General features: G+C 58.7%; 54 protein-coding genes and 5 tRNA genes (1 of these 59 only partly in view). 15 read left to right on the top strand and 44 right to left on the bottom strand.

Annotation, left to right across the window (positions count from 1 at the left end):
* Window positions 1–934: the 5' portion of an acetolactate synthase large subunit gene (locus ACSFE6_RS13065; RefSeq protein WP_435427991.1), read on the bottom strand. It extends 710 nt beyond the left edge of the window; only the first 934 of its 1,644 coding nucleotides appear in the window; its start codon is at window positions 932–934; the stop codon falls past the left edge of the window.
* 207 nt (window positions 935–1,141) lie between these two features.
* The gene (locus ACSFE6_RS13060; protein WP_435427998.1) at window positions 1,142–2,440 is read right to left on the bottom strand and encodes an OprD family porin; all 1,299 of its coding nucleotides are present in this window, start codon (window positions 2,438–2,440) and stop codon (window positions 1,142–1,144) included.
* A 240-nt stretch (window positions 2,441–2,680) separates the two neighbouring features.
* Between ACSFE6_RS13060 and ACSFE6_RS13055 the strand changes: the two genes are divergently transcribed.
* From ACSFE6_RS13055 to ACSFE6_RS13045, 3 genes are all read left to right on the top strand, one after another.
* On the top strand, window positions 2,681–3,601 hold the full coding sequence (locus ACSFE6_RS13055) for an SMP-30/gluconolactonase/LRE family protein (RefSeq protein ID WP_435427990.1): 921 nt from the start codon (window positions 2,681–2,683) through the stop codon (window positions 3,599–3,601).
* A gap of 48 nt (window positions 3,602–3,649) precedes the next feature.
* On the top strand, window positions 3,650–4,990 hold the full coding sequence (locus tag ACSFE6_RS13050; protein WP_435427989.1) for an MFS transporter: 1,341 nt from the start codon (window positions 3,650–3,652) through the stop codon (window positions 4,988–4,990).
* A gap of 95 nt (window positions 4,991–5,085) precedes the next feature.
* Entirely contained in the window at window positions 5,086–6,189 is a 1,104-nt protein-coding gene (locus tag ACSFE6_RS13045) for a GlxA family transcriptional regulator (RefSeq protein WP_435427988.1), read from the top strand.
* A gap of 410 nt (window positions 6,190–6,599) precedes the next feature.
* Here the strand turns inward: ACSFE6_RS13045 and ACSFE6_RS13040 are convergent.
* The 9 genes from ACSFE6_RS13040 to thrS all read right to left on the bottom strand — a co-directional run bounded on the left by ACSFE6_RS13040 (window position 6,600) and on the right by thrS (window position 14,057).
* A tRNA-Pro gene (locus ACSFE6_RS13040) sits at window positions 6,600–6,676 on the bottom strand.
* A gap of 90 nt (window positions 6,677–6,766) precedes the next feature.
* Window positions 6,767–7,123 carry a MerR family transcriptional regulator gene (locus ACSFE6_RS13035; protein WP_003179985.1) on the bottom strand — a complete coding sequence of 119 codons (357 nt, stop codon included), beginning with the start codon at window positions 7,121–7,123 and terminating at the stop codon, window positions 6,767–6,769.
* Window positions 7,104–7,406 (bottom strand): integration host factor subunit alpha, encoded by a 303-nt coding sequence (ihfA, locus tag ACSFE6_RS13030; RefSeq protein WP_002553164.1) that lies wholly within the window; start codon window positions 7,404–7,406, stop codon window positions 7,104–7,106. Before ihfA ends, ACSFE6_RS13035 begins: the two co-directional genes overlap by 20 nt.
* A gap of 3 nt (window positions 7,407–7,409) precedes the next feature.
* A complete protein-coding gene (gene pheT, locus ACSFE6_RS13025; RefSeq protein ID WP_435427987.1) occupies window positions 7,410–9,791 on the bottom strand; it encodes a phenylalanine--tRNA ligase subunit beta in 2,382 nt (793 codons plus the stop codon).
* A gap of 26 nt (window positions 9,792–9,817) precedes the next feature.
* Window positions 9,818–10,834, bottom strand: a complete 1,017-nt coding sequence (pheS, locus tag ACSFE6_RS13020) for a phenylalanine--tRNA ligase subunit alpha (protein WP_110967418.1) — start codon at window positions 10,832–10,834, stop codon at window positions 9,818–9,820.
* A gap of 109 nt (window positions 10,835–10,943) precedes the next feature.
* A complete protein-coding gene (gene rplT, locus ACSFE6_RS13015) occupies window positions 10,944–11,300 on the bottom strand; it encodes a 50S ribosomal protein L20 (protein ID WP_007905879.1) in 357 nt (118 codons plus the stop codon).
* 28 nt (window positions 11,301–11,328) lie between these two features.
* Complete coding sequence (rpmI, locus tag ACSFE6_RS13010) at window positions 11,329–11,523, bottom strand: 50S ribosomal protein L35 (RefSeq protein WP_002553160.1); 195 nt, start codon at window positions 11,521–11,523, stop codon at window positions 11,329–11,331.
* A 60-nt stretch (window positions 11,524–11,583) separates the two neighbouring features.
* Window positions 11,584–12,135, bottom strand: coding sequence for a translation initiation factor IF-3 (gene infC / locus ACSFE6_RS13005; RefSeq protein WP_175377598.1), 552 nt, complete (start codon window positions 12,133–12,135; stop codon window positions 11,584–11,586).
* Window positions 12,135–14,057, bottom strand: a complete 1,923-nt coding sequence (thrS, locus tag ACSFE6_RS13000) for a threonine--tRNA ligase (protein WP_435427986.1) — start codon at window positions 14,055–14,057, stop codon at window positions 12,135–12,137. The genes infC and thrS overlap by 1 nt, the downstream gene beginning before the upstream one ends.
* A gap of 375 nt (window positions 14,058–14,432) precedes the next feature.
* On the opposite strand from thrS, the gene ACSFE6_RS12995 reads away from it, so the two are divergent.
* Window positions 14,433–14,735, top strand: coding sequence for a hypothetical protein (locus tag ACSFE6_RS12995; RefSeq protein ID WP_435427985.1), 303 nt, complete (start codon window positions 14,433–14,435; stop codon window positions 14,733–14,735).
* A gap of 291 nt (window positions 14,736–15,026) precedes the next feature.
* The gene (locus ACSFE6_RS12990; protein ID WP_003179963.1) at window positions 15,027–15,239 is read left to right on the top strand and encodes a cold-shock protein; all 213 of its coding nucleotides are present in this window, start codon (window positions 15,027–15,029) and stop codon (window positions 15,237–15,239) included.
* Between the two features lie 71 nt (window positions 15,240–15,310).
* Here ACSFE6_RS12990 and ACSFE6_RS12985 read toward each other — a convergent pair whose 3' ends face one another.
* Entirely contained in the window at window positions 15,311–15,631 is a 321-nt protein-coding gene (locus tag ACSFE6_RS12985) for an I78 family peptidase inhibitor (protein ID WP_435427984.1), read from the bottom strand.
* Window positions 15,632–15,798: 167 nt separating this feature from the next.
* Window positions 15,799–16,104: a hypothetical protein gene (locus ACSFE6_RS12980; RefSeq protein ID WP_435427983.1), complete on the bottom strand. Its 306-nt coding sequence runs from the start codon at window positions 16,102–16,104 to the stop codon at window positions 15,799–15,801.
* 132 nt (window positions 16,105–16,236) lie between these two features.
* Between ACSFE6_RS12980 and ACSFE6_RS12975 the strand changes: the two genes are divergently transcribed.
* Window positions 16,237–16,446, top strand: a complete 210-nt coding sequence (locus tag ACSFE6_RS12975) for a hypothetical protein (protein WP_435427982.1) — start codon at window positions 16,237–16,239, stop codon at window positions 16,444–16,446.
* A 24-nt stretch (window positions 16,447–16,470) separates the two neighbouring features.
* Here the strand turns inward: ACSFE6_RS12975 and ACSFE6_RS12970 are convergent, their stop codons facing one another.
* From ACSFE6_RS12970 to ACSFE6_RS12935, 8 genes are all read right to left on the bottom strand, one after another.
* On the bottom strand, window positions 16,471–17,442 hold the full coding sequence (locus ACSFE6_RS12970) for a nucleoside hydrolase (protein WP_435427981.1): 972 nt from the start codon (window positions 17,440–17,442) through the stop codon (window positions 16,471–16,473).
* A 92-nt stretch (window positions 17,443–17,534) separates the two neighbouring features.
* The gene (gene rbsD, locus ACSFE6_RS12965; protein WP_435427980.1) at window positions 17,535–17,939 is read right to left on the bottom strand and encodes a D-ribose pyranase; all 405 of its coding nucleotides are present in this window, start codon (window positions 17,937–17,939) and stop codon (window positions 17,535–17,537) included.
* A complete protein-coding gene (gene rbsK, locus ACSFE6_RS12960) occupies window positions 17,936–18,853 on the bottom strand; it encodes a ribokinase (protein WP_435427979.1) in 918 nt (305 codons plus the stop codon). Before rbsK ends, rbsD begins: the two co-directional genes overlap by 4 nt.
* A gap of 24 nt (window positions 18,854–18,877) precedes the next feature.
* Complete coding sequence (locus ACSFE6_RS12955; RefSeq protein ID WP_435427978.1) at window positions 18,878–19,897, bottom strand: LacI family DNA-binding transcriptional regulator; 1,020 nt, start codon at window positions 19,895–19,897, stop codon at window positions 18,878–18,880.
* Window positions 19,898–19,900: 3 nt separating this feature from the next.
* Window positions 19,901–20,878, bottom strand: coding sequence for an ABC transporter permease (locus ACSFE6_RS12950; protein WP_435427977.1), 978 nt, complete (start codon window positions 20,876–20,878; stop codon window positions 19,901–19,903).
* Window positions 20,875–22,428 carry a sugar ABC transporter ATP-binding protein gene (locus ACSFE6_RS12945; protein ID WP_435427976.1) on the bottom strand — a complete coding sequence of 518 codons (1,554 nt, stop codon included), beginning with the start codon at window positions 22,426–22,428 and terminating at the stop codon, window positions 20,875–20,877. The genes ACSFE6_RS12950 and ACSFE6_RS12945 overlap by 4 nt, the downstream gene beginning before the upstream one ends.
* A 54-nt stretch (window positions 22,429–22,482) precedes the next feature.
* Window positions 22,483–23,436, bottom strand: coding sequence for a sugar ABC transporter substrate-binding protein (locus ACSFE6_RS12940; protein ID WP_435427975.1), 954 nt, complete (start codon window positions 23,434–23,436; stop codon window positions 22,483–22,485).
* A gap of 199 nt (window positions 23,437–23,635) precedes the next feature.
* On the bottom strand, window positions 23,636–24,076 hold the full coding sequence (locus ACSFE6_RS12935) for a hypothetical protein (protein ID WP_435427974.1): 441 nt from the start codon (window positions 24,074–24,076) through the stop codon (window positions 23,636–23,638).
* Between the two features lie 318 nt (window positions 24,077–24,394).
* On the opposite strand from ACSFE6_RS12935, the gene ACSFE6_RS12930 reads away from it, so the two are divergent.
* The 3 genes from ACSFE6_RS12930 to ACSFE6_RS12920 all read left to right on the top strand — a co-directional run bounded on the left by ACSFE6_RS12930 (window position 24,395) and on the right by ACSFE6_RS12920 (window position 26,628).
* A complete protein-coding gene (locus tag ACSFE6_RS12930; RefSeq protein ID WP_435427973.1) occupies window positions 24,395–25,483 on the top strand; it encodes an asparaginase in 1,089 nt (362 codons plus the stop codon).
* A gap of 160 nt (window positions 25,484–25,643) precedes the next feature.
* Window positions 25,644–25,934, top strand: a complete 291-nt coding sequence (locus ACSFE6_RS12925; protein ID WP_435427972.1) for a DUF1654 domain-containing protein — start codon at window positions 25,644–25,646, stop codon at window positions 25,932–25,934.
* A gap of 4 nt (window positions 25,935–25,938) precedes the next feature.
* Window positions 25,939–26,628, top strand: coding sequence for an endonuclease (locus ACSFE6_RS12920; RefSeq protein WP_435427971.1), 690 nt, complete (start codon window positions 25,939–25,941; stop codon window positions 26,626–26,628).
* Window positions 26,629–26,719: 91 nt separating this feature from the next.
* On the opposite strand, the gene ACSFE6_RS12915 is transcribed toward ACSFE6_RS12920, so the two are convergent.
* Window positions 26,720–27,085: an SPOR domain-containing protein gene (locus ACSFE6_RS12915; protein ID WP_435427970.1), complete on the bottom strand. Its 366-nt coding sequence runs from the start codon at window positions 27,083–27,085 to the stop codon at window positions 26,720–26,722.
* Window positions 27,086–27,335: 250 nt separating this feature from the next.
* Between ACSFE6_RS12915 and csrA the strand changes: the two genes are divergently transcribed.
* A complete protein-coding gene (gene csrA / locus ACSFE6_RS12910; RefSeq protein ID WP_128608931.1) occupies window positions 27,336–27,536 on the top strand; it encodes a carbon storage regulator CsrA in 201 nt (66 codons plus the stop codon).
* Window positions 27,537–27,681: 145 nt separating this feature from the next.
* Here csrA and ACSFE6_RS12905 read toward each other — a convergent pair whose 3' ends face one another.
* From ACSFE6_RS12905 to ACSFE6_RS12895, 3 genes are all read right to left on the bottom strand, one after another.
* A complete protein-coding gene (locus tag ACSFE6_RS12905; protein WP_435427969.1) occupies window positions 27,682–28,137 on the bottom strand; it encodes a DUF2214 family protein in 456 nt (151 codons plus the stop codon).
* A 192-nt stretch (window positions 28,138–28,329) separates the two neighbouring features.
* The gene (locus tag ACSFE6_RS12900) at window positions 28,330–28,524 is read right to left on the bottom strand and encodes a hypothetical protein (protein ID WP_435427968.1); all 195 of its coding nucleotides are present in this window, start codon (window positions 28,522–28,524) and stop codon (window positions 28,330–28,332) included.
* A gap of 486 nt (window positions 28,525–29,010) precedes the next feature.
* Window positions 29,011–29,087, bottom strand: a tRNA-Val gene (locus ACSFE6_RS12895).
* Window positions 29,088–29,270: 183 nt separating this feature from the next.
* Between ACSFE6_RS12895 and ACSFE6_RS12890 the strand changes: the two genes are divergently transcribed.
* The gene (locus ACSFE6_RS12890; RefSeq protein ID WP_435427967.1) at window positions 29,271–30,554 is read left to right on the top strand and encodes an NAD(P)/FAD-dependent oxidoreductase; all 1,284 of its coding nucleotides are present in this window, start codon (window positions 29,271–29,273) and stop codon (window positions 30,552–30,554) included.
* 119 nt (window positions 30,555–30,673) lie between these two features.
* On the opposite strand, the gene ACSFE6_RS12885 is transcribed toward ACSFE6_RS12890, so the two are convergent.
* The 5 genes from ACSFE6_RS12885 to ACSFE6_RS12865 all read right to left on the bottom strand — a co-directional run bounded on the left by ACSFE6_RS12885 (window position 30,674) and on the right by ACSFE6_RS12865 (window position 37,373).
* Complete coding sequence (locus tag ACSFE6_RS12885; RefSeq protein ID WP_435427966.1) at window positions 30,674–31,645, bottom strand: XdhC family protein; 972 nt, start codon at window positions 31,643–31,645, stop codon at window positions 30,674–30,676.
* A gap of 1 nt (window position 31,646) precedes the next feature.
* Window positions 31,647–32,882, bottom strand: coding sequence for a c-type cytochrome (locus ACSFE6_RS12880; protein WP_435427965.1), 1,236 nt, complete (start codon window positions 32,880–32,882; stop codon window positions 31,647–31,649).
* A 2-nt stretch (window positions 32,883–32,884) separates the two neighbouring features.
* Complete coding sequence (locus ACSFE6_RS12875) at window positions 32,885–33,424, bottom strand: (2Fe-2S)-binding protein (protein ID WP_435427964.1); 540 nt, start codon at window positions 33,422–33,424, stop codon at window positions 32,885–32,887.
* A complete protein-coding gene (locus ACSFE6_RS12870) occupies window positions 33,417–36,248 on the bottom strand; it encodes a xanthine dehydrogenase family protein molybdopterin-binding subunit (protein WP_435427963.1) in 2,832 nt (943 codons plus the stop codon). Before ACSFE6_RS12870 ends, ACSFE6_RS12875 begins: the two co-directional genes overlap by 8 nt.
* 183 nt (window positions 36,249–36,431) lie before the next feature.
* Window positions 36,432–37,373: a LysR family transcriptional regulator gene (locus ACSFE6_RS12865; RefSeq protein WP_435427962.1), complete on the bottom strand. Its 942-nt coding sequence runs from the start codon at window positions 37,371–37,373 to the stop codon at window positions 36,432–36,434.
* A gap of 125 nt (window positions 37,374–37,498) precedes the next feature.
* Between ACSFE6_RS12865 and ACSFE6_RS12860 the strand changes: the two genes are divergently transcribed.
* Genes ACSFE6_RS12860 through aldA form a run of 4 tightly spaced genes read left to right on the top strand, consistent with a single transcriptional unit; the run spans window position 37,499 to window position 42,264 of the window.
* Window positions 37,499–38,794: an MFS transporter gene (locus ACSFE6_RS12860; RefSeq protein ID WP_435427961.1), complete on the top strand. Its 1,296-nt coding sequence runs from the start codon at window positions 37,499–37,501 to the stop codon at window positions 38,792–38,794.
* A 16-nt stretch (window positions 38,795–38,810) separates the two neighbouring features.
* Complete coding sequence (rhmD, locus tag ACSFE6_RS12855; RefSeq protein WP_435427960.1) at window positions 38,811–39,995, top strand: L-rhamnonate dehydratase; 1,185 nt, start codon at window positions 38,811–38,813, stop codon at window positions 39,993–39,995.
* Between the two features lie 15 nt (window positions 39,996–40,010).
* On the top strand, window positions 40,011–40,811 hold the full coding sequence (locus tag ACSFE6_RS12850; protein ID WP_435427959.1) for an aldolase/citrate lyase family protein: 801 nt from the start codon (window positions 40,011–40,013) through the stop codon (window positions 40,809–40,811).
* Window positions 40,812–40,830: 19 nt separating this feature from the next.
* On the top strand, window positions 40,831–42,264 hold the full coding sequence (gene aldA / locus ACSFE6_RS12845; RefSeq protein WP_435427958.1) for an aldehyde dehydrogenase: 1,434 nt from the start codon (window positions 40,831–40,833) through the stop codon (window positions 42,262–42,264).
* 266 nt (window positions 42,265–42,530) lie between these two features.
* Here the strand turns inward: aldA and ACSFE6_RS12840 are convergent.
* The 14 genes from ACSFE6_RS12840 to ACSFE6_RS12775 all read right to left on the bottom strand — a co-directional run bounded on the left by ACSFE6_RS12840 (window position 42,531) and on the right by ACSFE6_RS12775 (window position 56,223).
* Window positions 42,531–42,607 (bottom strand) — tRNA-Asp (locus ACSFE6_RS12840).
* A gap of 108 nt (window positions 42,608–42,715) precedes the next feature.
* Window positions 42,716–42,792: transfer RNA gene (locus ACSFE6_RS12835), tRNA-Asp, on the bottom strand.
* Between the two features lie 53 nt (window positions 42,793–42,845).
* Window positions 42,846–42,921: transfer RNA gene (locus tag ACSFE6_RS12830), tRNA-Val, on the bottom strand.
* Window positions 42,922–43,103: 182 nt separating this feature from the next.
* Window positions 43,104–43,868 (bottom strand): SDR family oxidoreductase, encoded by a 765-nt coding sequence (locus tag ACSFE6_RS12825; protein ID WP_435427997.1) that lies wholly within the window; start codon window positions 43,866–43,868, stop codon window positions 43,104–43,106.
* Window positions 43,869–43,873: 5 nt separating this feature from the next.
* On the bottom strand, window positions 43,874–45,085 hold the full coding sequence (locus tag ACSFE6_RS12820; RefSeq protein ID WP_435427957.1) for an O-succinylhomoserine sulfhydrylase: 1,212 nt from the start codon (window positions 45,083–45,085) through the stop codon (window positions 43,874–43,876).
* Between the two features lie 73 nt (window positions 45,086–45,158).
* The gene (gene purF / locus ACSFE6_RS12815; protein ID WP_435427956.1) at window positions 45,159–46,664 is read right to left on the bottom strand and encodes an amidophosphoribosyltransferase; all 1,506 of its coding nucleotides are present in this window, start codon (window positions 46,662–46,664) and stop codon (window positions 45,159–45,161) included.
* A 41-nt stretch (window positions 46,665–46,705) separates the two neighbouring features.
* The gene (locus ACSFE6_RS12810) at window positions 46,706–47,266 is read right to left on the bottom strand and encodes a CvpA family protein (protein ID WP_435427955.1); all 561 of its coding nucleotides are present in this window, start codon (window positions 47,264–47,266) and stop codon (window positions 46,706–46,708) included.
* Window positions 47,267–47,364: 98 nt separating this feature from the next.
* Entirely contained in the window at window positions 47,365–48,051 is a 687-nt protein-coding gene (locus tag ACSFE6_RS12805) for an SPOR domain-containing protein (RefSeq protein ID WP_435427954.1), read from the bottom strand.
* Between the two features lie 4 nt (window positions 48,052–48,055).
* Window positions 48,056–49,342 carry a bifunctional tetrahydrofolate synthase/dihydrofolate synthase gene (gene folC / locus ACSFE6_RS12800; protein WP_435427953.1) on the bottom strand — a complete coding sequence of 429 codons (1,287 nt, stop codon included), beginning with the start codon at window positions 49,340–49,342 and terminating at the stop codon, window positions 48,056–48,058.
* On the bottom strand, window positions 49,339–50,259 hold the full coding sequence (gene accD / locus ACSFE6_RS12795; RefSeq protein ID WP_435427952.1) for an acetyl-CoA carboxylase, carboxyltransferase subunit beta: 921 nt from the start codon (window positions 50,257–50,259) through the stop codon (window positions 49,339–49,341). Before accD ends, folC begins: the two co-directional genes overlap by 4 nt.
* A 189-nt stretch (window positions 50,260–50,448) precedes the next feature.
* Complete coding sequence (locus ACSFE6_RS12790) at window positions 50,449–51,066, bottom strand: phosphoribosylanthranilate isomerase (protein ID WP_435427951.1); 618 nt, start codon at window positions 51,064–51,066, stop codon at window positions 50,449–50,451.
* A gap of 63 nt (window positions 51,067–51,129) precedes the next feature.
* Window positions 51,130–51,954: a tRNA pseudouridine(38-40) synthase TruA gene (gene truA / locus ACSFE6_RS12785; RefSeq protein ID WP_435427996.1), complete on the bottom strand. Its 825-nt coding sequence runs from the start codon at window positions 51,952–51,954 to the stop codon at window positions 51,130–51,132.
* Window positions 51,955–52,230: 276 nt separating this feature from the next.
* A complete protein-coding gene (locus ACSFE6_RS12780; RefSeq protein WP_435427950.1) occupies window positions 52,231–55,005 on the bottom strand; it encodes a FimV/HubP family polar landmark protein in 2,775 nt (924 codons plus the stop codon).
* 207 nt (window positions 55,006–55,212) lie between these two features.
* The gene (locus ACSFE6_RS12775) at window positions 55,213–56,223 is read right to left on the bottom strand and encodes an aspartate-semialdehyde dehydrogenase (protein ID WP_435427949.1); all 1,011 of its coding nucleotides are present in this window, start codon (window positions 56,221–56,223) and stop codon (window positions 55,213–55,215) included.
* Window positions 56,224–56,352: the final 129 nt, after the last annotated feature.

Genomic DNA, 56,352 nt, shown 5'->3' with positions numbered 1-56,352 from the left:
CACCAATCACTTCAATTTGCGGAAAATACACGGCATCGACTTCCGCAGAACGGAAGTTGATGTGGATGACCTCGGTACCGCCACGAACCATGAAGAATGGCGGCTTCTCGATCACATCGTGGCCGATATTGACAATCAGGTCGGCGGCCTCGATGGCGCGGTGAACGAAGTCTCCCGACGACAATGCGGCGTTGCCAAGGAAGCGCGGGTGACGCTCATCAACCACGCCCTTGCCCATCTGGGTGGTGATGAACGGGATGCCGGTTGCGTCAATCAGCTGCTTCAAAACCTTGGCGGTCATCTTGCGGTTGGCGCCCGCGCCAATGACAAGGATCGGACTGCGAGCGCGCTGCAGCTTCTCGACAGCCGCCTCGACAGCCTTGTGCTCGGCCAAAGGACGGCGATGCAGACTCGGAGGGATCGGCATGCTTTCTGTTTGCTCGGCGGCGATATCCTCCGGCAGCTCCAGATGCACGGCTCCGGGTTTCTCTTCTTCAGCGAGACGAAACGCCTCACGCATCCGCGAAGGGATGTTGTCGGCGGAGGCGAACTGGTGTGTGTACTTGGTGATGGGCGCCATCATGCCGCACACATCAATGATCTGAAAACGGCCTTGCTTGGACTTCTTGATCGGCTTCTGGCCCGTAATCATCATCATCGGCATGCCGCCCAGATAGGCGTAAGCGCTGGCGGTCACCAAATTCGTCGCGCCCGGACCCAAGGTCGAAAGGCTGACGCCGGTCTTGCCCGTGAGGCGGCCGTAGGTGGCGGCCATGAAGCCGGCGGATTGCTCGTGACGCGTCAGCACAAGCTTGATATTCGACTTGCGTAGAGACTCAAGCAGGTCGAGGTTTTCCTCGCCGGGAATGCCGAACACATACTCGACACCTTCATTTTCCAGGCATTGCACAACTACATCGGCGGCTTTGGCCATTTTCTTGTCTCACCTACGCTCAGCGGAAATCCGATCATTGTTGAATGTGTGTGCGCCCCATCCCTGTGAACCCGGTACATCCATGTACCAGCGCATGAATCAGGTCAGGGGAGCGGCCATACAGTGCCTTCACAAACAACAAAATGCAACGTCGTTCTATTTTTTATAGACCGTCGGTTTGCAAGCCGGATAATCCGTCAGCGTGGGTCAGAACAGCGGCAATGTGTAATTGACGATCAGGCGGTTCTGATCTCCGTTGCGCGTCGCCTCGCTGCGCGACATGCCATTGCGCCAGGTGAAGCCCAGATTCTTGAAAGTGCCGCTCTGGATGACGTAATCCAGGGAAATGTCGCGCTCCCACTCGGATTGCTCCACGCCGCTCGAAGTCTGGATGTGATCACCCTTCAGGTACATCACCGTCGCTTTGAGCCCGGGCACGCCGAGCGGAGCGAAGTCATAGGCGTACTGCGCGAACCCTGTGCGCTCCCCGGCACGCGTGAAGTTGAGGAGCATCTTGTCTGTCCATAGATAAAGACTGCTGCCGCCGGCGCCCTTATCGATCGAGCCCTGATTGATCTGCACGAAATTGCTGTCATCGGAAACGTCTTGATAACCCAGGGTCAGCGCATGCCCACCGAGGCGATAGGTGAAGGCTGCGCTCCAGAGATCATTGTCGATCTCGCCGTCGCCATTCGAGGTGTAACCACTGGCGACATACCCCTGGCTACGTCCGGAGGTGGTGCCGTTGGCGCCGTCGGAACGGGTTCTGAAATACCTGAGGTCGGTCGTCAACGAGCCTGAATCGCCAAGACTCCAGCTGTGGTTGAGCCCTGCGAAATGTTGCGTGTAGTAATCCTCCAACTGCCCTCCATAGTACTGCAGCAGCAAAGAGCGGCTGACGCGATAGTCGACGCCACCGTAGTAAAAGCGGTTGCTTTCCTGGGTTCCGCCATTGACCGCAAGCCCCGTGCGATCGGTCGAGGCTCGCCCCTTCGCCCGGTTCAGCGCCCCACCCATGAACGTGAAATTTTCAAGCTCCCGGGATTGCAGCTGCACGCCCTGGAACGTTTGCGGCAGCAGTCGACCATCAGAAGCCACCAGCAGCGGAATCTTTGGCATCAATTGACCATATCGCAGCTCGGTCTGGCTCAACCTCGCCTTGGCAGTCGCGCCGAAGCTACTCCATTCGCTGGCTGCGCTGTCGCCATCGGAAGGGATCATTGTGCTGCCCTGGTGCCGGCCCTTTCCGCTGTCCAACGTAACACCGAGCATGCCCATCGCATCGACGCCGACGCCTATGAGCCCGGGTGTGTAGCCGGAGCGGTAATCAAGGATGAAACCCTGAGCCCACTCCTCCGTTTTTGAAGGCTTGGCTGCCCCATCACGGTTGTCGCTGTTGAAGTACAAATTGCGCATCGACAGATCGGCATGGCTGTCCTTCAAAAAATCAGCCTGGGCAACGGTGCCTGCGAGCCCACAACCAACGGCTGTGGCAATGCGATACATGGAAGTAATTTTCAAACCGGACTCCGCTTTTATTATTTTTGAAACGACATTCCTTTTTTAGATATTCAGAAAATAACCCCCTCCGTCAAGACCAAACCAACACCTAATAAAAATCAGCCTCCCCGGCAAAAAAATATTGTCGCCTTTCGTCGAATCATGATTTATTTTGAAATGACGTTGCATTAAAACGATAAAAACAATCATCGGGTCAAGATTCCCGACTCCCAGCCAGGAGCAGACATGAGCTTTTTTGCCGCCCCACCACCCCTGGAAACAACCGTCTTTACCCGCCTGCCGGATCATTTCCGAAACGCCCGTCCCACGGCCTGGGCGAATGCCAACCGCCAGGGACGCGCGATCGATTCGTTTTTGGAAGGCCCATCCTTTGATCGCGAAGGCCGTCTGTACGTGACGGACATCCCGAACGGACGGATTTTCAGAATCTCGCCTCAAGGCGAATGGGAACTGGTCTGTACCTATGACGGCTGGCCGAACGGCCTGAAGATTCACCAGGACGGGCGAATCTTCATCACGGATTACAAGCGGGGCATCATGGTTCTGGATCCGCAAAGTGGCGAGATTCAGCCATTTCTGGAATCAGCCGGCTCCGAAGGGTTCAAGGGCGTGAACGATCTCGTGTTTGCGCCCAACGGCGATCTGTACTTCACCGACCAGGGCCAGACCGGCCTGCAAGATGCCAGTGGTCGGGTCTACAAACTCGATACCAGCGGAAACCTGACTTGCCTGCTCAACACGATTCCGAGCCCCAACGGGATCGTCTTCGACCCCAAGCTCAATCACCTCCTGGTCGCCGTCACTCGTGCCCAGCAGATCTGGCGAATTCCGCTGGGCAACGGTTCGATCGTCAGCAAAGTCGGAGTGTTCGCGCAATTGCATGGTGGCCTCGGTGGCCCGGATGGTCTTGCCATTGATGCAGACAGCAATCTCTACATTGCCCATACCGGTTTCGGCTCTGTCTGGAAACTATCGAAAGTCGCGGAGCCTCTGCAGCGCATCGTCTCCTGTGCCGGCATCAGCAACACCAATCTGGCCTTCGGTGGCGAGGATGGTCGAACACTGTTCATCACCGAATCCGAGACCGGAAGCATTCTTCAAGTACGCACCTCGACACCGGGATTGGCGATGTACTCCCACAGCTGAATCCCATCCCATCGCAGCGCACACAACAACTACAAAAGAAGTGACGACATGACTAACGACAATCCGACTGGCCTGGCGCCACTCAGTGAAGCCGAGGGCGAACGTTTGATGCGCCGCATACTGTGGCGAATCATTCCCTTCATCTTTATTTGCTACGTCATCAGCTATCTCGATCGAACCAACATCGGTTTTGCCGCTATCAGCATGAACCAGGATCTGGGGCTGACGGCGACGATGTTCGGATGGGCCGCCGGCCTGTTCTTTTTTGGGTATTTCATGTTTGAAATACCCAGCAATCTCCTGATGCAGCGCTTTGGCGCTCGCGTCTGGATAGCCCGCATCATGATCACTTGGGGACTGATCTCCATGGCCACAGCCTTCGCCACTGGCCCGATCAGTTTCAGTATCGCCCGCTTCCTGCTCGGTCTCGCTGAAGCCGGATTTACCCCTGGCGTGTACTTGTACTTTACCTACTGGTTCCCGGGTAAATGGCGAGCCAAGGCGACTGCCGCTTTCCTGCTCGGAATACCGGTGGCCAACATTGTCGGTTCGCCCCTCTCGGGCTGGCTGCTCGAACTGCATGGGGTAATGGGACTGAAAAACTGGCAACTGCTTCTGGTTACCGAAGCAATGCCCGCTGTCTTGCTGGGCATCGCTTGCCTCTTCTTGCTCGTCGACTCTCCGGCAAAGGCCAAGTGGCTGTCCGCTCGCGAGAAGGCATGGTTGAACAATCGCTTGTCCCAGGAACAAAAGGACATCAGTGCTTCCCACGGCAATACCCTGCGTGCTGCACTGACGAATCCGAAGGTCTTCATACTGGCAGCGGTTAATTTCTGCTGCATCGTAGGGTCAATTGGAATCGGAATCTGGCTCCCGCAAATCATCAAAAGCCTGGGTATCGCCAGCAGCACGGTGGGCCTGGTTGTGGCCCTACCCTATCTCGTAGGTGCAATGGCAATGACCTTGTGGGCTCGTTTGGCCAATCGAAGCCGTCAACGCTTGCCTTATGTTGTGGGCGCGTTGGCAATGGCTGCTGCGGGGCTGGTCGCTGCCGCACTGATTGAACACCCAATACTCAAGATTGCCTGCCTCTGCTTAACGGTCGCGAGCATTCTTTCGTTCCAGGCGACGTTCTGGGCAATCCCATCCACCTTCCTCACCGGTCGCGCGGCTGCCGGTGGCCTGGCAATGATTGTCTCGATCGGCAACCTCGGTGGTTTTACCGGCCCCTTCGTCATTGGCCTGATCAAAGATGCCACCCAGAGCTACTCGATGCCTTTCTTCGCAGTGGCGACCATACTAATGGTTGGGACATTTTTGATGGTGTGGCTGGGAGATCCGGCTCGACAAAAGCCAAGGGATCACCAAGTAGCCACTAGCACTGCCTAATCAGGTCAGCACCAGTAGCCCGTCATTTGCAGGATGGGTAATAAAAAGAGCCCGCGCCGAGGGCCACCACTCGCCTAGTGTGAGGAGATTCAACGATGTTAACGAACAAATCCGGGGCTCATCCCCAGAACAGCACGCCACAGTCCATAGGCTTTCTGCTGCTGGATAATTTCACATTGATCTCACTGGCCTCGGCAGTCGAACCGCTGCGCATGGCCAACCAGCTATCGGGACGTGAGTTGTATCGCTGGTCTACCCTGACCGTTGATGGTGGTCAGGTGTGGGCCAGCGACGGTCTGCAAATCACCCCCGACGCTGCCATGCACAAAGCCCCGCCCCTGGATACCGTGATCGTTTGTGGTGGCATCGGTATTCAACGCACTGTTACCCGTGAGCACATTACTTGGCTGCAGAGCCAGGCGCGTCAGTCCAAACGCCTTGGCGCGGTATGCACCGGCAGTTGGGCATTGGCCCTTGCCGGATTGCTTGATGGATTCGATTGCAGCGTGCACTGGGAATGTCTGGCGGCCATGCAGGAAGCCTTCCAGCGAGTCAATTTAAGCACTCGACTGTTCACGCTCGACCGCAACCGTTTCACCAGCTCCGGTGGCACTGCGCCACTGGATATGATGCTGCATCTAATCAGTCGCGATCATGGTCGTGAGCTGTCGGCCGCAATCTCGGAAATGTTCGTCTACGAACGAATCCGCAACGAGCAAGATCACCAGCGTGTGCCACTCAAGCACATGCTCGGCACCAACCAGCCGAAATTGCAGGAAATCGTCGCACTGATGGAAGCCAACCTAGAAGAACCGATTGATCTGGATGAGCTGGCCGTCTACGTTTCGGTGTCGCGCCGTCAACTTGAGCGCCTGTTCCAAAAGTACCTGCATTGCTCGCCATCGCGGTACTACTTGAAGCTTCGCCTGGTTCGCGCACGACAACTGCTCAAGCAGACCCCCATGTCGATCATTGAAGTCGCGTCTATCTGTGGCTTCATATCTACACCACACTTTTCCAAGTGCTACCGCGAATACTATGGAATTCCGCCGCGCGACGAGCGCGTCAGCTCCAACACCGCGAATCACGTAGCGATGATTCCGGTACCAAAATCCCTGATGCTGTCACCCCTGGCCAAGACGATGTCGACACTCTACAGCGCCCGAGACGAATCAACCTTTGCCAGTGTCCGTCTTTAGGACTTGCATCATGCTGACTGCGAAATAGCACTGCATGTGACAAACCATCTGCGTTCGATTTGACTAGGGGTTGCATCGAATTTTGGCATCTCACTTTCCACCAATACACCGGAGAACTGCCAGAAACTGCTACCGAGCGCGGCTCGAAAACATCCACTCGACCGTGCACTACCACGATCGCCACGATCCCGTCGTGGCATCGAACCATACGTGCAGAACCTGCCCGTCCGGAAACGAATTGTTTTTTTTCCATCACTATCGGCAATGGGTCGATTACAGCCCTTTACGACAGGCAGGTACCGGCTAATTGCGACGGTAAATCCACGCAGAGCCAAAGATTTTGTAGGGGTAAAACCGACAAAAAATAAAAAAGGGTCGCGAGATAAAATCTCGCAACCCCTTGAATTATATGGTCGGGACGGAGTGATTCGAACACTCGACCCCTAGCACCCCATGCTAGTGCGCTACCGGACTGCGCTACGCCCCGACTAGGCGTGAAACCTGTTCCTCTTCTCGAGGAACGCTCAAGAATATATCGCAAGCTTTTGAAAACTGGAAGTATTTAAAAGCAGGAATTTTATTTCTTGAGGACCACCAGTACATCTTCCAGCTCAGCAATCATCTGGCGAATCATTTGCTTGTATTGCGTGGTGTCGTCTTTGGCTTCATCACCGGACAAACGCAGACGCGCGCCGCCGATGGTGAACCCTTGATCGTAAAGAAGCGCGCGGATCTGCCGGATCATCAGCACATCCTGGCGCTGATAATACCGGCGGTTTCCGCGGCGTTTGACGGGGTTGAGTTGAGGAAACTCCTGCTCCCAATAGCGCAGTACATGCGGTTTTACCGCACACAGCTCGCTGACTTCACCAATGGTGAAGTAGCGTTTGCCTGGGATGACGGGTAGCTCGTCGTTATGACTTGGTTCCAGCATAAGCCTCAACTCGGGCCTTCAACTTCTGGCCTGGACGAAAGGTGACCACACGGCGAGCCGTGATCGGGATTTCTTCTCCCGTTTTCGGATTGCGGCCAGGCCGCTGGCGTTTGTCCCGAAGGTCGAAATTGCCGAAACCGGACAATTTGACCTGCTCGTTGTCTTCAAGAGCGTGCCTGATTTCCTCGAAAAACAGTTCAACCAATTCCTTGGCTTCCCGCTTGTTCAGGCCCAGCTCTTCATACAGACGTTCCGCCATCTCAGCTTTCGTCAAAGCCCCCATACGTCACTTCCTTAACGTGGCGTCCAACCTTTGTTCGAGCGAGGTGAGGATGTTTTGCGTCGTGGAATTCACCTCATCGTCATTAAGAGTGCGCGATGGATGCTGCCAGGTCAAGCCGACTGCGAGGCTTTTTCTATCAGGATCAATGCCTTTACCCTGATACACGTCAAAGAGCCTGAGGTCTGTCAGCCATTCGCCTGCATTTTCACGGATTACGTCCAGTACAGCCGAGGCCGCAACGTCCTGGTGCGCAATCAGTGCCAGGTCACGACGCACTTCAGGGAAGCGCGATAACTCGTGGAATTTTGGCATTTTGCCCGAAGCGACTTCCGCCAAAACCAGCTCGAACACAAACACTGGACGATCCAGGCCCAGGGTTTTCGACAACTCCGGGTGGATAGCACCGACAAAACCGACCAGACGACCCTCGCGCTCGATGCGAGCGGTTTGACCCGGGTGCAACGCTGGGTGCTTGCCTGGCACGAAAGTGAACGTATCCAGTGCACCGGCGAAGCCCAGCACCGCTTCCACATCGGCCTTGACGTCGAAGAAGTCGACGACATCACGACCTTGCGCCCAACCTTCCGGCAGACGGCTACCGCACACCACACCCGCCAGCATCGGCTCTTGCTTCAAACCTTCGAGCTGACCGACGAAGCGCAGGCCGCTTTCGAACAGACGCACGCGATCCTGCTGACGATTCAGGTTGTGCTGAAGCGCCTTGACCAGGCCTGGCCACAGGGAGGAACGCATGGCAGCCATGTCGTTGGAAATCGGATTGGCCAGCAGCAGCGGCTCGACACCGGGATTAAACAGTTCGAACTGCTTCGGGTCGATGAAGCTATAGGTGATCGCTTCCTGATAACCACGGGCAACCAGCAGACGGCGAAGCTCCGGCAGCTCGCTACGAGCCTCGGCCTTGGCTTGTGGCGCCAGGCGCGCTTGCGGGTAACGTACCGGCAAGCGGTTGTAACCATACAGACGGGCCAGTTCTTCGATCAGATCGACTTCCAGGCTGATGTCGAAGCGATGGCTTGGCACTTCTACGCGCCACTGCCCTGCTCCATCAGCAGAAATCTTCAGACCCAGACCACTGAGCAGACGCTCGACTTCGGCCGAATCCATTTCCATGCCCAGCATCTGGGTGATGCGTTGAGCACGCAGAGTCACCGGAGCAATCGACGGCAGGTGCTGCTCACTGACGGTTTCGATGATCGGGCCGGCTTCGCCACCGGTGATTTCCAGCAGCAGGCCAGTGGCGCGCTCCATGGCTTCACGGGCCAATTGCCAGTCCACGCCACGCTCGTAGCGGTGCGATGCGTCAGTGTGCAGGCCATAGGAACGGGCCTTGCCAGCGACGGCGATCTGATCGAAAAACGCGCTTTCCAGGAAAACATCGCGGGTGGTCGCGGTGTTGACGCCACTGTGCTCGCCACCCATGACGCCGGCGATGGCCAGGGCGCGGGTATGGTCGGCAATCACCAGCGTATCGCTACGCAGGCTGACTTCCTGACCGTCGAGCAGCACCAGCTTCTCGCCCTCTTCGGCCATGCGCACGCGGATGCCGCCATTGATTTCGGCGAGATCGAAGGCATGCAGCGGTTGACCCAGCTCCAGCATGACATAGTTGGTGATGTCGACAGCTGCATCAATGCTGCGTACGTCGGCACGACGCAGGCGCTCGACCATCCACAACGGCGTAGGCTTGGACAAGTCGACGTTACGGATCACGCGCCCCAGGTAACGCGGGCAAGCAGTAGGCGCCAGTACTTCGACCGGACGCACTTCATCGTGCGCGACTGGAACGCTAGCAACCACCGGACGAGTGACCGGGGCGGCATACAGTGCACCGACTTCACGGGCCAGACCTGCCAGGGACAGGCAGTCGCCACGGTTCGGGGTCAGGTCGACCTCGATGATGGCATCGTCCAGATTCAGATATTCACGAATGTCCCGACCCACTGGCGCATCGGCCGGCAGCTCCATCAGACCATCGTTGCCTTCACCCACCTGCAATTCGGCTTGCGAACACAGCATGCCATTGGACTCAACGCCACGCAGCTTGGCTTTCTTGATTTTGAAGTCGCCCGGCAACTCGGCACCGAGGGTGGCGAACGGGATCTTAAGGCCCGGGCGCACGTTTGGCGCGCCGCATACGACCTGGAAAGTCTCCGAGCCATTGCTGACCTGGCAAACGCGCAGCTTATCGGCGTCCGGGTGTTGCTCGGTGCTCAGCACCTCGCCCACGATCACGCCACTGAATACACCGGCGGCCGGCGTAACGCTATCGACCTCAAGACCGGCCATCGACAGACGAGCGACCAGCTCGTCGCGACTTACCTGCGGGCTTACCCAGCCACGCAGCCATTGTTCACTGAATTTCATCCTGCTCTCCTAAGAATTCGTTACGACTAGCGAAATTGCGCGAGGAACCGCAAGTCGTTGTCGAAGAACAGACGCAAGTCGTTCACGCCGTAACGCAGCATGGCCAGACGTTCAACGCCCATGCCGAAGGCAAAGCCCGAAAATTCTTCCGGGTCGATCCCGGACATGCGCAGCACGTTCGGGTGAACCATGCCGCAGCCCATGACTTCCAGCCAACCGGTCTGCTTGCAGACGCGGCAGCCTTTACCGCTGCACATCACGCATTCCATGTCGACTTCAGCGGACGGCTCGGTGAACGGGAAGTACGAAGGGCGGAAACGCACGGCCAGTTCTTTTTCGAAGAACACACGCAGGAACTCTTCGATAGTGCCTTTCAGGTCGGCGAAGTTGATATCGCGATCGACCAGCAGGCCTTCGACCTGGTGAAACATCGGCGAGTGAGTGATATCGGAGTCGCTGCGGTACACACGGCCCGGGCAGACAATGCGGATCGGCGGCTGTTTGGACTCCATGGTGCGAACCTGTACCGGCGAGGTATGGGTACGCAACAGCATGTTTGCATTGAAATAGAAGGTGTCATGCATCGACCGGGCCGGATGATGGCCTGGGATGTTGAGTGCTTCGAAGTTGTGGTAATCGTCTTCGACCTCGGGGCCTTCGGCGATACCGTAGCCGATGCGGGTGAAGAACTGCTCGATACGTTCCAGAGTCCGGGTAACCGGATGCAGACCGCCAGAGGTCTGGCCGCGGCCAGGCAGGGTCACGTCAATGGATTCGGCGGCGAGCTTGGCCGCAAGATCGGCCTCCTCGAACAGCGCCTTGCGCGCATTGAGAACCTCTGTGACACGCTCCTTGGCAACGTTGATCAGCGCGCCGACTTGCGGACGCTCTTCTGCCGGCAAATTCCCCAGGGTCTTCATCACCTGAGTCAATTCACCTTTCTTGCCAAGGTAGTGAACCCGGATTTGCTCCAGGGCATTGATATCTTCAGCGCTTTGCACAGCCTCTAGTGCTTGAGAGACGAGCGCGTCCAGGTTTTCCATGTACAGACTCCAGATACGAAATAGGGGAAGAGCTTGAAGGCTCTTCCCCTATTTATGACGTTTAACACCTGACCCCACAGAGGTGAGGCCGGGTGACTGTCGGGGGTACTTAAGCCAAGGTGGCTTTAGCTTTCTCGACAATCGCAGCAAACGCCGCTTTTTCGTTCACTGCCAGATCAGCCAGAACCTTACGGTCGATCTCGATGGACGCTTTTTTCAGGCCGGCGATGAAACGGCTGTAGGACAGACCGTTGATACGAGCACCAGCGTTGATACGAGCGATCCACAGAGCGCGGAACTGACGTTTTTTCTGACGACGGTCACGGTAGGCGTATTGGCCTGCCTTGATTACCGCTTGCTTGGCAACACGGAATACGCGCGAACGAGCGCCGTAGTAGCCTTTAGCAAGTTTCAGAATTTTTTTGTGACGTTTACGGGCAATGACGCCACGCTTTACACGAGCCATGAGTTACTTCCTCTATTCTTGACTAAAATTAACGAAGGCGCAGCATGCGCTCGACTTTTGCCACGTCAGACGGATGCAGCAAGCTGCTACCGCGCAGTTGACGCTTACGCTTGGTCGACATTTTGGTCAGGATGTGGCTCTTGAAAGCGTGTTTGTGCTTGATGCCGTTAGCAGTTTTCAGAAACCGCTTGGCAGCACCACTTTTGGTTTTCATTTTTGGCATGTTCGGATACTCCGCATTCAGTTGATAAACATAATCAGAAGGCCTGCCGTGCCCTGTTGATTACTTCTTCTTTTTCGGGGCGATGACCATGATCAGCTGGCGTCCTTCCATCTTAGGATGCTGTTCGACCGAACCGTACTCTTGCAAGTCAACTTCGACTCGCTTGAGGAGTTCCATCCCCAGCTCCTGGTGGGCCATCTCACGGCCGCGGAATCGCAAGGATACCTTGGCCCTGTCCCCGTCACTCAGGAAACGTACCAGGTTGCGTAGTTTTACCTGGTAATCCCCTTCCTCCGTCCCTGGACGAAACTTGATTTCTTTTACCTGAATCTGCTTCTGGTTCTTCTTCGCCGCTGCAATCTGCTTCTTCTTTTCGAAGATCGATTTGCCGTAGTCCATCACCCGGCAAACAGGCGGGACTGCGTCAGCGGAGATTTCTACCAGATCAAGCTTGGCTTCTTCAGCGATACGGAGCGCTTCATCAATCGAGACGATGCCAATCTGCTCGCCGTCAGCGCCAATTAACCGAACCTCGCGTGCCGAGATATTCTCGTTGATCGGGGCTTTCGGTGCAGTTCGTTTATCTTGTCTCATATCACGCTTAATAATAATTACTCCGAATCTTGGCGACCACGCCGGGAAACCGCTTGTGCGAGAAACTCGGAGAACTGGGCGACGGGCATCGAGCCCAAGTCAGCACCTTCACGAGTGCGCACAGCGACAGTCTGAGTCTCGACTTCCTTATCTCCAATAACCAAGAGATATGGAACCTTGAGCAAAGTATGCTCGCGGATTTTAAAGCCGATCTTTTCATTTCTCAAGTCAGACTTGGCACGAAACCCGCTTTCGTTGAGAGTTTTTTCGACCTGAGCGACAAAATCTGCCTGTTTATCAGTGATATTCATCACCACAGCCTGAGTCGGCGCCAGCCACGCTGGGAATGCCCCCTCGTAGTGCTCGATCAGAATTCCGACGAAACGCTCGAACGAACCCAGAATCGCCCGGTGCAACATCACCGGGTGCTTGCGGCTGTTGTCTTCGGAGACAAATTCGGCGCCCAGACGGACAGGCAGGTTGAAATCGAGCTGCAAGGTACCACATTGCCACACGCGACCGAGGCAATCTTTCAGCGAGAATTCAATCTTCGGACCGTAGAACGCCCCCTCTCCCGGCTGCAAATCGTACGGCAGGCCCGCACTATCAAGGGCTGCGGCCAGTGCGGCTTCGGCGCGATCCCACAACTCATCGGAACCGACGCGCTTTTCCGGACGAGTGGACAGCTTCATTTCAATGTCTTTGAAGCCGAAGTCGGCGTAGACATCCATGGTCAGCTTGATGAATGCAGCGGATTCAGCCTGCATCTGCTCTTCAGTGCAGAAGATGTGGGCGTCATCCTGAGTGAACGCACGCACGCGCATAATGCCGTGCAACGCGCCCGATGGCTCGTTACGGTGGCAGGCACCGAATTCGGCCAGACGCATCGGCAACTCGCGGTAGCTCTTCAGCCCCTGATTGAACACCTGCACGTGGCAAGGGCAGTTCATGGGCTTGATGGCGTAGTCGCGGTTTTCCGACTGAGTGGTGAACATGTTGTCGGCATAGTTGGCCCAGTGCCCGGATTTCTCCCACAGGCTGCGGTCAACAACCTGGGGCGTCTTGATCTCCAGGTAACCGTTGTCACGCTGCACCTTGCGCATGTACTGCTCAAGCACCTGGTACAGGGTCCAGCCATTCGGGTGCCAGAACACCATGCCCGGCGACTCTTCCTGGGTGTGGAACAGGCCCAGACGTTTGCCGATCTTGCGGTGATCGCGCTTCTCGGCCTCTTCGATGCGCTGGATGTAGGCAGCCAGCTGCTTCTTGTCGGCCCACGCGGTGCCATAAACGCGCTGCAATTGCTCGTTCTTTGCATCACCGCGCCAGTAGGCGCCGGACAACTTGGTCAGCTTGAAGGATTTCAGGAAGCGGGTGTTCGGCACGTGTGGACCGCGGCACATGTCGACATATTCTTCGTGATAGTACAGGCCCATGGCCTGCTCGTTCGGCATGTCCTCGACCAGGCGCAACTTGTAGTCTTCACCGCGGGACTTGAACACTTCGATCACTTCGGCGCGCGGAGTGACTTTCTTGATCACGTCGTAATCTTTTTCGATCAGCTGCTGCATGCGCTGTTCGATGGCAGCCAGATCGTCCGGAGTGAAAGGACGCTCGTAGGCGATGTCGTAATAGAAACCTTCGTCAATCACCGGGCCGATGACCATTTTGGCGGTCGGGTACAGTTGCTTGACCGCGTGCCCCACCAGGTGGGCGCAAGAGTGACGAATGATCTCCAGCCCCTCTTCATCCTTTGGCGTGATGATTTGCAGCGTAGCGTCGCTGTCGATGATGTCGCTGGCATCAGCCAGCTTGCCATTGACCTTGCCGGCCACAGTGGCCTTGGCCAGACCGGCACCAATGGATGCGGCGACCTCGGCAATGGAAACCGGGTGATCGAATGAGCGTTGACTGCCGTCGGGAAGAGTAATAGTTGGCATGGCGCCTCCTCTCCTAGTGGTGACCCCTACCAAAGGTCACGTGGGTTGGGATGAGCCAGTACAAGATCCGATCCAGGCCATTCAATGACGAACGCCTGCCTTACAGCGGCAGGAGCCTTGCGGCCAACCGGAAAACCGAACCAGAGTGACTGGGATTCAAATCAGGATTAATTCGGGCATCTACCGCACACGGGACTGTAGGTCGACCGGTGCCTGCAAGTGCTCGAGCCGGGCATGCTAGCACAGATGAGCGATCGTGGCGCCGCAGCGGTTTTCTGTCGGGGAAAATCCACTGTTTTTATGCCAGAGTGCTGAACTAGATCGGTGCTTTACCCCTCAGATAACAAGACATTGACCCACAAGGAGCATCCCGGCATGCGTCTGAATCGTTTGTTCGCTGTAGTCGCCCCCATCGTCCTGTTGCTGCCGCTGGCCGCCCACGCCGAATGGCCCAAGGGTGAGCGCGAGAAGTACATGGCGCAGTGCACCCAGGCAGCCACCCCGCAGATCGGCGCTGCGGCGGCAAAGGCGCACTGTGCTTGCGGTGCCGATGCGATCAAGTCTTACCCGGCCAAGGACCTTCAGTCCTTGATGGATAACCAGGCTACCCCGGAACTGCGGCAGCAAGCACTGACCCAGATTTCCAAGTGCAAGGCCACTAATCCGGTGAAAAAATAAGCCTGTCAACGCGCTAAAAGGTGCTTTCAGCCGATGAATGGCCTGTGAAAAGTGCTTTTTCCTACGATTTATGCAGGTTTTACAGCTTTTTTTATCGTCTTTACTTTCAGCTGAAAGCCTTTTAAAACGGGGCTTTCAGCCGCATAAGACAACAAAGAATGTGCGACAGTTGGGCAAACAGCGGCCGCGGGGGGCTCCCAAAGCGAACATTTCGACTATGATACCCCGGTGTGCCCAGTTGGCCTGAGCAGCACAGTACTACTGAAAATATATGTTTCTTGGAGATACACCATGTCTAATCGCCAAACCGGCACCGTTAAATGGTTCAACGATGAAAAAGGCTTCGGCTTCATCACTCCTCAAGGTGGCGGTGACGACCTGTTCGTACACTTCAAAGCTATCGAAAGCGACGGTTTCAAAAGCCTGAAAGAAGGCCAAACCGTTTCCTTCGTGGCTGAGAAAGGCCAAAAGGGTATGCAAGCTGCTCAAGTTCGCCCAGAGTAATTTCCAGGCGCACTAAAAAAACCCCGTCCATGTGACGGGGTTTTTTATGGGTAACGCAAAAGCCTGAAGGATCAGCCGCAGTTGACGCGAGTGACGACCCGATTGGCATCGGTATTCAGGTTCAAACGATCGGAGCGATACTCCAGCGTCACCATATCGTTAGGCTGCAGGAATCGCGCATTCTGTGCGCCCGCGCGTTTTCTCGCCTGCTCCAGCAGCTCGGGCGAAGCCTGTTTGCCAATGGTGAATTCGGCCGCTTTGGCCTCACAACGGCTGTGACCTGTGTCAGTCGTCGTTACAGGGTCTGTTGCCGACTCAGTGGTGGCTGTACTGCAACCGGCCAGCAGGGCAGCGCCCAACAAAGTACCCAATGACGCGAGCTTCCAAGGCATGAAGCCTCCTTTTTTCGAGAGTTAAGCTGAGATCGTGCGACCGCCATTCCGGCGATTGGTTTCACAAGGACTATTGGCGACCTGTCCCGTTGCGCAGACAAACGGCAAGTTTGCCTGAGCACCACCCTGCCCTTCATCCTTCAATCGTGACTGAATATGAAAAACGCTCAATAGACGTCAATGTAGTCATAGGCTGGCTTCGGCCAGTTCTGCTTCAACGCATTGAAGATCTGCATGACCCAAACCTCATCACTCGCCGCGACCCGCCCGACATAACCGGACCCCTTGGCCCAGGTTTCCAGACGGAACAGCAATCCATCTATATCGGTGCCGCCCACAACGCCTGATGAAATATAGGCGATGCCACCCTTGGTCACTCGTAATTGCGTGTGCTCATCGTCGCTGGCAGATGCCAGCAGCTGACGTACTGCGTCAAGGGTCAAGCCGTCATGGGTGTTCAAATCAATCTGCACAGCGCAGTCCTTGAAAAGTCATCAAAGGCCAAGTGTCGCATAGCCTCTCACTCATGCCTAAGTCGGAGTGCCAAAGACGCCGCAAAATGGTTAACTCGACGCTCCAGCCCCTCCGACTGTGCGAGCGCCATCATGACCACCGTAAGCATCGACGCCGACATCAAAGCCAAGTGGCCAGAAGGTCACAGCTCCTACAGTCCCGGCAGTCCGGAAGAACTCGCGATCATCGGTATCGATCTACTGGTCAAGGAACTGGGCACCGAGGCCGCTCAATCCTTCATCGAGCAAATTTTCGAAAAGTATCCAACGAACCACCACACCGGACATTCGGAAAAGGCGTAATAGCCCAACCTTCGAACATGAGGACTATTTCAGACGAGCCAGTCGCTCGGTCAGCAGATCGAAGAAGCCCTCGGCGTCGGCGCTCTCTACCCAGAGGACATTCTTTGGCGACTTGAGACAGTCATACCAGTCGACGATGGTCTGACCAAAGGTCGGTCCTTCGCGACTGTCGATCAACATATTGACCGCACGCCCACTGAACAGCTGCGGCTTGAGCAGATAGGCGATGACCGCAGCATCGTGCACCGGGCCACCCGGGATGCCGTATTGCTCCATGTCGGGCTTGATGTAGTCATTCAGAATCTCAATCACCCGCTTGCTGGCGGTATTGTTCAACGCGGCGATCCGCTGCACGCGCGCGTCGCTGGTGAGGATCTTGTGGGTCACATCCAGCGGCAGATAGGTCAATGCCACACCACTTTCAAGCACCACCTCGGCCGCTTGCGGATCGGCGAACAGGTTGAACTCTGCCACCGGCGTGATGTTGCCACCGTTGAAGTGCGCTCCGCCCATGACCACCACTTCCTTGATGCCTTGAACGATGCCCGGCTCCTGAATCAGCGCCAGGGCCAGGTTGGTCTGCGGTCCCAGCATGGCAAGGGTGATGCTGTGAGCTTCGGCCGTCATCAGGGTATCGACCAGGTAGTCGACCGCGTTGCCCTCGGCGAGGCCCTTACCGGGCTCATACACGGTCACGCCCGACAACCCTTCCATGCCATGAATGTTCTCGGCATAGATGGGTTTGCGCATCAGCGGTTTTTTCGCTCCAGCGTAGACCGGCACCTCCTCGCGCCCTGCCCACTCGCGCGCCAACCTTGCATTACGCGATGTCTTGTCCAGACGCACATTGCCGGCGACGGTGGTCAATGCGCGGATGTTCAACTCCTGCGGCGATGCCAGCGCAAACAGCAAGGCAACCACATCGTCGGCACCCGGATCAGTATCGATGATCAGGTCGATCTTTTGCGCCGCGCGAGCGCTGGTTGCGGTAATCATGGACAAAAGCAGCAGGCTCCGAAGCGGTTGGGCAGTTTTCCGGTATCACGATAGAGGGCGCACGCCATGTGCCGGATAAAAACAGAAACGGGTTAAAACGTCACTCCAGCAATCAGTACGACGTTACAGTACGGCTGGCATTCGCCGGTCCGCACAATCGCCCGGGCCTGCCGACTGAGTATCTTGAATTGCTCATGGCTCAGCAATTCACGCGGCCCCAACGCCCCGTAGGCATTCAGCTCGTCCAGAGGTGCCAGGACCGATGGTTTTTTCTCCAGAATTTCACTGGCCAGCACATGGCTTTCGACCTGCATTTCGCTAAGCACAACTTTCAGGGTGCTGATGAAATCCGGTACACCCTGAGTCAGGGCCAGATCGATCAGCTCCACGCCCGGAGGAACCGGCAACCCCGCATCACCGATGACCACTTTGTCGCCATGGCCAAGGGAGGCGATCAAGCGCGACAGCGCAATATTGAGCAACGGTGTCTTCTTCATGGAGCCTTGAACGCCTGGACTTCTGACAAGGTGGGAATCGAGGGTTGCGCGCCCGCCCGCGTGACCGAAAGGGCTGCAGCAACCTGGCCAAAACGGATTGCTTCGGCTTCGCTTTTACCACTCGCCAACGCGGCGGCAAAACCACCGACGAACGTATCCCCGGCCGCCGTGGTGTCGACCGCTTTCACGGCTGGCGCAGGAAAATGCTCGAAGCGCTGACCATTGGCGAACAGCGAACCCTGGGCACCGAGGGTGATGATGACCTTGCCGGCGCCCATCTCGATCAAGCGTGTCGCCGCGACTTGCGCGGTTTGTCGAGAGTCCACTGGCAAACCGCTCAGTGCCGAGGCTTCACTTTCGTTGGGAATCAGATAGTCGATGTTCGCGTACCATTCTGGAGGCAATGGGTGGCTCGCCGGCGCCGGATTAAGGATCACGGTCTTATCCAGCTCCCGGCCGCGCTTGAGTGCATGGCCCACCGTGGCATCCGGCACTTCCAGCTGACAGATGATCACGTCGGCATCCTGCAGGACCGAGTCGAAGCACCCGATCAGCGCCGGCGTCAGTGCGCCGTTGGCACCAGCAACAATAACGATCGAGTTCTGGCTGTCGTCGTCCACCACAATCAGCGCCACACCGCTGGCTCCCTCCACGGCGCTGACCGCCTGACAATCGATTTGCTCGGCCAACAAGGCTCCCTGCAGCGCCTCACCGTAGGCATCCCGACCTACACAGCCGACCATCGACACCTGGGCACCCAGTCGCGCGGCGGCCACGGCCTGATTCGCACCCTTGCCGCCGGATACGGTGGTGAACGACTGACCGATTAACGTTTCTCCGCCCTTCGGCAACCGCGGCGCCCGGGTCACCAGGTCCATGTTCAGACTGCCTATAACCACTACTTTTGCTGGCATACATTGCTACTCATTCATTCGATTTCAGCGGTATTCGGCAAAATTACCCGCCAATGGCGCGGTCGATTCCCGCATGACAATGCTCGGCGTCACGATCCGTTGCTCGGTCATCAGTTCCGGCTTGGCGATTCTTCTCAGCAGGACTTCAGCGGCCATCTCGCCAAGTTGCAGGATTGATTGGCCGACGGTGGTCAATGCCGGATAGACATAGCGGCTCATCTGGATATCGTCGAAGCCAATCACCGACAGCTCCGTCGGTACGCGAACATTGCGCTCGGCTGCCGCGCGCAGCACGCCGATACCGATCATGTCGTTGGCCGCGAAAATGGCGCTGGGCGGATCTCTATCCAGCAGAATCGCGGCGGCGTTGTAGCCGCCAGTGCTGGTGAAGTCACTTTCCAGCATGCGCTCACTGGGCACTTCGATGCCCGCGTCTTGCAGCGCCCGGCAGAAACCCGCCAGACGCATTTGCGCGACGCTGGTGGACGCCGGTCCACTGATCGTGGCGATGTCACGGTGCCCCAACTCCAACAAGTGTCGAGTCGCGAGGTAGGCACCGTACTCGTGATCGATACGCACCAGGTCCGCATCGACCCCTTCCAATCCGCGGTCGACGATCACCATCGGCGTACGCACACCTGCCAGGCCCTGCACCAACCCGCTGTCACCGCCTGCCGACGCGACGATCAGGCCGTCGATGCGTTTTTCCAGTAATACACGCAGGTAACTGCGCTGTTTGTCCGGGTTGTCGTCGGAATTGCAGAGAATCACGCAGTAACCGTTACGCTCGCAGTAATCCTCGATACCCCGAGCCAGCTCGGCGAAGTACGGGTTGAGGCTGTTGGGTACCAGCAAACCGATGGTCGCGGTAGTTTTGGCCTTGAGGGAACGGGCCACGGCGCTGGGCACATAGTCCAGGGTCTTGATCGCTGCCTCTACCTTGATCCGCACTTCTTCGCTGACCGGTCGGGTCTTGTTCACCACGTGGGAAACCGTGGTGTAGGAAATCCCCGCGAGTGCTGCCACATCTTTGATCGTTGCCATGACTCAGGCCCGCCGACTTGCGCGTTGACTGCGGTAGGTGTCGAGCACCACCGCGACCACGATCACCGCGCCGGTGATGATGCGCTTGGTCGGCTCGGTGGCGCCGATCTGCGCCAGGCCGGCCGCCAGGACGGAAATGATCAACACGCCAAAGAACGTACTGATGACTGAACCACGCCCACCCATGAGGCTGGTGCCACCGATCACCACTGCGGCGATCACTTGCAGCTCCAGGCCGGAGCCAGCGTTCGGGTCCGCCGCTTCCAGGCGCGAAATCTGAAACAGCGCGGCGATTCCAGCCAACAAGCCCATCAGGCTGAACACCAGGATTTTGTAGGGCTTGGGATTGATTCCCGCCAACCGCACCGCTTCTTCATTGGTGCCGATACCGATCAGGTAGCGACCGAACACGGTTCGGGTCAATACAGCCTGGGCGATGAAGATGATCAGCAAGGCAATGATAAACGACGGCGAAACCCCGAAGGCGATCGGGTTGGACAACCAGGCGAAGGCATCGCCGATGTACGCCGTGCGCGATCCGGTCATCTGATAGGCCACGCCACGGGCCATTTCCAACACACCGAGGGACACGATGAACGACGGAATGCGCCACGCCACGGTGATCGAACCGGTGAGGGTCCCGGCCAAGGCCGCTGCCGCCATGCCGAGCAACGCGGCGGGCAGGACGCTCCAGCCCCAGCCGAGAATCGCCACGCTGACCGTTGAGGCGGCGAGCGCCAACACCGAGCCCACTGATAGATCGATTCCCCCGATGATCAACACGAACGTCATCCCGACCGCCAGCACCATCAGGTCAGGAATCTGGTTGGCCAACGTACTGAACGTGTCGTAAGACAGGAAATGGCTGCTCAGGATCGAGAACAGCACAACCATCGCCAGCAAGGCACCGGCCAGACCCAGATAGGTGCCGAGGCCATAAAAGTTGCCGCTGCGTTTGCCGGCTAAAGATGCGGTTTTCATGGGAAATCCCTAGGCGCTGCTTCATTGAGCAGCGCATCACGTTTTTGGTAGCCGGCAAATGCGGCCGCAAGCAAGTCATCCTGAGTCCAGCTGTCACGCTCGAAGGTGTCGATCAGGCGTCCCGCTGACAACACGCCAATCCGGTCGCAGATCAACATCAATTCGCGCAGGTCGCTGGACACCACCACCAGCGCTTTGCCCTGGCGAGTCAGCTCACCGAGCAGCGCATAGATATCGAACTTGGCACCGACGTCGATACCCCGGGTCGGTTCGTCAAACAGCAACACCGAGCAATCTCGCTCCAGCCAACGACCGATTACCACTTTCTGCTGGTTACCGCCGGACAGTTCGCTGACCAATTGTGTCGGGCCAGAGCTGCGAATGCGCATGGCATCGATCTGACGCTGGGCCAAGGAGAGCTCATCGCCGTTATTGACAAAGCCGCCACTGGAAATGCCGGGCATGTTGCCCAGCGCGATGTTGGCGCTGATCGACTGCGTCAACAGCAGGCCTTCACCCTTGCGGTCTTCGGTAATCAGGGCGATGCCATGGCTAACCGCGTCCACCGGAGAACGGATACTGACAACCTGCGCCGGTGAGCCCAGCGCCACCGTGCCGCTGTCGGCTGTATCGGCGCCGAAGATCAGGCGCAGCAATTCGGTGCGCCCTGCCCCGATCAAACCGGAAATACCGAAGATCTCGCCGGCGCGCACTTCGAAGGACACGTCACGAACCTTGTCGGCGTGGGTCAGGCCCTTGACCGTCAACGCCGGAGCACCGATGTTGCGCGCCCCCATGTCGATGTGTTCGCCGAGCTCACGGCCGACCATCAAGGTGACCAATTGCTCGCTGTTGTAATTAGCCATCGGTTCGACGCACACCAGGTGGCCATCACGCAATACAGCAATGCGCTGGGCCACCCGGGCGAGTTCTTCAAGGCGATGGGAGATATAGATGATCGATACGCCACGGGCCTGCAGGCGGGTGATTTGCTCGAACAACATCTCGACTTCACGGGCGGTGAGCATCGCCGTGGGTTCGTCGAGGATCAGCACGTGGCAATCGCCGATCAGGTTGCGGGCGATTTCGACCATTTGCTGGTGACCGATGCCCAGCTCGCCGACCAGAGTGTCCGGATCGATTGCATCGAGTCCGACCTGAGCCATGGCTTCAAGGGCAGCCATGCGCAATCGCTTGCGGCTGATCCAGCCGCCGTTGCCGGGCAAGTTATCGAGAAACAGGTTCTCCGCCACCGACAGGGTCGGCAGCAGATTCAATTCCTGCATGACCATGCGGATGCCCAGGTCTTCAGCCTGGGCCCGACTGCCAGGGCGATAATCCTGCCCCTGAAATTGCATCTGCCCCGTGGTCGGCACAACCAGTCCGCCAATGATCTTCGACAGCGTGCTTTTGCCCGCGCCGTTCTCGCCGGTCAGTGCCAGCACCTCGCCGCGCATGAGCGTCAGGTTGATGCCGGTGAGGACCGGTTGGGCGTAGGTCTTGCCGATACCACTGACAGAGAGGACAGCGTTCGGGGTGCGAACGGACATAAAAATCTCCATGCGCTCACCCATGCAGGCGAGCACCGTTGGGTCGCCAGAGGATTACTTCGTAACCAGCTCTACCGGAGTCTCGATCACACCGTTGGCGCTGTCGACTTTTTCGCCCTTGATGATTTTCAACGCAGACTCGATGCCAAACACGGCTTGCTTGGCGGCAAACTGGTCGGCAGTAGCCAGCACACGACCGTCTTTGAGCATCGGTTTGATGGCGTTTATGTTGTCATAACCAACCACTTGCACCTTACCGGTCTTGCCTGCCGCGCGCACGGCTGACACGACCCCCACCGCCATGCTGTCGTTACCGGCCAGCAGGGCTTTGATCTGCGGGTATTCGCTGAGCATGGCAGAAGCCACCTGGTTGCCCTTATTGATTTCCCAGTCACCGGACTGAACCGACACCACCTTGATCTGCGCGGCCTCCATTGCGTCCTTGAAACCAGCGGTGCGGGCCTGGGCATTGGTGGTGGTGGATACGCCTTCGATGATGCCGACTTCGTCACCGACGTTGAGCTGTTTGGCCAGGTACTCACCGACCAGGCGCGCACCTTTGCGGTTATCCGGGCCTACGAACGGAACGCTGATATTTTTACTTTTGAGCACCATCGGGTCGAGCTGATTATCGATGTTGATCACCGTGATACCAGCATCCACCGCTTTTTTGATCACCGGAACCATTGCCTTGGAATCAGCCGGTGCGATGACCAGGGCATCGACTTTGGAAACAATCATTTGCTCGACGATACGGATCTGGTTGGCAGTATCCGTTTCATCCTTGATACCGTTGGAAATCAGCTCGAATTCACCGGAGTGGTCTTTCTGGTAAGCCTTGGCGCCGTCTTCCATGGTCAGGAAGAATTCGTTGGCCAGGGACTTCATGACCAGCGCGACCTTGGGTTTTTCCGGGGACTCGGCGAAGGCCGAAGAGACAGGCAGCGCGGCGGATGCGGCAGCCAGCATAGCGACAGCAAGAAGACGTCCAGCGAATGGCAGCTTCATGGGTTCACTCCGATCTTATGATTATTGTGAGCAACGCTTGCGCCGGCGTAGGCTGCGAGGTGCTCATCGATGGATTTGTCCGCCGAAAGCACCTCGCAAACGTTTGCGTAGATCGAACTATGCGAACCTTGTCAAAATTTGTCAACGACCGGAAAAACCTTTGATGAGCTCAACGGGCCGCAAGCGCTGACCGTTTTCATTAGGCTGTCGTATTGATCACGCTTCCGGTGCCGGTGTCCTTGGTCAGTTCCTTCACCAAGGCTGCGGTAACTTGCAACAACGCGGCCGAGGTATCGGCAATTTGCCCCTGAATCGTCATGACCGCGGTCGCCTTGGCTTCCAGCGTTGGAAACTCCCTCGCTTGGACAGCCGCCAACTGCTGCTGTTGTTCACGCAGTTGCTGTTGCAACTCCTGCATCCGCTTGAGCAGCACTTTGACCGCGACGCTTTGACTGTCACCGCTTTCGGTTTCAGAGCCGCGAACATCGCCGGGGCTGACCGCTTTCTTCTCGCCCTCCTCCAGACCCAACCGCTGCTGCGCGGTGTCAGACGCCGACTCATTCAACGTCTCGACGGTCGCCGGTGATTTACCGCCAATGTTGATCACCGACGCACTTGGAAAACCGACAGTCAACGACATGTGAACTCCCTGAAAAAACGATTCCTCAGGAAGGAGATCGACCTGAATACAGATTTCTTTAGCGCTGATTCACGCTCCATCCTTCGGTGAGCCGAACACAAAAATGTCAGATATTCGGAAATCCGGACATTTGGGGTCACGCCTCATTACACATCCAGTTTAAATACTTAAACAAATCAGCAGGTTGAGCGTTTTTTCTCAGCGTAAAAGATGACTGGTACAGATCCTGCTCTTCCCCCATACCCCGAGCCTTCAGATTCACTTGGGGCGCATCTAGATGAACCTGCACCAGCACCGTCACTACTAGAGAGAAAAATAATGACATCTGCTTTGAAAAATTTTGCTCCGGGCGCCTTGGCCCTCCTGCTGCTCCTGCCTACCGCCCTTCAGGCAAAAGAAGTTGAAACCCAACAAAAACTGGCGAACGTGGTAATCCTGGCCACCGGCGGCACTATTGCCGGTGCGGGCGCCAGCGCTGCCAACAGTGCGACCTATCAAGCGGCGAAAGTCGGCGTGGACAAATTGATCGCCGGCGTTCCGGAACTGAGTCAATTGGCCAATGTTCGTGGCGAACAGGTCATGCAGATTGCCTCCGAGAGCATCACCAACGATAACCTGTTGCAGCTGGGTCGCCGCGTGGCCGAATTGGCCGACAGCAAAGACGTCGACGGCATCGTGATCACCCACGGCACCGACACCCTGGAAGAAACCGCCTATTTTCTGAACCTGGTGGAAAAAACCGACAAACCCATCATTGTGGTCGGCTCCATGCGCCCGGGCACTGCGATGTCGGCCGACGGTATGCTGAACCTGTATAACGCCGTGGCCGTGGCCAGCAGTAAAGAAGCACGCGGCAAAGGCGTTCTGGTGACCATGAACGATGAAATTCAGTCGGGTCGGGATGTCAGCAAAATGATCAACATCAAGACCGAGGCCTTCAAAAGCGCCTGGGGCCCACTCGGGATGGTGGTCGAAGGCAAATCCTACTGGTTCCGCTTGCCCGCCAAGCGTCACACGATGGATTCCGAGTTCGACATCAAGAACATCAAGAGCCTGCCAGACGTAGAAATCGCCTACTCCTATGGCAACGTCAGCGATACGGCTTACAAGGCACTGGCACAGTCCGGCGCCAAAGCCATCATCCACGCCGGTACCGGCAATGGCTCGGTCTCCTCAAAGGTCGTTCCAAGCCTGCAAGCCCTGCGCAAGGATGGCGTGCAGATTATCCGTTCATCTCACGTCAACGCCGGTGGTTTCGTGCTGCGAAATGCTGAACAACCTGACGACAAATATGACTGGGTTGTCGCACACGACCTGAACCCGCAAAAAGCCCGCATCCTGGCCATGGTCGCTCTGACCAAGACCAACGACAGCAAAGAGCTGCAACGGATGTTCTGGGAATACTGATTCGCCCTCGCTCAAGCGATTCCGCTTGAGCAGTGTTTTCACCACTCGCCAGTCTTGGCGAGTGGTTCCACCGCCCAACCGACAAAAACTCCCCTCGCCCTACATCAAATGGAAAAGTTTGCTGTCAGAGGATTCTCTTGAATTTTAAGCAGTTGCGAAAATGCCTACAGTTAAATACTGTATGCACGTACAGCTTAATAAGGATAATCCCGTGGACACTTCCTCCGCCCTACCTGACGCCTATGTCCGCATGGGCTTGCGCGTTCAAAAAATCATTAACTCCCCCACTGCTCAGAAAGCCAAGGCAGCCTTGATTTTCCGTCTTCCGGACGAACCCGTGGACGAGTGGGAGCGCTTGCTCGAAGAAATCGACGAGAACGACAACGTCACCCTCGCTTATCGCGACGACGGCGGCGTGCAGATTTTCTGGGTTGTGCCGAAGGAAGACTGAGTCAATGCGTGTCCGATGTTTTGCTTTGCTGTTCCTGTTAGTCGCCGTGGGCGCCCAGGCCGACGCGCCGCGCACCTTCAGCGAAGCCAAGAAAGTGGCCTGGAAGCTGTACGCACCACAATCCACCGAGTTTTATTGCGGCTGTAAATACACGGGGAACCGGGTGAACCTGGCGGCTTGCGGTTATGTGCCGCGTAAAAATGCCAAGCGCGCTGCCCGCATTGAGTGGGAGCACATTGTTCCGGCCTGGCAGATTGGCCATCAACGCCAATGTTGGCAAGAAGGCGGACGCAAGAACTGCACGCGCTACGACCCCATCTATCAGAAGGCTGAAGCGGACCTGCATAACCTGGTCCCCAGCATCGGAGAGGTGAACGGTGACCGCAGCAACTTCAGTTTCGGCTGGCTACCGGAGCAACCGGGTCAATATGGTTCGTGCCTGACTCAAGTCGATTTCAAGGCGAAGAAGGTCATGCCACGCCCTTCCATCCGCGGCATGATCGCCCGAACGTATTTTTACATGAGCAAGCAGTACGGATTGCGCCTTTCGAAACAGGATCGGCAATTGTATGAAGCCTGGGATAAGACCTACCCGGTTCAGGCCTGGGAACGTCAACGCAATCAGAGCGTGGCGTGCGTCATGGGACGCGGCAACGAGTTTGTCGGGCCCGTTGACATGAAAACCTGCGGCTGAGCGTCCGCTGAATACACAAAGGCCCCGGGTTCGTCTCCCGAGGCCTTTGTGTTTCTAACCACCAACATTGGTATAGCGCCAGTAACCGTTGTTACTGCACGACTGAACGCTCCAGGATCAGCAGCTCAATGTTCTGCTTTTTCGCCTTGGTGATAGCTGCTGCCACTTCCACCTGCTTGGCCTCAGCTTCGGCTTTGGAGTTGAATGGCCCCATCAGCACCCGGACCTTACCGTTTTCGCGGACGACGTTGGACATGAAGTTGTGCTCGATCAACCAGCCACTAAGGTCGCTGACGGCCTGAGGTGTTTCACCTCGAATTTCCAGATCCCATTGCGGCCCTGTTGCCTGCGCAGAAGCGGCGGCTGTTGCAGGCGCGGACTTTGGTACCTCGACACGCTTGCCTTCACCGCATCCCGCCAGCGCCAGTACCGCCATTACCAAGACCATTTTGCGCACCGCGATACCCTCAGAATGCTTAAAGCGAGGATTTTAACACTCATGAATACTTCCCGAGTGCCGCAAAATGGGCACAAAACTACGAGAATGATGGGTGCAGCCTCTGTATAGTTACGCCTTGGGAATTAATGCTACATCTGCGCGTCAGAAAGAGGCACCCAAACTGTGAAACTTCGCACTAATCTATACATACCACCGACCTCTGCACTGTCCGAATCAGGTGCCCCACAAAGCAATCAAGGAGAAGACCATGCTGATACTCACCCGCAAAGTCGGTGAAAGCATAAACATTGGTGATGACATTACGATCACCATCCTCGGCGTAAGCGGCCAGCAAGTCAGGATTGGCATCAACGCTCCGAAAGATGTTGCGGTGCACCGCGAAGAAATTTATCAGCGCATTCAGGCTGGTCTGACCGCTCCGGCCAAACCGCAAACCCCTGAATCCTGATGCAGTCAGTAGCCAGCCCGTTCGCCCCGGAACGACGGCTGGCTAAAGATTCATGTGGCGCAACGCCCTCCACTTTACTCACTCGCCCCCTTCCTCGAAATCCACGGCACTTGTGTGCGCCACAGATGCGCTTGACCGCATTCAGCTAGCCAAATGTCACACCACGCGCCATGCCAGTGGCTGCAACAACGATCAGCAGTACCAGCAACGCCTCGATATGGCTGATCCGAGCAAACAGCGTTGCGCGCCCGGTATCGATTGCCGCGCCACGTGCTAGCGCCACCCTCCATTTGATCAGGGCCACCATCGGCGCCACTTCAAGCAGCAGAACAAGGACGAAAAGCGTCATCTTTAGATGAAACAAGGGCTGATGCAGGTAGTAGTCCGTGCCTTTTTCATACCCGCCAAAAGCTCGCATCCCACCGGTAACCAGCAGAATGAGCGCAGAAATCCCCCAAAGGTTATCTGCTATCAAAACGCTGCGAGCCTTCCCTGCACCGGCTGCCAAACGCCGAAAATTCGTACCTCGGACCAGAACTGCCCAGAACCCCAGCGCAAATGCCATCAGGTGAACCGCCGCAAGCAACCAATGAGTCAGCATCGTGAAACTCCTGTCAGGCCGAAGTTGAAACAGCCTGTCAGTAGTAGCCCATGAATCAATGGTATGCACCTGCTCAGAACACGTTCGTGACAGTCCTAAATTGTTCAGGTGCGGCATAGGACGACCCACTCTTCCTGGCACCGAGGGAAGAGCGCCAAATAAAAAGAGCCCAGCGCTGTGGCTGGGCTCTGACTATTTTCTGGTTTCCATCATCTTGTCGGCGAGGGCTTTGGCCCTCTCGATCAACAGATTCTGCCTGTCTTCGTGAGTAGCGCCCCCCACAACAGGTGCAGTCAAATTGCTCTCGGCAATCAACGCAGCGCAGAAGTATTGATCCCAGACGGTTTTGCTATCGGATGCCTGCTTGTTCATTTGGTCGGAGATCATGGTCGACTCCTTTAGATGAGGTAGCACTGCTCATTCTACGCCTGAATGGCTACGCGACAGTGACGACTGGATCATCAGGGCGTGCCCGGCACGTCAGGTCACAGGATCCATCGTAATAGAACATGAGACGCGATCCATGAGGACGACTCGACCACCGTCCATTGAAGCAGGAGGCAAATGGACAGGTAAGCCGCAAAGAACTTGATCATCGTTCGCCTCCCCATCAACCGCACTCCCAGTCAAAACCGACATAACAATTGGTCACGTGTTCTGGTTGGATGCAATTCGGTGCACACAGTTCAATGACAAATCGAATTGGTTTTCATTTTGACCAGAACTGCCACTCAAACACTGTCGGCCCGGAATATGGGGGGGGATGAAAAATACTGAGTGGTGCTTTGAATCGGGCGCATAAATCACAGATAACAAAAAAGGGCCCACCTTTCGGTGAGCCCTTCCAGACCGCCCAGCAGAGCGGATTTTGTTTGGTAGGCGCGATTGGACTCGAACCAACGACCCCCACCATGTCAAGGTGGTGCTCTAACCAACTGAGCTACGTGCCTGCTGTGAGGCGGCATTCTACGGAATTCCGGAGGGGTGTCAACACCTTTTTTCGAGCTAACCCTATGAATATGCAAAATATTTAATTTTGTAGGCGCTAAGAAGATTTTCCGGTGGCTGGCGGGAGATTTTCAACTCGGGTAGGATCGATGTACTCGTAAAATATATTAAACAGAGGCAGCAGGATGGCGAGCACCCCCTACCCAGAGTCCTACTACGCCGCATCGGCCAATGCGGCGCCGTCGCGCCCGGTTTTACAGGATGACGTTGAGACGGATGTCTGTGTGATTGGCGCCGGGTATACCGGTCTTTCCTCGGCCTTGTTCCTGCTGGAGAACGGTTTCCGGGTGACTTTACTGGAAGCGGCAAAGGTGGGTTTTGGTGCGTCGGGGCGCAATGGCGGCCAGATCGTCAACAGCTATAGCCGAGATATTGATGTGATCGAACGCAGTGTCGGTCCCAAGCAGGCACAAATGCTGGGGCAAATGGCCTTTGAAGGCGGCCGGATCATTCGGGAGCGGGTTGCCAAGTACAGCATCCAGTGCGACTTGAAGGACGGTGGCGTGTTCGCTGCCATCACTCCCAAGCAGATGGGCCACCTGGAATCCCAAAAGCGCCTCTGGGAGCGTTTCGGTCATACGCAGCTTGAGTTGCTGGACCAACGACGAATCCGTGATGTGGTGGCTAGCGATCAATACGTCGGCGGCATGCTCGACATGAGCGGCGGGCACATTCACCCGCTCAATTTGGCGCTGGGCGAAGCGGCGGCTGTTGAGTCCCTGGGCGGCACGATTTATGAGCAATCGCCAGCGGTGCGTATCGAGCGCGGCGCAAACCCGGTGGTGCACACGCCACAGGGCAAGGTTCGGGCGAAGTTCGTCATTGTGGCCGGCAATGCCTACCTGGGTAATCTGGTGCCGGAATTGGCCGCCAAGTCGATGCCCTGCGGCACCCAGGTCATCACTACCGAGCCTTTGGGCGATGCATTGGCGAAAAGCCTGTTACCTCAGGATTACTGTGTCGAGGACTGCAACTACCTGCTCGACTACTACCGTCTGAGCGGCGATAAACGCCTGATTTTCGGCGGCGGCGTGGTGTATGGCGCGCGGGATCCGGCGAACATCGAAGCAATCATCCGGCCGAAAATGCTCAAGGCCTTCCCGCAGCTCAAGGACGTGAAGATTGATTACGCCTGGACCGGTAATTTCCTGCTGACGCTGTCGCGCCTGCCGCAAGTCGGGCGCTTGGGTGACAATATCTATTACTCACAAGGCTGCAGCGGCCATGGAGTGACTTACACGCACCTGGCGGGCAAGGTCCTGGCCGAGGCATTGCGTGGCCAGGCCGAGCGTTTCGATGCGTTCGCCGACCTGCCCCACTACCCGTTCCCCGGCGGTCAATTGCTGCGTACGCCGTTTGCGGCTTTGGGTGCCTGGTATTACGGGCTGCGGGACAAGTTCGGGTACTGACCAGCACCATAAGCCTTTGTGGGAGTGAGCCTGCTCACGAAGACGATTGATCATTCAACGTTGATGTCGACAGATCCACCGCATTCGCGAGCAGGCTCGCTCCCACAAGGGCAATAGAGTTAGATGCGATCCCTCGGGATACCACTGCGAATCCGCAGAATATCAGCGAGCACCGCCAAGGCAATTTCCGCCGGCGTCTTGCTGCCCAGGTTCAAACCGATTGGCGCGTGAATCCGCGCCAACTCCGCGTCCCCCAAGCCACCTATACGTCGCAGTCGCTCAAAGCGTTTTTGCGATGTCTGCATGGACCCCATCACACCGATGTAAAACGCTTCGGTGCGCACCGCTTCCATCATCGCCAGGTCATCGATACGCGGATCGTGGGTCAGTGCCACCACTGCCGTGTCGCTATGGCAGCCACCGTCGGCAATGAACATCGATGGCAGTTGGCGACGGATCTCCACGTTATCCAACACCACGCCTTCCAGCACTTCTTCCCGTGGATCACACAGAATCACCTCGAAGCCCAAACCAACGGCAAATTCCGCACAGGCCTGCGCGACGCTGGAATATCCGGCCAGCAACAAGCGCTGAGCCGCGCCGATGCGTAGCCGAACCCGGTCGATTTCGCGCTCGACGCGCACACCCTGTTCGCGATCATCGAACAGACTGCGCGCCCCACTGGCCAGATCGACTTCACGGATCAACCGACGCCGGCCCAACAGCGCCGACTCGAGCTCCCGCAAATGCCCCTGCACCTCACAATCGGGTTCAAGGTTTTCCACCAAGACATCCAGCACGCCGCCACAGGGCAGGCTCACCCGAGAGCGTGGGTCATCGCCTTCGCCGTAGCGCACGACGTTGACCGCTTGCTCGAATGCACCTTCGGCGACGCGCTCAAGGAAATCTTCCTCGACACAGCCGCCGGACAGCGAACCGATCCACTGCCCGTCGGCATTTACCGCCAGCAACGAACCCGGCGCACGCGGCGCCGAGCCGTAGGTGGCTAGCACGGTGCACAACCAGACACGCTGCCCGGCCGTCGACCACTCCAGCGCCCGGCGCACCACTTGCAGATCCAGATGCTGCATATCAGTGAGCCTTGTGCTCGAGCGGCGGCGCATCGGCCCGCAGCTTCTGCACATCGGCTACAGCCAGATCACCCGGCTGACCACCCCACCCTTGACGCAGGTAATTCAGCAGATCCGTCAGCTGCTCGTGGCTCAGCTTCTGGGCAAAGCCCGGCATCGGTTGCATGTGCTCGAACCCGGCAAATTTCTGCTCGCCGATGCCGTCGTCGATCACCCGCACCAGGTTGCGCGGATCTTCCAGGCGCAGCGTAGTGTTGCCACGCATGGCCACGGCGATGTGCGGCTTGCCTTCACCCTCAACCGCATGGCAACCGGCGCAGACGTTCAAATACTCCTGACGGCCGCGCTGGGCGCTCGCACTCAGCTTGTCCAACGGCACGTCATTCAGCACTTTCGCCGCCGGTGGCTGATCGCCGAGCAGGAAGGTCGCCATGGCCGCCAGATCCGGGTCGCTGAGGCCTTGGGTGCTGTTGTGGAACACCGGGAACATCTCGTTGAACATCGTGCCCTGGGCGCTCATGCCGTGCTTGAGGAACGAGCTCAAGTCCTGATGATTCCAGCCGCGAGCGGCCAGGTCAGTCGCCAGCAAACTTGGCGCCAGATAGCCATTGAGCAGGCCGCCGGTCATGCGCTTGTCCTGTTGCATCGCACCCGTGACATTGCGTGGCGTGTGGCATTCGCCGCAGTGACCGAGTACGTCGACCATGTACTGGCCACGTTTCCAGGCTTCGCTTTTACCCTCGGCCGGCGCCAGCTTCACGTCTTTGCCGTACATCATGTTCCAGGCGATCAGGCCCGGACGAACGTTGAACGGAAAGCTCAAGCTGGTCGCCGGCGCTGCGCGCTCGATGGGCTCGAAGGTCTTCAGGTAGGCATGAATCGCGTCGGAGTCTTCACGAGGCATCAGGTGATACGAGGTGTACGGCATCGCCGGGTACAGGTTGGCGCCATCACGGCGCTTACCCTCGGTCAACGCAGCGAAGAATTCGTCATCGTTGTACAGACCGATACCGTGTTCTTTGCTCGGGGTGATGTTGGTGCCATAGATCGTGCCAAACGGCGAGACGATCGGCAGCCCGCCGGCAAAAGGCGCACCACCCGGCGCAGTGTGACAGGCCATGCAGTCAGCCGCGCGGGCCAGGTATTCGCCACGTTTGACCTGATCATCCGCCTGCGCCAGCAACACAGGCGCAGCCAATCCAACCGCCAATGCCAGGCGGGTCAATAGATGCTTCATGCTTAACCTTCCTTGACCAGGCCGAGATCCGTCAGCACGTTGCGTGTCGCGTTGTAGTAACGCACGTAACCGGTGCAACGGCAGATGTGATGGCCGAGGCTGTCCTCGATGACTTTTTCCAGCTGGCTTTTGACGGTCGGCTGGCGCTGCAGCTTTTCCACCAGCACGGTGGCGGCGTTGACGAAACCTGGCGCGCAGTAACTGCACTGGAAGGCGAACTCGTCGACGAAGCGCTGCTGGATCGGGTTCAGTTCGGTGACCTTGCCCTGCTCATCGCGGGTCGCATGGCCTTCGATGGTCCGTACTTTCTTGCCTTCGAAATAGTGCGCGCCGGTGATGCAGGTGCGCACTTCTTCGCTGGTGCCATCCGGGTTGTCGACGATCACCACGCAGGCGTGGCAGATGCCTTGGCCACAACCCAGGCGCGAGCCGGTGAGATTTTTGTACTCGTGCAGGTAGTCGATCATCGGCAGGTCATCAGGGATGTCCACCGGGCCGACGGATTGACCGTTAAGGGTCAGTTGAAGCGGACGGTTAGCCATTGAGGGCCTCCTTGATGCGTGCAGAAGTGATAGGCAGGTCGCGGACACGTTTGCCGATGGCATGGGCCACGGCGTTGCCGATGGCGCCAACCACCGGGATCATCACCACCTCGGCGATGCCCTTGGACGGGTCGCTCGGCGACAGCGGCGGCAGGATTTCCGCGGTCTGTTTCCACACTGCGACGTGCCGCGCCATCGGCAGGCGGTAACGGTTGAAGTTCCAGTCGCCCTCACCCGGTCCGCCTTCGTACAGCGGCATGTCTTCCATCAACGCATGACCGATACCCATGGCCGTGCCACCCTCGATCTGGCCCTTGACCAGTTCCGGCACCAGCACCCGGCCGCACTCGACCCACGAGTGATGGTTGAGCACTTCGACTTCCGCCGAGCCCTTGTTCACCTTCAATTCCACCAGCGTCGCCACCGGGCTGTAGTAAGTCACCGCCGCGTTGTTCAACTGGGTTGGCGGATAGGCGATGTTCTGCCGATCCAGCAGATGGAAACCGGCGCTGGACATCTGTGCCAGCTTGGCTTTCGGCGCACCTTCACCGTACTTGACCGCCAGGCCGTCGAGCGGCAGACGCTCACGCACGCCGTCGATGCTGAATTCGGCCTCGGCCCAGCTCCAGCGGTTGAAACCGTGCACAGTGGCGCCGGTCACCAGACCGCGCTCGTGGGCACGCTTGGCCAGCATCGCGAATGGCAGTGGCTCCATGCCGTTGGCGGTGAGTTTGCCGTCGACCCAGTGGGCGTCTTCGCGGCGCACCACGTAAGGGTTGGCCTGGCCGCCGTACGGGCCTTGTCGCCAGATTTCCAGCGCTGCCGGCCACAAACCGTGGTTGAACAACACGCGCGCCGCTTCACGGGTGGCGTGGCTGAAGTAGTAGGCGGAGTTGGTCGCCGACGAGGCCGAAGCGATCTTGCCGACCCAACGTGGATTGCGCAGGAAGTTGTCCTGCTCGGCCTGGCTCATGATGTAAGGGTTGCCGCCGGTGATCAGCTGCATCTCTTTCCATTCGGTTTCACCGGTCTTCACTTCATGCGCTGGCAGGCCGAGGAAGTCGGCCACGACCATCGCTTGCGACGTGGACATGCCAGTGCCGATCTCGATGCCGATATGACGCAGGCTGATACGGCCGTCAGCGGTGAATTCGATACTGGCCATCGGTGCTTCGGAACCGGTGCCGAAGTCTTTCTGGCAAATGGCGAAACCGACGCCGTACCAGTTATCCGGGTCAGCCGCTTCACGCTGTTTCTTGATCGCGTCGCGGTTTTTCCAGGTTTCGTGAACGGCGGCCTTGTCGAGAATCTCGTGCAGGCGCAACGCACCCGCCGGCACCGCACCCTGGGTGTTTTTCATGCCCGAACGCAGGGCGTTCTTGCGACGCAGTTCAATAGCGTCGACACCAAGGCGATCGGCGATTTCATCGACCATCATCTCGGTGGAAGCCATGCTCTGAAGCGTGCCGTAGCCACGCATCGACCCGGCTTCAACGGCGCGGGAATGGTAAGCGGTGACCTGCAGATCGTTCTGCGGCATGTAGTAGATCGACTGCGCCGCCGTGGCGCCAACCGCCGCCACCGATGGGCTGTAGTTAACCCGTCCACCGCCGTCGACGCTCATCTCGGCGCGGAAAATCTTGAAGCTGTGATCGGTCTTGTCCACTGCCAGCTGATAGCGGATATCGAACGGGTGACGCTTGATGCCGCTCTGGAACTGCTCATAGCGATCGTTGGCCAGACGCACCGGCACACCGGCACCGTACAGCGCAGCAAGAGCTGCGTAGTAGACGAAAATGTTGTGGTCCTTGGAGCCGTAACCCACGGTGTAACCCGGGTGCATGTTCAGGTTGGCCAGGCCGAAACGCGACGGCGCGATCATCTTCGCGGTCTCGGTGGCGGTTTCCAGCGGGCACTGAGTGGCGACGACAAAGTGCAGGGTCTTGGTCGCCGGGTCGTACCAGCCGTTGCCGTTGTCCGGCTCCATCGCTGCCGGTTCGATCGACGGGGTCTTGTAACGCTCGTCGAACACCAGCCAGTTGTCCGGTGGCGTGTCGATCTGCTGCTTCATGCGCTCGGCGTAGAACAGACCGCGCTCGGTCAGGTTGCCGTGCAGGTTCGGTTGCGAGTTCCACACAGGACGGCGGTTGCGCAGCATCGGGAACAGGATCGAATCCTTGAGGCTGGCGAATTCGTCTTCGTCCGCCGAGGTCGCACCACCGACACGCACGTAGCGGAAACTGCCGTAGGGATCGCCTTCGTAGAACGGCACCTGGGCACCGTAACGAATGGCTTTGTCGTTGAACTTGAGTTTGGCCTTGGCCTGGCGGAAACGCTCGAAGTCATTCCAGATCAGGATCGCCACCGGGTGACCGATGAACATCGGCACCTTGCCGGCTGGCAACAGTGGATCGGGCGCGTGTTCTTCAGGAAAGACGATGCCGTCCTTGACCAGATCCTCGGCGGTGACGATGCGGTCCGGCTGCAACTCGGCGCCCAGCCACGACAGGTCGTAACCGTCATAAATGCGGTCGGCCTTGATGGTTTTCAGCAGCATGGCGTGACCTTGCTGTTGCGGCCAGCCCGGCATGTCCTTGGCGCGGATGTCGCGGGCAAAGACCTTGCTGCCGCAAACCTTGGACAAGGCATCGTTACGGGCACGCGCCTTGCCGTTGTTGCCGAGCCATTGCTCGGACGGCACGGTCACGCTGTTTTCCATCAAGGCCGCCAGCGCTTGGCTGCTCAGCGGTGTGAGCGTCACGCTCACACCCGCCACCAGCCCGCCCTGAAGGAACGAGCGCCGGGATATTTCACGGTTGGACATGGATCATCCTCTGGGCGGTTATGGGCCCGCCCTTCTGGTTATGTACTGGAATTCTCGAGTCTTGCAGAAGCCCTTCTTGACGTTTCAAGGGCTGAAATGAGTGTGCAAAGTTGACTGAAGGGTTAAGTTTATAGGCTTATGCGCTTGCGGCAAACACCCGTTACAAAAAAACTGACTAAAGAATCAAAATTTTACAGCTTTACTGCGCAGCAAATCGATGAACAACCCCAACTCCCGACTGATGTGCTCGCCCTTGCGCAACAGCAGCCCGAAGGGCGCCAGTTGCACGTCCAACTCCACGGGTAGCGCCACCACCAGACCCATTTTCAGGTAGTCACGCAAGGCGGTTTCCGACAGCACCATGATTGCGTCGGTCAGTTGAATCAGCTGCTGCATGGAATACACCGAACTGCACTCGATGATGTCCGCTGGCAACGGCAGCGCCTGGCGCTGCAACGCCTGATCCAGTCCGATACGCGCCGGGCTGGTTTCCGGTTGCAGGATCCACGGCCAGTGGCTGACCAGTTCCGCCAGTTCCAGCTTCTTGCGTTTGGCCAACGGATGACCGGCGTGCGCCACCACCAGCAAGCGCTCGTTACCCAACTGCTCGAACTCATAATGCTGACTGTCGGTGGCGGCATTGCGCCGGGCGATGGCGAGGTCGATGCGGCCTTGCTCCAGCAACTGGATCACCTGGTCGCTGGTGTCACCCATGATGCGGATCCGCAACTGCGGATTAAGCGCCTTGATCTCGGCGATCGAATCCATCACCAGGTCCGGTGCCGCCCCCATGATCGTGCCGATCGACAGATAACCGTAACCGCCCTGTTGCCGTGCCATCAGGTCCTCGGCGCAGCGGTCGAGGCCGCTGAGGGCTGACTCGGCAAATCGAATCAGTTCCTGACCCAACGCCGTCGGACGCATGCCCCGGGGCAAACGCTCGAACAGGGCGCAGCCAAACATGTCTTCAATCTCATGCAGCATGCGGGTGGCGGCCGGTTGCGACATGTTCAGGGTTTGCGAGGCGCGGTGCAGGTTCTGGCTGGTACTGAGTGCGACCAGCATGTGCAGATGCTTGTAACGCAGGCGATTGAACAGGCTGCGGGAAAGGATAGGCGTGGTCATGACGGGCCTTTTCTATCGATACCCTTAAGGTATCAGTTGTGAGCTAGATTCGATTTGTAACGCATCGATCAGCGGCCGTACAGTCATTCCCATAAGAACAAATGCCCTACCAAAGGAAAACTGCGATGAAGACTCTACCCGCGCCTCTGCTCGCCAAAATTTCCTGGCGGCTACTCCCGTTTCTCCTGCTGATGTACATCATGGCCTTTCTCGACCGTGCCAACGTCGGGTTCGCCAAGCAAGCCTTTCAAGCCGACACAAACATCAGCGACGCCGCCTTTGCCTTCGGTGCCGGTGTGTTCTTCGTCGGTTACGCGCTGCTCGAAGTACCGAGCAACCTGATCCTGCACCGCGTCGGTGCCCGGCTGTGGATGTGCCGGATCATGGTCACCTGGGGCCTGGTCTCCGCAGCCATGGTCTTTGCCCACAGCGAAACCACCTTCTACGTGCTGCGCTTTTTACTTGGCGTCGCCGAAGCCGGGTTCTTCCCCGGCGTCATCCTCTACCTCACCTACTGGTTCCCCAGTGCCGTGCGCGGCAAGGCCATGGGCTTTTTCTACTTCGGCGCGCCGCTGGCGTTCATCTTCGGCAGTCCGTTGTCCGGCCTGCTGCTGGAACTGGATGGCTTTGCCGGTTTTCACGGCTGGCAATGGCTGTTCGCGGTGGAAGGCTTGATGGCTTCAGCGGTCGGCATCTGGGCTTACTTTTATCTGGACAATCGCCCCGCCGATGCCAAGTGGCTGTCCGCGGAAGAACGCCAGCAAATCCAGAATTTGCTCGACCAGGAAGACAGTCACAAACAGAACCACGGTCGCAGCTTGCTCAACGTGCTGTGCCAGCCGTCGGTGCTGTACCTGTGCCTGATCTACCTGCTGATCCAGGCCAGCGTCTATGGTGTGGTGTTCTACCTGCCTACCCAGGTCGGCGGATTGCTGGGCACCAAGGTCGGGCTGATGGTCGGACTGGTCACCGCAATCCCGTGGATTTGCGCACTGGTGGCGGCCTACCTGATTCCGGGTTACAGCGACCGCACCGGCGAACGTCGCCGCACCGCGAGCCTGACCTTGCTGATGGCGGCCGCTGGCATCGCCTGCTCGGTGACCTTTAGCAGCCCGTTCCTCGGCATCGTTGCCTTGTGCTTCGCCGCCTCCGGTTTCATCGCCGTGCAACCCGTGTTCTGGACCTTCCCTTCCAGTTACCTCGCCGGCAGCGCCGCGGCGGCCGGTATCGCCCTGATCAACTCGTTCGGCGCCCTCGGCGGCTTCATCGCCCCGGTACTGAAGAACTGGGCCGAAGGCGCCTTCCACTCACCGGCAGCCGGTCTCTACCTGCTGTCCGCTACCACCGTCATCGCCGCGTTGCTGGTGCTGGGCGTACGTTCGCCCAGTCATAAAGCCTCGAACAAACCGGCCACCGTCTAACCTGAGGAGTCACACCATGGGCATTCCAACCATCAAACACGTCCGCGCTTTCACCCTGCGAGGCGGCGGCGCGGATTATCACGATCAGGCGGACGGCCACTGGATCGACGATCACATCGCCACGCCGATGAGCAAATACCCGCAATACCGCCAGAGCCGCCGCACCTTCGGTATCAACGTGCTCGGCACCCTGGTCGTCGAGATCGAAGCCAGCGATGGCACCGTCGGCTTTGCCGTGACCACCGGTGGCGAGCCTGCCGCGTACATCGTCGAGAAACACCTGGCGCGCTTCCTCGAAGGCGCACGGGTGACAGACATCGAAAAGATCTGGGACCAGATGTACCAGTCGACCCTGTACTACGGGCGTAAAGGCATCGTGATCAACACGATTTCCGGGGTGGACCTGGCGCTGTGGGACTTGCTCGGCAAGATCCGCCAGGAACCGGTTCACCAATTGCTCGGCGGCGCGGTGCGCGACGAATTGCAGTTCTACGCCACCGGCGCCCGCCCGGACCTGGCGCAGAAGATGGGCTTCATCGGCGGCAAGATGCCGTTGCACCACGGTCCGGCCGAAGGCGAGGAAGGCCTGCGCAAGAACCTTGAAGAACTGGCCACCATGCGTGAACGGGTCGGCCCGGACTTCTGGTTGATGCTCGATTGCTGGATGAGCCTGGACCTCAACTACGCCACCAAACTGGCGATCGGTGCTCACGAACACGGCTTGAAGTGGATTGAAGAGGCTTTGCCGCCTGACGACTACTGGGGTTACGCCGCCCTGCGCAACAACGTACCCAAAGGCATGCTGGTAACCACCGGCGAACACGAAGCCACCCGTTGGGGCTTCCGCATGCTGCTGGAGATGGGGTGCTGCGACATCATCCAGCCGGACGTCGGCTGGTGTGGTGGCCTCACTGAACTGATAAAGATTTCAGCCCTGGCCGACGCCCACAACGCCCTGGTCATCCCTCACGGCTCGTCGGTGTACAGCTATCACTTCGTCGCCACCCGCCACAACAGCCCGTTCGCCGAGTTCCTGATGATGGCGCCGAAGGCTGACGAAGTGGTGCCGATGTTCCATCCGCAATTGCTGGGCGAGCCGGTGCCGGTCAATGGCCGCATGCGCTTGTCGGAACTGGATCAGCCAGGCTTCGGCGTGACCCTCAACCCGGAATGCCAACTGCATCGGCCCTACAGCCGCTGAGTCAGGAGCCCTGTGATGAACATGCCGCACAACGCTTTCAAGGCCGCGCTGAAACAATCCGCGACTCAATACGGCATCTGGGCCGGCTTCGCCACCGGTTACGCCGCCGAGATCGTCGCAACCACAGGCTACGACTGGATGCTGATCGACGGTGAACACGCGCCGAACACCGTACCCGATGTGTTAGCGCAGTTGCAGGCCGTCACGCCCTACTCCACCGCGCCAATCGTGCGTGCAGTGAACGGCGACGCCAACCTGATCAAGCAACTGCTGGACATCGGCGCGCAGACGCTGATGATCCCGATGGTCGAAACCGCTGAGCAAGCCCAGGCGCTAGTCCGCGCCACGCGCTATCCGCCCCACGGCATACGTGGCGTCGGTGGCGGCCTGACCCGCGCCACGCGCTGGGATGGCGTGCCGGATTACCTGAACACCGCCCATGAACAGCTGTGCCTGATCGTGCAGGTGGAATCGCGACTGGGGGTGGAAAACGTCGAGGCCATTGCCGCCGTGGAAGGCGTAGATGCGGTGTTTATCGGCCCGGCGGATTTGTCCATCGGCCTCGGCCATACCGGCAATCCCGGTCACCCGGAAGTTCAGGAGCGCATCCGCCATGCAGTGGATGCGACGCTGGCGGCGGGTAAGGCCTGCGGCATCCTCGCACCGAACGAAGAGGATGCGCGTCGCTACCAGAGCTGGGGTTGCCAATTCATCGCAGTGGCCATCGATATCAGCCTGCTGCGCCAGAGCGCCATGGCCACCCTCGCCCGCTACCGCACACCGACTACCGAACAAACGCCGTCACGCATCTACTGACCTGCCAAGGAGTCATCCCATGTCGTCCGTGCCTGTCTATGAAAACTTCATCAACGGCCAGTTTGTGGCCAGCACTACCCATATCGATGTGATCAACCCGGCCACCGGCGCGATGCTGTCGAAGGTTCCGGCTTCAACCGCCGAAGACGTCGACCGCGCCCTCGCCGCCGCTCGTGCCGCGCAAAAGGACTGGTCGCGCAAACCGGCCAATGAGCGCGCCGGCTACTTGCGGCGGATCGCCGCCAAACTGCGGGAAAACGTGCCGCACCTGGCGCGTACCATCACCCTGGAACAAGGCAAGATCAGCAGCCTGGCCGAAGTCGAAGTCAACTTCACCGCCGACTACCTCGACTACATGGCCGAGTGGGCGCGACGCATCGAAGGCGAAATCCTCACCAGCGACCGGCAGAACGAAAACATCTTCCTGTTCCGTAAGCCGCTGGGCGTAGTGGCCGGGATCCTGCCGTGGAATTTCCCGTTCTTCCTGATCGCCCGCAAGATGGCCCCGGCGCTGCTGACCGGTAATACCATCGTGATTAAGCCCAGCGAAGAAACCCCGAACAACTGCTTTGAATTTGCACGACTCGTGGCGGAAACTGATCTGCCGCCTGGCGTGTTCAACGTGGTGTGCGGTGATGGCCAGGTCGGCGCGGCACTCAGTGCGAACAAGGGCGTGGACATGATCAGTTTCACTGGCAGTGTCGATACCGGCTCACGGATCATGGCTGCCGCTGCGCCGAACATCACCAAGCTCAATCTGGAACTGGGCGGCAAGGCGCCGGCCATTGTACTGGCGGACACCGATCTGGACCTGGCGGTGAAGGCCATCCGCGATTCGCGCATCATCAACAGCGGCCAGGTGTGCAATTGCGCTGAACGGGTGTACGTCGAGCGCAAGGTGGCGGATCAATTCATCGAACGCATCGCTGCCGCCATGAGCGCCACCCGCTACGGTGATCCGATTGCTCAACCCGATGTGGAGATGGGACCACTCATCAACCGCCAGGGGCTGGAGAGTGTCAACCGCAAAGTCCGCACGGCGTTGAGCCAGGGCGCGAGCCTGATCAGTGGCGGGCAAATTGCGGATCTGCCGAATGGTTTCCACTTTCAGCCCACCGTATTAGCCGGCTGCCGCGCCGACATGGAGATCATGCGCCAGGAGATTTTCGGCCCGGTGCTGCCGATTCAGATCGTCGACGACCTGGACGAAGCCATCGCCCTGGCCAACGACTGCGAATACGGCCTGACCTCATCGATCTACACCCGCGACCTGAGCAAAACGATGCACGCCATGCGCGAGCTGGATTTTGGTGAAACCTACGTCAACCGCGAGAATTTCGAAGCCATGCAGGGCTTCCATGCCGGCGTGCGTAAATCCGGTATCGGTGGAGCGGACGGCAAGCATGGGTTGTATGAGTACACCCATACCCATGCGGTGTATCTGCAGAGCTGAATCTCACGGTGTCACTGATACCGTCTTCGCGAGCAGGCTCGCTCCCACAGGGGATTTGTGGTGTTCAACAGTCCATTGAGCATTGTAGAACCCATGTGGGAGCGAGCCTGCTCGCGAAGCCGTCAGGGCATTCAGTTCGAAGAAAAACCAAATTTCAGACACAAAAAACCCCGGTCTTTCGACCAGGGTCTTTGCTATCGACTCGAAGTAGGCACCGATGGCTTTCTTCGTAGCTTCAAGGCGTTCAGTGGTCCTTGAAGCAGATATGGCGCAGCGGACGGGACTCGAACCCGCGACCCCCGGCGTGACAGGCCGGTATTCTAACCGACTGAACTACCGCTGCGTATCGCTGTGGACTTGCGTCCTTGTAACTCGTTTGATTGAAATCTTCGGTGCCTCTCAGTCACTGAAGCTTTCAACCGCAAACCGGACGAATCCGATTTGTTAAATATGGCGCAGCGGACGGGACTCGAACCCGCGACCCCCGGCGTGACAGGCCGGTATTCTAACCGACTGAACTACCGCTGCGCGTCGGTGGAGGCTTTTCAGCTTCCATCTTGCTTTCGCAAGACTCTCGGGAGTGGTGGGTGATGACGGGATCGAACCGCCGACATTCTGCTTGTAAGGCAGACGCTCTCCCAGCTGAGCTAATCACCCGTTTGCATCTCCGAGGCCGCGAAATTTACGCAGGTGGCGAACCTAAGTCAATAGCAGGATTGAAGTTTTTTTCAAAAACAGCTTTTAGCGACAAGCTCCAAGCTGCAAGAGAAGAACGGAACTGGGTAAGCAGGCATTACTCAATTGGCTTTTACTTGCAGCTTGAAGCTTAAAGCTGCCTCTCACTGCTCGTAAATCATCTTCTTGGTCATCCCACCGTCCACCACGAACTCCTGCCCCGTGACGAAACCCGCATTCTTCGACAGCAGCCAGGCCACCATCGCGGCCACGTCCTCGACCGTCCCCACCCTGCCCGCCGGATGTTGCGCGTGATCGGCATCGGTCAGCGGTTCGGCACGGCGCACGGAAGGATCGCGCGCATCGATCCAGCCAGGGCTGACCGCATTGACGCGAATTTCCGGACCCAGGCTGATGGCCAACGCGTGGGTCAGGGCCAACAGGCCGCCCTTGCTCGCTGCATAGGCTTCGGTGTCGGGCTCCGACTGCCCGGCGCGGGTCGAGGCCAGATTGACGATCGACCCGCTATGGGCGCGCAGATACGGGGCACAGTGCTTGGCCAACAGCATCGGCCCGGTCAGATTCACCGCCAGGACCCGATTCCAGTAAGCCAGATCGAGACTTTCCAGCGTGATGTTGTGCGGATCGGCCACGGCCGCATTGCACACCAACGCATCCAGACGCCCGAATTGCCCCAGCACCTCGGCAACACCCAACGCCACCTGCCCTTCGTTTGCGACGTCCATGGCGATGAACCAGGCATTTTCACCCAGGACCTTCGCCACTTTCGATCCACGTACCCGGTCCAGGTCCGTCAGCACCACTTGCCAGCCTTCGCTGATCAACCAGGCGGCAATGCCCAGCCCGATGCCCCGTGCAGCGCCGGTCACCAGTGCTACACGGCCATTGGAAGCAACGGACGCGGACAACTCGATCACAAGGCCGCCAGCCCGCGCGCCAGGTCGGCTTGCAGGTCTGCCACGTCTTCCAGACCGACCGCGATGCGGATCAGGCTGTCACGAATGCCCGCGGCTTCACGCTCTTGCGGCGCCAGTCGGCCGTGAGAGGTGGTGCTCGGGTGGGTGATGGTGGTTTTGCTGTCGCCCAGGTTGGCAGTGATCGAAATCAGTCGGGTCGCATCGATAAAGCGCCAAGCGCCTTCTTTACCGCCCTCGACCTCGAAACTCACCACCGCGCCGAAGCCCTTCTGCTGGCGCGACGCCAACTCGTACTGCGGATGGCTCTTGAGGCCCGCGTAATGGACTTTTTCGATGCCGTCCTGCTGCTCCAGCCATTCGGCCAGCGCCTGGGCGTTGGCGCAATGTGCTTTCATCCTCAGGTTCAGGGTTTCCAGACCTTTGAGGAAGATCCAGGCGTTAAACGGACTCAGGGTAGGTCCGGCAGTACGCAGGAACCCGACCACTTCTTTCATTTGATCGCTGCGACCGGCAACGACACCGCCCATGCAACGACCCTGACCGTCGATGAACTTGGTGGCCGAATGCACGACGATGTCCGCGCCCATTTTCAGCGGTTGCTGCAATGCCGGGGTGCAGAAGCAGTTGTCGACCACCAGCATCGCCCCTTTGGCGTGGGCGATTTTCGCCAGCTCGGCGATGTCCACCAGTTCGGCCAGCGGGTTGGACGGCGACTCGACGAAGAGCAGTTTGGTGTTGGCCTTGATTGCCGCATCCCAGCCGGACAAGTCCGCCAGGGGGACGTAATCGACCTCGACACCGAAACGCTTGAAGTACTTCTCAAACAGGCTGATGGTCGAGCCGAACACGCTGCGAGAAACCAATACATGGTCGCCAGCGCTACACAGGCTCATCACCACCGCCATGATCGCGGCCATGCCGGTGGCTGTAGCCACGGCTTGTTCGGCGCCTTCCAGGGCGGCAATGCGCTCTTCGAATGCGCGCACGGTGGGGTTGGTGTAACGCGAGTAGACGTTGCCCGGTACTTCCCCGGCAAAGCGCGCGGCCGCATCTGCGGCGGTGCGGAACACATAGCTGGAAGTGAAGAACATCGGATCACCGTGTTCGCCTTCCGGCGTACGGTGCTGACCGGCACGTACGGCCAGGGTATCGAACGCTACGCCTTCGAGGTCGCTGTCCAACCGACCGGCATCCCAATCCTGACTCATGCTGTCACTCCTTTCCCTATTCTCGAAAATTAAAAGCCAGATACAAAACCGGCCCCTCAGGGCCGGTTGTTACTCAGTTGTTGTACAGATCGATGATCGCGCTGACTGCCTGGGTCTTGACCTTGGAGGCATCGTTACGTGCCTGTTCGATCTTGTTCAGGTAGGCCTCGTCGACGTCGCCGGTCACGTACTGGCCGTCAAACACCGCGCAATCGAACTTCTCGATCTTGATCTTGCCGCCACCGACTGCCTCGATCAAGTCAGGCAGGTCCTGATAGACCAGCCAATCGGCACCGATCAGGTCAGCCACGTCCTGGGTCGAACGGTTGTGGGCGATCAGCTCGTGGGCGCTCGGCATGTCGATACCGTAGACGTTCGGGTAGCGAACCGCTGGAGCCGCGGAACAGAAGTAAACGTTCTTCGCGCCGGCTTCGCGGGCCATCTGGATGATCTGCTTGCAAGTGGTGCCGCGAACGATGGAGTCATCCACCAGCATCACGTTCTTGCCGCGGAATTCCAGTTCGATCGCGTTGAGCTTCTGACGTACGGATTTTTTCCGTGCGGCCTGGCCTGGCATGATGAAGGTACGGCCAATGTAGCGGTTCTTCACGAAGCCTTCGCGGAATTTCACACCCAGGTGGTTCGCCAGTTCCAGAGCAGCGGTACGGCTGGTGTCCGGGATCGGGATGACCACGTCGATGTCGTGATCAGGACGCTCGCGCAGGATCTTCTCGGCCAGCTTCTCACCCATGCGCAGACGGGCCTTGTACACCGACACGCCGTCGATGATCGAATCCGGACGCGCCAGGTAGACGTGTTCGAAAATGCACGGAGTCAGGGACGGGTTGGTCGCACACTGACGGGTGTGCAGCTTGCCGTCTTCGGTGATATAGACCGCTTCGCCCGGTGCCAGGTCGCGAATCAGGGTGAAACCCAGCACGTCCAGGGACACGCTCTCGGAGGCGATCATGTATTCGACGCCTTCGTCGGTGTGACGCTGGCCGAACACGATCGGGCGGATGCCATGCGGGTCGCGGAAGCCGACGATGCCGTAACCGGTGATCATTGCCACGACCGCATAACCACCGACGCAGCGGTTGTGCACGTCAGTGACAGCGGCGAAGACGTCTTCTTCGGTCGGCTGCAACTTGCCACGCTGGGCCAGCTCGTGTGCGAACACGTTGAGCAGTACTTCCGAATCGGAGCTGGTGTTGACGTGGCGCAGGTCGGATTCGTAAATCTCCTTGGCCAGCTGTTCAACGTTGGTCAGGTTACCGTTGTGCGCCAGGGTGATGCCGTAGGGCGAGTTGACGTAAAACGGTTGAGCTTCGGCCGACGTCGAGCTGCCCGCGGTCGGGTAGCGCACATGGCCGATGCCCATGTGACCGACCAGACGCTGCATGTGACGCTGCTGGAACACATCACGTACCAGGCCATTATCCTTGCGCAGGAATAACCGGCCATCATGGCTGGTCACGATACCGGCAGCGTCCTGGCCGCGGTGTTGGAGGACGGTTAGCGCGTCATACAGCGCCTGATTGACGTTCGACTTACCGACGATACCGACGATGCCACACATGCGACGCAACCCCTACTTAATGGATCTGAACTGAGCACCACTCACTGAGGCGTTTTGGCCATCGGCAAGAGCTGCTCCTTGAACGGTATATCAGCGGGTACGCTGATTCCGCTGGCAAGCCACTGACTGCTCCACCCGAGGATCAGGTTTTTGGACCAGTCGGCGACCAATAGAAATTTTGGCACGAGCTGGGACTGTTTCCACCACTCGTCCTGCTGTACCGGCCCCAGGCTCAACAGCCCGACCGCCACGACCACCAACAACCCGCCACGCGCGGCGCCGAAGGCCATGCCGAGGAATCGATCGGTCCCGGACAGCCCGGTGACGCGTACCAATTCGCCGATAAGATAATTGACCATTGCGCCTACGATTAACGTGGCGACAAACATTATTGCGCAACCTGTGATTATACGGGCTGATGGCGTCTGGATGTATCCGGCGAGGTACTCGGACAATGAGCCACCAAACATCCAGGCAACGACTCCTGCGATGATCCAGGTCACCAACGACAGTGCTTCTTTGACGAAGCCGCGGCTCAGACTGATCAATGCGGAGATGGCGACGATTGCAACGATCGCCCAGTCAACCCAGGTAAATGGCACAGTGCAGCCTACAGACGGATAAGGCGGCGCATTTTAGCAGAGCCCATGCTGATCGGTAAGCTGCGATTGTCAGTGCATTTCAAATCGGGGCGATAGATTTAGCCGCGCTCTGGCTGAAAGCGCACCACAAACCCCTTGAGGTTCTGCTGGCGGTTCAACAAGTCACGCAGACGATCAGCCTCGGCGCGCTCGATCAGCGGCCCGACAAACACCCGGTTCTTGCCATCGGCAGAACGGATATAGGCGTTGTAACCCTGGCTGCGCAGGGTTTTCTGCAGTTTTTCCGCACTTTCACGACTGGACAGACTGGCCAGTTGCACCGACCAACTGACCGACAGGCCATTGGCATCGACACGGCTTTGAGTGGTGTCAGGCTTGCCTGGTGCAGCCGTGATGGGCTGGGCCGGCGCTGTCGCAGGCTTGGCCGCCAGTGCTGGCACTGGTGCCGGAGCAGGCGGTGGCGTGACGGGCTTGGCGGCAGGAGCAGGAGCTGGAGTCGGTACCGCGGGCGTAGCTGGAACGGCTGGCGCTGCGGGTACGTCCTGAGCGATATCGTCGTCGCCCGGCACCGGCTCCTGAGGCAAAGCTTGCGGCTCTGGCACTACCACCGGCTCAACCTGCACTTGCGGCATCGCAGGCGCTTGCGGCGCCGCCGGAGCTTCGACCGTGACCTGGCGCTGCTCGTCCTGACGGGAGAACAGCATCGGCAGGAAAATCACGGCCAGCGCCACCAGAACCAGGGCACCCACCATGCGCTGTTTGTAAGCCTTATCCAGCAATGCCATTTGCCTATTCCTCCGTGGAGCGCCGGGCCAGCCAATCCAAGGCCTCGGCGACACAATAAAATGATCCGAACAACAGTATTTCGTCGTCGCTCGTCGCCAGCGCGCACTGCCCTTCCAGGGCGGCAGCCACGCTGTCATAGGACGTTACCGAAGCACCGCGCTTGAGCAGCGTCTCGTGCAATTCGGCTACTGGGCGCGCCCGCGGGGAATCCAGCGGTGCGACAGCCCAATGCCCGACACTGGCACCCAGCGCCTCGATAACACCCTCCAGATCCTTGTCCGCCAGCAACCCGAACACCGCCAGACGCTTGCCAACCGGTGGCCGACTGGCCAGTCGCCGAGCCAGATACTCTGCTGCGTGAGGGTTATGCCCCACGTCCAGCAACAGATTAATTCGCTTGCCCCGCCAATCAAACTGCCGACGATCGAGACGCCCGACCACCCGCGTCGCTTGCAACGCCGCGATAATCTGCGCATCCACCCAAGGCAAACCGAGCAGCAGATAGGCTTGTAATGCCAGCGCAGCGTTTTCCATCGGCAGATCGAGCAAAGGCAGATCGTGCAATTCGACCGCGCGACCCTGCGCATCGACACCGCGCCATTGCCAGTTGTGATCGGTAACACCGAGGTCGAAATCGCGTCCGCGCAGGAAAAACGGGCAATTGAGCTCGCGCGCCTTATCCAGCAGGGGTTGCGGAGGGTTCAGGTCGCCACAGAGCGCCGGCGCGCCCTGGCGGAAGATGCCGGCCTTCTCGAAAGCCACCGACTCACGGGTATCACCCAGATAATCCGCATGATCGACACCGATACTGGTAACCAGCGCCATGTCGGCGTCCACCACGTTGACGGTGTCCAGACGCCCGCCCAGCCCTACCTCCAACACCACGACATCGAGCCCTGACTGTTGAAACAGCCAGAACGCCGCCAGGGTGCCCATTTCGAAATAGGTCAGGGAAGTCTCACCGCGCCCCGCCTCCACCGCAGCGAAGGCCTGGCACAGCTCGGCGTCAGTGGCTTCGACGCCATTGACTTGCACCCGCTCGTTGTAACGCAGCAGGTGCGGGGAGTTGTAGACACCAACTTTCAGGCCCTGGGCTCGCAGCAACGACGCCACGAAAGCACAGGTGGAGCCCTTGCCGTTGGTGCCGGTGACCGTGATCACCCGAGGCGCCGGCTTGCCCAGTCCCATGCGGGACGCTACCTGTTGCGAGCGCTCAAGGCCCATGTCGATGGCCGAGGGGTGCAACTGCTCAAGGTAGGCGAGCCACTCGCCAAGGGTACGTTCGGTCATAGGTTGGCAGGCACCGGTGGAACGACGATCGGTTCGATTGGCGCGGCAACGAATTTCGGTGTCGGCAGGCCCATCATTTGCGCCAGCAGATTACCCAAACGTGGACGCAACTCCTGACGCGGGATGATCATGTCAATCGCACCGTGCTCCAGCAGGAACTCACTGCGCTGGAAGCCTTCCGGCAGTTTTTCGCGCACGGTCTGTTCGATAACGCGTGGACCGGCGAAGCCGATCAGAGCCTTCGGCTCGCCAACGATCACGTCGCCCAGCATCGCCAGACTGGCAGAAACACCACCGTAGACCGGATCGGTCAGCACGGAGATGAACGGAATGCCCTCTTCACGCAGACGCGCCAGCACTGCGGAGGTCTTGGCCATCTGCATCAGGGAGATCAGCGCTTCCTGCATCCGCGCACCGCCGGAGGCGGAGAAGCAGATCATCGGGCAGCGCTTTTCCAGAGCGTAGTTGGCAGCGCGCACGAAACGCTCGCCGACGATAGCGCCCATCGAACCGCCCATGAAGTTGAATTCGAATGCCGACACCACCACCGGCATACCCAGCAAGGTGCCGCTCATGGAAATCAGGGCGTCTTTTTCGCCGGTCTGCTTTTGCGCAGCGGTCAGGCGATCCTTGTACTTCTTGCCGTCGCGGAACTTCAGACGGTCAACCGGCTCCAGGTCCGCACCCAGCTCGGCACGGCCTTCGGCATCCAGGAAAATGTCGATACGGGCGCGGGCGCCGATACGCATGTGGTGATTGCACTTGGGGCAAACGTCCAGGGTCTTTTCCAGCTCTGGACGATACAACACAGCCTCGCAAGACGGGCACTTGTGCCAAAGACCTTCAGGCACCGAGCTCTTCTTGACCTCGGAACGCATGATCGAAGGGATCAGTTTGTCTACTAACCAGTTGCTCATGCTTTCTTTCTCCAGTACCGGCGGCTCGAACACTCTGGTTCGCAGCCCCGCGTATGCCCTAACGCTAAATTCATGTGTGCGGCGATGTTTGATCGATGGCCGGGTCAAAAGCGTGACCGGCGTACCACCCATCAATCCTCAGCCGTTTTGTACAGTCCTGTGGACGGCGGCAGTGTGCCAGCCGTCACATCATCCGCGTGTCGCCTTGATGAACGCTTTGATCTTCGCGTGATCCTTGATGCCCTTGCTCGCCTCTACCCCACCACTGACATCCACGGCATAAGGCCGAACCCGCGCCACCGCCTCGGCAACGTTATCCGGCGTCAGCCCTCCCGCCAGGATGATTGGCTTATTCAAGCCTTGCGGTATCAGTGACCAGTCGAACGCTTCGCCAGTTCCACCGGGAACCCCTTCGACATAGGCGTCGAGCAGAATACCGCTGGCACCTGGATAAGCCGCGCAAGCCGCTGCAATGTCATCGCCGGCCTTGACCCGCAAAGCCTTGATGTACGGACGGTGCCAGCTTTCGCAGTCTTCCGCGCTTTCATCGCCATGGAACTGCAGCAGGTCCAACGGCACGGCATCGAGGACTTCCCCCAACTCGTTGCGACTGGCATTGACGAACAGCCCCACGGTCGTGACGAACGGTGGCAATGCCTTGATGATCGCGCGCGCCTGCTGGAACGTGACCGCCCGTGGACTCTTGGCGTAAAACACGAATCCGATGGCATCGGCCCCGGCCTCGACCGCTGCCAACGCATCCTCTATGCGGGTAATCCCGCAAATCTTGCTGCGAACGGCTGACATGTCGATAAAACCCCACGGCAAATCCGAGAAAGTCCCGGATGGTAACAAAAGCGTTCGAGGGCGTCAGCCGTCAAGTTCGGAGAAACCGGTGAGGAAGTGCGGGCCGATATAGCGCTCGGGCAATTCGAACTCATCGCGGTACTCCACCTGCACCAGATACAGACCGAACGGATGCGCCGTCACTCCCCCGGAACGGCGAATCCGGCTCTCCAGCACTTCCTTCATCCATTCCACCGGGCGCTCGCCGGCACCGATGGTCATGAGCACACCGGCGATGTTGCGCACCATGTGGTGCAGGAAGGCATTGGCGCGGATATCCAGCACGATCATCTTGCCGTGACGGGTGACACGCAGGTGGTGCAATTCCTTGATCGGTGACTTGGCCTGGCACTGACCGGCACGGAAAGCGCTGAAGTCGTGAACCCCCAGCAGATATTGAGCCGCTTCCGCCATACGCTCGACATCCAGCGGACGATGGTTCCAGGTGATTTCTTCGTTCAGGTGCGCCGGACGGATCTGATCGTTGTAGATCACATAGCGATAGCGCCGGGCGATGGCCTTGAACCGCGCATGAAAATGCGCCGGCATGACTTTGGCCCAACTGACACTGATGTCGTGCGGAAGGTTGATATTGGCGCCCATGACCCAGGCTTTCATTGAACGCTCGACCTGGGTGTCGAAATGCACCACTTGCCCGCAGGCATGCACCCCGGCATCGGTACGCCCGGCGCAAAGCAGCGAAACCGGTGAGTCGGCGACTTTGGACAGCGCGTTTTCGAGGGTTTCCTGAACGGTGAGCACGCCGGAAGCCTGCCGCTGCCAGCCGCGGTAACGCGAGCCTTTGTATTCGACGCCCAACGCGACCCGGAAAAAGCCGTCGGCCGCCATTTCGGCGGCCGGGTTATCTATGTTTGCCAAGGAGAACAGCCTGCTGATGTACGCAATGGCGGGCATTATAAGGCTGTCGGGCGGGGATGCCAGTGCAACAGTCGGTGCAGTGTTGAATGTGATGCCCCCTTCGCGAGCAGGCTCGCTCCCACAAGGAAATCACCAAACCCTGTGGGAGCGAGCCAGTTCGCGAAAGCGGCCCGATAGACACCATCGCCAAAAACAAAAACGGCAACCTCATCGGGCTGCCGCTTTGTTTTGACCTGTTTCGATCACTCAAGCCAGTCGCGAAAGCATTTCCCTGGCTTCGCTCTTCTGGCCATCGTCGCCTTCGGTCACCACCTCATTGAGGATATCCCGCGCGCCATCGGTATCGCCCATGTCGATGTAGGCCTGAGCCAGGTCGAGCTTGGTCGCGACCTCGTCGGTACCGGACAGGAAATCGAACTCCGGTTCGTCGTCCACCGTTGCCAGGGCGTCATCCACGGTAAAAGTGGGCTCACTGATGCTCTGGGACAGGCGCTCAAGTTCGGCGTTGACATCATCCAGCTCTGCAGCAAACGCGTCCGGAGCCTCCGGTGCGTCCATCTCGTCGGCCAGGGACAGATCGAAATCGGCCGGCAACTCCAGGTCGTCGAGCACCACTTCCGGGGCCGCCGGGGTTTCGGCAACAGGCAGATCCTTGAGGTCGTCATCCAGGCTCAACAGGAATTCGTCTTCGGCCAAGGTCGCCGGCGAAGTCTCGCCACCAAGGTCCATGTCCAGATCGAAATCAGACAGATCGTCGAGATTTTCCCGGATTTCAGTCTGCTGCTGCAGCACGGAATCAAAGCTCAAATCGTCGTCCAGCGGGAAGTCTTCCAGCTCGTCGAGGGTCGTCGCTTCCGGCTCAGGCTCAGGCTGCGGTACTGGCGCAACGGCGACTGGCGCAATATTGTCCAGATCATCCAGACTCAAATCGAACGCGCTATCGAGATCGTCATCAACCGGTGCCAAGGCCTGCGGCTCGTCCAGGATCGCAGCAACCGGCTCTGGCTCCAGCTCCGGCGCTGGCGTAACGGCGGCCGGCGTAATGTTGTCCAGGTCATCCAGACTCAGATCGAAAGCACTGTCGAGATCGTCGTCGGCGGGCACCGGCGCTTCCGGCTCGTCCAACAGCAGGTCCTTGACGTACTGCGCGTCCAGCTCGGCAGCGACGGCAGCCGCGGCGATTCCACCCGCTGCGACCAACGCCATGGCCGGGAAACGACTTTTCAGTTTTTCGACCTGGGCGAAATTATCACCGTTGGCCACCAACTGCCGCTCCTGAACCACGAATGCATCGCGGTCGCCCTGCAAACCGTAGACTTCCATCAGCTTCAGGCGCAATTCACTGCGTTGCGGCTCTTGCTTGACGCCCTCTTCCAGCAGTGCGGCGGCCTGATTCAGACGACCGGCGGTAATATGCGACTGGGCCTGACCCAACACGTCGTCGGAACGCTCTGCGGCCGGCGCCACCAGCGGTGCGGCGATAGGTGGCGTCACGACAACCGGCTCGATCACCGGGACCGGTGCAGGAGCCGGTGGCGGCACGTTTGCGAGCTTCACGCTCGGAGGTGGAACCTCCAGGCCTTCGAAACTGCTTTCCGGCAGGTCGAGATCGGCGGCAAACGCCTGTTCTTCGGCCAGGGCGCGGGCCATGCGCAGGTGTTTTTCAGCTTCCTGCTGGGCTTTACGGCGACGAGCCAGCAACAGCAGCAACAGCAGCACCACGACCGCCCCGCCACCGGCCAGGCCCAACAGCCACGGATTGGTCAGCAACTCATTGAATTTCTGCTCTTCGGAGGCCGCCGCTGCCGGCTCGACGGGTTGCTCGGCCGGAGCCGGAACAACTTCAGGTGCAGCCGAGGCCGGTGCTGCTGGCACAGGTTCGGCAGGTGTTGTCGCAGGACTGGTCGCCAGTTCCGCCGTGATTGCGGGAGCAGCCGCGGCAGCCGCCTCCGGCGCACCTGCGGCGCCTTCGGCCTGCAACTTGGCCAGTTGATTGTTCTTCAGCTCGATCAGGCGTTGCAGCTTGTCCATCTGACTTTGCAGATCGGAGATGCGGCTTTTCAGTTCGGCATTGTCGCGACGGGTCGTGTCGAGGCTTTCCTGGGTAACGGCCAGTTTGTTGCTCAAGGCCTTGGCATCACCTGCCGCGCCCTTGCCACTGGCTTTGCCCACCTCTGCGGAAACGAGGCTCAAGTTATCCCGACCGGCTTGCGTCGACACCGCTTCGCCGCGACCACGGTTCGTGGCATCGAGTTGCTGCTGACCCGAACCTGGCTTGGCGACATAACGCCGCCCCTGACGCCAGGCAGTGTTCTGCGCAGCAACTTCGGCAATGGCCTTGGGTTGCGGCAGGCTGGTGCTTTGCGCCTGATCCGGCAGGCGCAATACCTGTCCGGTTTTCAGGCGGTTGATGTTGCCGTCGATAAAGGCATCCGGGTTCAGCGCCTGGATCGCCAGCATGGTTTGTTGGATCGACCCGCCATTACGCGCCTTCGCAGCGATTTCCCACAGGGTATCGCGCGGTGTGGTGGTGTACTGGGACGGCTTGGTCGCACCGGTGACAGGCGTGGTGCCGGTCTGCGGTGCCGGCTGCGCAGCCGCTTCAGCGGTTTGCGGCGAGAACTTGGACGGATCGAGCAGCACGCTGTAATCGCGCAGCAGGCGGCCGTTGGGCCACATCACCTGAACCAGGAATTTCACCATCGGTTCGGACAGGGGTTTGCTGGAGGTCACGCGCAGGATGCTTTTGCCGCCGGCATTAAGCACCGGGGTAAACGTCAGGTCATTGAGAAACGCCTGGCGGTCGACACCGGCCTTGGCGAAATCCTCAGGGGAAGCCAGGCTCGGCACCACTTCGGCAGCGGTGAGTTCCTTGACGTCGAGCAACTCGATTTCCGCCACAAACGGCTGGTTCGCCGTCGACTTCAGGGTCAATTCCCCGAGCCCGAGGGCATGCGCCATACCGGAGGACAGCGCCGAGGCGGCCGCTATTGCTAACACCAGTTTGCGAACTTGAACCATAGCTCATCCTTAGTTTGAACATTCCTCGGCCAGCGAGAAGGTATTGATTGCCGCTGCCGTAAGGCATGGCGCGCGGCGGCGAAGGGTCGTCGCGCGCGATCGTTTCGTGCATGCCCCGGAAAGCCCCGCAGGGTGGCTCGCCTTCAGCATTCCGGCCAAGCATAACGCTCACCCGGAACCATTCGAAAATTTGTTGCCAAGTATCTTTTACAGCAGGTCTTTTATCAACAATTCAGCCAGCTGCACAGCATTGAGCGCGGCGCCTTTGCGTACGTTATCTGACGTCAGCCACACATTTAGTTCCGACAGGTCGTCGATACCGTGGCGAACCCGACCAACGTAGACCACGTCCTGCCCTACCGCGTCACCGACCGGTGTCGGGTAATCGCCGGCGTCGACCAGTTCGATACCGGGGGCCTCCTCCAGCGCAGCGTTGACTTTGACCAGGTCGATTTCGCTTGCAGACTGCAAGGTCACGCTAAAGCTATCGCCAAAAAACACCGGGGCTTGAATGCAAGTGACGGAAATCTTTAAAGACGGCAACGCCAGGACCTGACGCAGCTCACGCACCAGGCGCTTTTCCAGCAATGTATGACCTTGTTCGTCCGGCTTGCCGACTTCGGCCAGCAGGTTGAAAGCCATCTGCCGATCAAAGAACTTCGGTTCCAGCGGACGCATGTTGAGTAGTTCGGCGGTCTGCCGCGCCAATTCGGTCACGGCTTCACGACCCTGGGTCGACACGGCCAGATTCGCGGTGAGGTTGATGCGTTGCAGGTCGAGCACCTCCAGCAGCGGTGCGAGGACCACCGCCAACGTGGTGGCCGACGGGCTCGGACTGCTCACCTGGAACGGCTTTTTCAAGCCGGCCAATAGCTGTGCATTGGCTTCCGGTACCACCTGTGGTGCCTGATCGGCCGGCAAGGCGCCGGACAGGTCGATGATCGAACAACCCGCCGCCGTGGCGCGAGCCGCGAAGCTCAGGGTCACCGCCGCACCGGCGGCAAAGAACACCAGCTGCACCTTGCCGAAGTCGAACTCATCGACTTCCCGCACGCGCACGTTCTTGCCGCGAAACAGCACTGAACTGCCGGCAGACTCACTGCTGGCCAGCAAATGCAAATTGCCGATCGGGAAGTCGCGCTCTTCAAGAATCTGCACCAGCGTTTCGCCGACAGTGCCGGTGGCACCGATCACGGCAATATCAAAGGACTGGGTCATGGTTCTACCTCTGGCGAAACGGGGGGAGCGGCACTTTACCGGGTGGGGGGCATGCAGGCAATTCACGGGGATCTACTGTGACAGAACCGGCCCCTTCGCGAGCAGGCTCGCTCCCACAGGATCCAGTGA

It is taken from the genome of Pseudomonas baetica (assembly GCF_051216495.1).
GTDB lineage: Bacteria > Pseudomonadota > Gammaproteobacteria > Pseudomonadales > Pseudomonadaceae > Aquipseudomonas > Aquipseudomonas baetica_B.
This window is presented reverse-complemented; position numbering and strand designations above follow the sequence as displayed.

Excerpts from the sequence above, each read along its gene's own strand:
- ACSFE6_RS12850 (WP_435427959.1), top strand. The coding sequence starts at position 40,011 with ATGAACATGCCGCACAACGCTTTCAAGGCCGCGCTGAAACAATCCGCG.
- accD (WP_435427952.1), bottom strand. The coding sequence starts at position 50,259 with ATGAGCAACTGGTTAGTAGACAAACTGATCCCTTCGATCATGCGTTCC.
- ACSFE6_RS12920 (WP_435427971.1), top strand. The coding sequence starts at position 25,939 with ATGCGTGTCCGATGTTTTGCTTTGCTGTTCCTGTTAGTCGCCGTGGGC.
- ACSFE6_RS12860 (WP_435427961.1), top strand. The coding sequence starts at position 37,499 with ATGAAGACTCTACCCGCGCCTCTGCTCGCCAAAATTTCCTGGCGGCTA.
- ACSFE6_RS12885 (WP_435427966.1), bottom strand. The coding sequence starts at position 31,645 with ATGCAGCATCTGGATCTGCAAGTGGTGCGCCGGGCGCTGGAGTGGTCG.
- ACSFE6_RS12805 (WP_435427954.1), bottom strand. The coding sequence starts at position 48,051 with ATGGCATTGCTGGATAAGGCTTACAAACAGCGCATGGTGGGTGCCCTG.
- ihfA (WP_002553164.1), bottom strand. The coding sequence starts at position 7,406 with ATGGGGGCTTTGACGAAAGCTGAGATGGCGGAACGTCTGTATGAAGAG.
- rplT (WP_007905879.1), bottom strand. The coding sequence starts at position 11,300 with ATGGCTCGTGTAAAGCGTGGCGTCATTGCCCGTAAACGTCACAAAAAA.
- rpmI (WP_002553160.1), bottom strand. The coding sequence starts at position 11,523 with ATGCCAAAAATGAAAACCAAAAGTGGTGCTGCCAAGCGGTTTCTGAAA.
- ACSFE6_RS12820 (WP_435427957.1), bottom strand. The coding sequence starts at position 45,085 with ATGAGTCAGGATTGGGATGCCGGTCGGTTGGACAGCGACCTCGAAGGC.
- rbsK (WP_435427979.1), bottom strand. The coding sequence starts at position 18,853 with ATGCCAGCAAAAGTAGTGGTTATAGGCAGTCTGAACATGGACCTGGTG.
- ACSFE6_RS12890 (WP_435427967.1), top strand. The coding sequence starts at position 29,271 with ATGGCGAGCACCCCCTACCCAGAGTCCTACTACGCCGCATCGGCCAAT.
- ACSFE6_RS12990 (WP_003179963.1), top strand. The coding sequence starts at position 15,027 with ATGTCTAATCGCCAAACCGGCACCGTTAAATGGTTCAACGATGAAAAA.
- ACSFE6_RS12865 (WP_435427962.1), bottom strand. The coding sequence starts at position 37,373 with ATGACCACGCCTATCCTTTCCCGCAGCCTGTTCAATCGCCTGCGTTAC.
- ACSFE6_RS13035 (WP_003179985.1), bottom strand. The coding sequence starts at position 7,123 with ATGCTGGAACCAAGTCATAACGACGAGCTACCCGTCATCCCAGGCAAA.
- ACSFE6_RS12925 (WP_435427972.1), top strand. The coding sequence starts at position 25,644 with ATGCCTACAGTTAAATACTGTATGCACGTACAGCTTAATAAGGATAAT.
- ACSFE6_RS12875 (WP_435427964.1), bottom strand. The coding sequence starts at position 33,424 with ATGGCTAACCGTCCGCTTCAACTGACCCTTAACGGTCAATCCGTCGGC.
- aldA (WP_435427958.1), top strand. The coding sequence starts at position 40,831 with ATGTCGTCCGTGCCTGTCTATGAAAACTTCATCAACGGCCAGTTTGTG.
- purF (WP_435427956.1), bottom strand. The coding sequence starts at position 46,664 with ATGTGTGGCATCGTCGGTATCGTCGGTAAGTCGAACGTCAATCAGGCG.
- truA (WP_435427996.1), bottom strand. The coding sequence starts at position 51,954 with ATGGCGGCCGACGGCTTTTTCCGGGTCGCGTTGGGCGTCGAATACAAA.
- ACSFE6_RS13045 (WP_435427988.1), top strand. The coding sequence starts at position 5,086 with ATGTTAACGAACAAATCCGGGGCTCATCCCCAGAACAGCACGCCACAG.
- ACSFE6_RS12790 (WP_435427951.1), bottom strand. The coding sequence starts at position 51,066 with ATGTCAGCCGTTCGCAGCAAGATTTGCGGGATTACCCGCATAGAGGAT.
- ACSFE6_RS12905 (WP_435427969.1), bottom strand. The coding sequence starts at position 28,137 with ATGCTGACTCATTGGTTGCTTGCGGCGGTTCACCTGATGGCATTTGCG.
- ACSFE6_RS12935 (WP_435427974.1), bottom strand. The coding sequence starts at position 24,076 with ATGTCGTTGACTGTCGGTTTTCCAAGTGCGTCGGTGATCAACATTGGC.
- ACSFE6_RS12970 (WP_435427981.1), bottom strand. The coding sequence starts at position 17,442 with ATGATTACCGCAACCAGCGCTCGCGCGGCGCAAAAGATCGACCTGATC.
- ACSFE6_RS12775 (WP_435427949.1), bottom strand. The coding sequence starts at position 56,223 with ATGACCCAGTCCTTTGATATTGCCGTGATCGGTGCCACCGGCACTGTC.
- rbsD (WP_435427980.1), bottom strand. The coding sequence starts at position 17,939 with ATGAAGAAGACACCGTTGCTCAATATTGCGCTGTCGCGCTTGATCGCC.
- ACSFE6_RS13050 (WP_435427989.1), top strand. The coding sequence starts at position 3,650 with ATGACTAACGACAATCCGACTGGCCTGGCGCCACTCAGTGAAGCCGAG.
- ACSFE6_RS12940 (WP_435427975.1), bottom strand. The coding sequence starts at position 23,436 with ATGAAGCTGCCATTCGCTGGACGTCTTCTTGCTGTCGCTATGCTGGCT.
- thrS (WP_435427986.1), bottom strand. The coding sequence starts at position 14,057 with ATGCCAACTATTACTCTTCCCGACGGCAGTCAACGCTCATTCGATCAC.
- ACSFE6_RS12780 (WP_435427950.1), bottom strand. The coding sequence starts at position 55,005 with ATGGTTCAAGTTCGCAAACTGGTGTTAGCAATAGCGGCCGCCTCGGCG.
- ACSFE6_RS12900 (WP_435427968.1), bottom strand. The coding sequence starts at position 28,524 with ATGATCTCCGACCAAATGAACAAGCAGGCATCCGATAGCAAAACCGTC.
- pheT (WP_435427987.1), bottom strand. The coding sequence starts at position 9,791 with ATGAAATTCAGTGAACAATGGCTGCGTGGCTGGGTAAGCCCGCAGGTA.
- ACSFE6_RS12955 (WP_435427978.1), bottom strand. The coding sequence starts at position 19,897 with ATGGCAACGATCAAAGATGTGGCAGCACTCGCGGGGATTTCCTACACC.
- ACSFE6_RS12950 (WP_435427977.1), bottom strand. The coding sequence starts at position 20,878 with ATGAAAACCGCATCTTTAGCCGGCAAACGCAGCGGCAACTTTTATGGC.
- ACSFE6_RS13055 (WP_435427990.1), top strand. The coding sequence starts at position 2,681 with ATGAGCTTTTTTGCCGCCCCACCACCCCTGGAAACAACCGTCTTTACC.
- ACSFE6_RS12880 (WP_435427965.1), bottom strand. The coding sequence starts at position 32,882 with ATGAAGCATCTATTGACCCGCCTGGCATTGGCGGTTGGATTGGCTGCG.
- folC (WP_435427953.1), bottom strand. The coding sequence starts at position 49,342 with ATGACCGAACGTACCCTTGGCGAGTGGCTCGCCTACCTTGAGCAGTTG.
- ACSFE6_RS12930 (WP_435427973.1), top strand. The coding sequence starts at position 24,395 with ATGACATCTGCTTTGAAAAATTTTGCTCCGGGCGCCTTGGCCCTCCTG.
- ACSFE6_RS13060 (WP_435427998.1), bottom strand. The coding sequence starts at position 2,440 with ATGTATCGCATTGCCACAGCCGTTGGTTGTGGGCTCGCAGGCACCGTT.
- pheS (WP_110967418.1), bottom strand. The coding sequence starts at position 10,834 with ATGGAAAACCTGGACGCGCTCGTCTCTCAAGCACTAGAGGCTGTGCAA.
- ACSFE6_RS12975 (WP_435427982.1), top strand. The coding sequence starts at position 16,237 with ATGACCACCGTAAGCATCGACGCCGACATCAAAGCCAAGTGGCCAGAA.
- csrA (WP_128608931.1), top strand. The coding sequence starts at position 27,336 with ATGCTGATACTCACCCGCAAAGTCGGTGAAAGCATAAACATTGGTGAT.
- ACSFE6_RS12995 (WP_435427985.1), top strand. The coding sequence starts at position 14,433 with ATGCGTCTGAATCGTTTGTTCGCTGTAGTCGCCCCCATCGTCCTGTTG.
- rhmD (WP_435427960.1), top strand. The coding sequence starts at position 38,811 with ATGGGCATTCCAACCATCAAACACGTCCGCGCTTTCACCCTGCGAGGC.
- ACSFE6_RS12870 (WP_435427963.1), bottom strand. The coding sequence starts at position 36,248 with ATGTCCAACCGTGAAATATCCCGGCGCTCGTTCCTTCAGGGCGGGCTG.
- ACSFE6_RS12985 (WP_435427984.1), bottom strand. The coding sequence starts at position 15,631 with ATGCCTTGGAAGCTCGCGTCATTGGGTACTTTGTTGGGCGCTGCCCTG.
- ACSFE6_RS12945 (WP_435427976.1), bottom strand. The coding sequence starts at position 22,428 with ATGTCCGTTCGCACCCCGAACGCTGTCCTCTCTGTCAGTGGTATCGGC.